Origin of the sequence: Micromonospora sp. NPDC049171, assembly GCF_040648275.1 — a bacterium.
GTDB lineage: Bacteria > Actinomycetota > Actinomycetes > Mycobacteriales > Micromonosporaceae > Micromonospora.
This window is the reverse complement of sequence record NZ_JBEZDJ010000046.1, coordinates 1-42,302: the sequence shown is the minus strand read 5'-3', so window position 1 is coordinate 42,302 and position 42,302 is coordinate 1. Positions and strand designations below refer to the sequence as shown.

Below are 42,302 nucleotides of genomic sequence, written 5' to 3'. Positions count from 1 at the left end.
GTGGTGGGTAACAGAACGCCCGTAAAACCCCCAAAGTCGGCACCACAACTCCATGATCGCCAAGCCGGGCCCAACCCGCTCCCCGATCGGGCACTCCCGGGTTGACCCGCCGGCTACAGCCCTAACGCAACGGTGTTGTCGTGGATTTAGTCCCTAACTCGCGCCGCGAGGCCACTACACCCTGACTCAAGCACGATCAAGGCATGCGCGGTCGCCCCCGCGCCCGCCGCACCGACACCCGCCACTCGACCACCCACGAACGATGCGCGGGGCGGCGCGGCGTTGGGCGGCGCGGGGCGGCGCGGTGGGCATTATCGGACAGGCAGCTCGCGCGCCCACCGCCGGCCGATCCGGACAGACGGCCCCGTGCCGCGTCCGGTGGGTCGCTCAACTGGCAGCCGGTAGCGCCGCGCGACGCCCGGCCCCGCCGCTGGCGACCGTCGCGTGCAGCGCCGCCGCCAGCACCGCGAAGGTCACCCAACCGGCCGCCAGCGCGGCGGCCGTCGAGGTGTCCTGCCAGCGGTGGTACGCCGCCAGGAAGCCGACGAGTGCCAGGCTGTTGCGGGCGAAATGCCGGGTGAACGCCACCAGGTCGCGGCGGCTTTCGATGGCCACCAGCACCCCGGCGTACGGGAAGGTCACCACCATCGCGCGCAGCAGCTCGCCGAGCAGCCCGGTGAGCGTCGCACCCAGCAGGATCACCAGCAGCTTGACCGACGCCGGCAGCCGGGTTCGCGGTCCCACCTCCCCCACCGGCGGCCCAGCCCTCGCCGGCCGCACTGCCGGCAGTGCCGGCCCGATCGACGACGGTGACGGCAACGACGGCGGCACAGTCGACGACGCCACGGTCGGCAGCGGCGGCACGATCGACGACGGCGGCCCAGCCGACGGCGGCGGCACGGTCGGTGCGGGGTGTTGTCGGCGCAGCAGCAGCATCGTCACCGTCCAGAGCGCCACGGTGCCGGCCAGCGCGGGCCAGAAGGGCACCGGTACGGCGAGTAGACCCGCGCTGAGCGCCACGTACCCGATGATCCCGGCGGCGTCGGCGATCAGAATCGGCCAGCGCAACCGGTGGTGCGTGACCGCCACGATGACGAAGAACAGGTTGAGGCCGAGCACCCCGAGCAGTTGCGCGCCCTGCACCCGGTGCCCGGTGCTGACCAGGGCCAGCGTCATCGGCAGCGGGAGACTGTAGACCAGCGCGCGCATCCGCACCGACCGGATCAGGCTGACCGCCCAGACCACCGCGGTCACCAGCAGTACGGCTTGCACGGTCATCGGTGGCCCGCCCTCCCGTCGCGGTCAGTCGACGTCGTCGTCAGTCGAGGAAGGTCTCAGTCGAGCAAGGTCTCAGTCGAGCAGGGTCTCAGTCGAGGAAGGTCGCCGCCTCGACGCAGACCTCGAAGACGTCGCTCAGCCGGGCCAGGTCGCCGGCGTTCACCGAGAACTGGTTCTCGGTGATCTCGCCGTGCGCGCTCATCCGGCCCTCCCAGCACGCCGTGCCGTCCCACAGGGTCAGGTTGACGTGCCGGGAAGCATCGACCACGCCCCACGGCAGCAGACCCACCCGCACCCCTGCCTGGTGTTGGGCCCGCACCAACGCGGTCAGCTCGTCGGTCAGGCCGGCGTGCAGGAACACCCGGGTGATCCGTACGCCCCGGGCCAACGCCTCGGTGTTCGCCGCCCAGTAGTGCCGGCCGATCTCGCCACGCCACCAGCTCAGTTCGCCGCTGGCCCTCGGCATCACGTTCGTCACCGCGTCCAGTCGCCGTACGCACTCGCGGGTGCCGCCGAGCAGGTCCTGGCAGTCGCCGCCGGGTCGGATGATCCGCCCGACGCGCAGCTGGTCGGTGTCGGCCCGAAACCGCTCGAAGCGACGCCGGGCCTCGTCGGCGACCCGGGTGTGGGGATGCCGCTCGACCGCCTCCCGGGTGCCGGTGACCACCTCCGGCACCGCGTGCACCAGCCAGTGCGGCCCCTCCAGCAGGGTGCGTAGGTGGAAGCGGCGCTCGGCGCGGGCCAGCGAGTCGACAAGCAGCGAGATGGTGGTGCCCATCAGCCCGGCGAGCAGCGACTCCACCCCGGTCGCCGCGTTGGTCAGGTCCAACGTCACGGAGAGCGAGATCGAGATCGAGATGCCGACGAGCGCGACCGGGTCGGTGTGCGCCAGCAGCCGGACGAAGCCACCCGCCGAGGCGATCCGGCCGGCGCGGGGTCGGCGGAGCAGATCGGACATCGACGTACCTCCCGGGCGCCGGCTGACCCCAGCGTACGACGGGACGACAACAGTGCCCCGGTACGATCCTGCGGTGCCCGAGCTGCCCGTACCGCTGCCCGTGGGTGCGCCGGACGACCCGGCGGCCGGCGTCGCCCGGTGGGTGGGCGCGGACCCGATCCGTGGCCTGGTCGCCCGTTTCGGCGGCACCTGGCCCGACGGTGACCTGGCCGAGGTCCTGCGGTTTCTCGACGAGTTCTCGGCGACACACTGGGACTTCCGGGGCGGCCGGGAACGGCCCGAGGCCCGGGAGCCGGACCTCGACCCCGACACCGCCGAGCTGGTGCTCGCCGCGGCGGCCGCGCTCGGCCTGGTCCGGCCGGTGTTGCCGACCCGATCGACGTACGCCCACCTGGTCGTCCTCGGTGGCCTCGGGCACGCCTGCGTGCGCCGGGTCGCCTACGCCGCGCACCTGCTGCGCGCCGGCCTGCGGGTGACCGGCGAGGTCGCCGTGCTGGGTAGTTTCCGGCCGCTGTCGGACTGGGAGCGCCGCACGCTGGCCGACGCTGGCCTGCCCGGCGACGACACCGAGGTGGACGTGCTGGACTCGGCGGTCCGGCGGGTGTTCGGGGTGACCGCCCCGGCGGAGCGGGCCGGCGTCGACGCCGGTCACCCGCACCACTCCTGGTCGTCGCGGACCTACCGGCCGGCGAGCCTGCCACCGGTACGGGTGCTGGCCGCGCCGTCGGGCGAACCGGATCGGCGGCGCGCCCACACCGCCGACACGCAGCGGTTCTGGGCCGAGCACGCACGGGTCGCCCCGGGTGACGAGATCCTGATGGTCACCGCGCCGATCTACGTGCCGTTCCAGCACTGCGACGCGCTGCGTACCCTGGCCCTGCCGTACGGGTGTGGCATCGACACGGTCGGCGTGGACCCGGCGCTGGCCGACCTGGCGGTGTTACCCGAGCAGACGCTCACCCCGGGGCGCTACCTCCAGGAGATCCGCTCGGCGATCCGCTCGATGCGCGCCCTGCACTCCCGGCTGCCCGCACGCTGACCGCTCCCGCCCAGCCGGCGACGGCCGCCCAGCCAACGGCACCCGCCCAGCCGGGCTCAGCCGGCGGTGTCGGCGACGGCCTGGGCGAAGACCTCGGAGCGGTGCTCGAAGTTGCGGAACCGGCCGTAGCTCGGCGCGGCCGGGGACAGCAGCACCACCCCGCCGGCCGGGGTCACCTCGCGGGACAGCCGGACCGCGTCCACCAGGTCGTCGACCAGTTCGGTACGCACCTTGGGCAGGCCGGCGAGCACCTCGACGATGCGCGGCCCACTGTCCGGGATCCCGATCACGGTCAGCTCCCGCTCGGCCAGGTGCTCGGCCAGCGGCGTGTAGTCCAGACCCCGGTCGTTGCCCCCGACGATCACGGTCAACGGCCGCCCGTCGTACGCGTCGATGGCGTGCATGGCCGCGTACGGGCTGGTGGCCAGGGTGTCGTCGACGAAGGTCAACCCGGACGGGTCGGTGATCTCGGTGAGCCGGTGGGCCAGCCCCTGGAACTCGGCGACCGCGACGGCGAGGTGGTCCTTGCCGGCCACCACGTCGATGCCGAGCGCGTCGAGCACGGCGAGTGCGACGCACAGGTTGCCCTCGTTGTGCCGGCCGACCAGTGGCAGCACGGCGCGCGGGAAGAGCGGCTGGTCGCCCAGGTGGAACCAGGGCGTACCGTCGATGCCGGCCGCGACGTGGCTGCTGTCGGGCTGGCCGGCGCGCACCGCCGGCAGCTCCCCCAGCTCGGCGGCGAGCCGGGGATCGCCGCCGTTGACCACGGTCGTCTGCGGCGCGTGGGCCAGCAGGTTGAGCTTGTCCCGGTAGTACTCCCGCTCCCCGCCGTGCGCGTCCAGGTGCTCGGGGAAGAGCGCGGTGACCACCGCCACCCGGGGCGAGTCGGTGAGGTCGCTGCACTGGTAGCTGGACAACTCCAGCACGTACAGCTCCGCATCCGGCAGGTCGAGGGTCGGCACCCCGATGTTGCCGCCGAAGACGTTCGGCCGGCCCATCGCGGTGAGCAGGTGGCTGATCAGGCTGGAGGTGGTGCTCTTGCCCTTGCTGCCGGTGACCCCGACGGTGCGCGCGGCGTGGTCGGCCATCCACAGCGCGGTGCCCTGGGTGACCAGGACGCCGCGTCGGCGCAGTTCGACAAGCCACGGGTGGGTCTGCGGCACGCCGGGCGAGCGGACCACCACGTCGGCGGCGGCCAGCCGCTCGAAGCCCGCCTCGCCGGTGACCAGTGGCGCCGCCTCGGCCAGCGGGCCGTCCCAGGGCAGCGACAGGAAGTTGGCGCTGTCGTCGACGGCGACCAGCTCGGCGGGGCCGTGCGCGGCGATCGCCGTCACAGCGGCCCGGCCCTCCCGGCCGGTGCCCCAGACGGCGACGGTACGTCCGCGCAGGTCAGACAGGCGCACTGGGCTCTCCTCGGAGGTCGCGGCGGCGGCAGGGCGGGCCCGGTCCGGACACGGCCGGACGAACCAGGGCCTAGTATGGCGTGTGCCCAACGAGCAGCTCCGGCGGATGGACGCCTTCACCTTCCCGTCCTACTCGATCGACTTCGCCACCGGCGAGGTGTTGTTCGACTACGCCCTGACCGGCCCGGCCGGTGAGCAGCGGTTCACCGAGGTGATCACCCTCCCACTGCCGGCGGAGCCGCCCTCGGACGAGACGGTGGCGACCCTCGGCCGGGTGCTGGAGGTGCTGCACCTGGTCGCCGGGGTCAGTTACTACAAGGCCGCCGCGCCGCCCCGGCTCGTGCTGCCGGCGCCGCTGGGCGTGGCCACCGTCGACTACGTCACGGCCGTCTACACCAGGGGCCTCGCCGAGTACGCGTACCGCAACCAGCTGCCGCACGTGTTGGCGCTGCGTCCGGAGGTGCCGGCCGGCTCGCCGGAGCCACCCCGGGTGTACGACGACTCGGAGCGTCGCCCGCTCTCGGCGGTCGGCGGCGGTAAGGACTCGATCGTCAGCCTGGAGGCGCTGCGCCGCGCCGAGCTGGACCCGGTGCCGTTCTCGGTCAACCCGAACCACGTGATCGTCTCCGTGAACGAGGCGTCCGGGCTGGTCCCGTTGGCCGCCCGCCGGCGGCTCGACCCGGTGCTGTTCGACCTGAACGCGGCCGGCGCGCTGAACGGGCACATCCCGGTCACCGCGATCAACTCGCTGATCGCGGTGGCCACCGCGGTCCTGCACGGGCTCGGCCCGGTGGTGATGTCCAACGAGCGCTCGGCGTCCGACCCGAACCTGGTCTGGAACGGTCACGAGATCAACCACCAGTGGTCCAAGGGCGTCGAGGCGGAGGGGCTGCTGCGCGCGTCGCTGGCCGAGCACGCCGGCCTGACCGACCCGTACTTCTCGCTGCTGCGCTCGCTGTCCGAGCTGCACATCGCCCGGCTGTTCGCCGAGTTCACCCGCTACGACGACGTGGTGACCAGCTGCAACGCCGCGTTCAAGCTGCGCGACGCGAGTGAGCGCTGGTGCCGCGACTGCCCGAAGTGCCGGTTCGTGTTCCTGGCCATGGCACCCTTCATGCCGCGCGAGCGGGTGGTGGGCATCTTCGGCGGCGACCTGCTCGCCGACGAGTCGCAGATCCCCGGCTACCGCGAGCTGCTGGGCGTGGACGGGCACAAGCCGTTCGAGTGCGTGGGCGAGGTCGAGGAGTCGGTGGTGGCCCTCGGCCTGCTCGCCGAACAGGCCCAGTGGCACGCCGCCCCGGTGATCCAAGCCCTGGTCGACGCCGTCCCGGAGACCGCCTGGTCCGCCGTGGCGAACTCGGACGTCTTCACCCCAGGTGGCCCCAACCACATCCCCCCCACCTACGCCAAAGCCCTAAACGCCCTCACCTAACCCACCCCACCCCCACCCCCCTCCCACCCCGGGCCCGCCCGTCGGCCCCCGCCCCGCCCAGGCCGTCGATCATGACGTTATTGCCACCCCGCCCGGCGTGTCGGGACAATAACTCCATGATCAACTGGGAGGGGCCCCGGGGGGTGGGGGGGTGGGGGGTGGGGGGTGGGGTGGGTTAGGGGGTTCGGACTGCTTGTAGGGCTAGTAGGGCTACGTGTAGGGAGAGGCTGGCCTCTACCGAGTCGAGGTCCACGTCGAGGATGCGGGCGATGCGGGCCAGGCGTTCGTAGAAGGCCGGTCGGGACAGGTGGGCGGCGGCGGCACCGGCGGACTTGTTGCGGCCCTGCTCCAGGTACGTGCGCAGGGTGTCGAGCAGCCGTTCCCGGGGGTGGCGGGCGTCGTACTCGAGCAGGGCGCCGAGTTCGCGCTCGACGAAGGTCTGCAACCGGGGCTCGTCGCGCAGCAGGTGCAGCAGGCCGGCCAGGCCGACGTGGGGCAGCCGGAATACCGCCAGGTCACGCCGGTCCCGGGTGGCCGCCTCGGCGATCTGCCGCGCCTCGACAAGTGACCGGCGGGCCTCCCGCAACGTGCCCACCCCCGATCCAGCGGCCACGATCACGGCACCAGGGCCAACACCCCGGGCCCTCTCGACACCCACCCGCACGGCCTCCACCCCGAACGGCGGGCGGGACGGATCGGCGTCGGGAGCCGCGCGGGAGGACTCCGCGCCGGACGCGGAGCGGGACGCATCGGAGCCGGGGGTGGCCCGAGCCGGTTCGACACCGAGCCCCGGTCGGCCGGTGCCGGCGTCGAGGCGTACCCGACGAAGAGCGCTGGCGAACGCGGACAGCGCGCGGTCCTCGGCGGCCGGGTCGGTCAGGGCCAGCAGCGCACCCACCGAGTTGTCGTCGACGGCGCTGGTCAGCGCGGTCAGCTTCGCCTCGCGCAGCGCCTGGCCGACGGCCTCGGACAGGTCCCGCAGCCGGGCCTGAGCGGCCTCCGGGCCAGTCTCCCCGACCGGGTCCTCAGCCCGGTGTCGGACCATGACGCCGACCAGGTGCCGTCGGTCGAGCACCACGCCGAGCGCCTTGGCCCGCAGCGCGACCTCGTCCACCGGTCGGGAGTGGTCGAGGAGTGCGGTGAGCAGGGTGCGGTGGATCTGCCGTTCCAGCCCTTCGGCGTCGCGGCGGATCAGTCGGCCCAGCGCGAGGGTGGACGCGGCCCGCTCGATCAGGATCGTCAACCGGGTGGGCGGGCCGGCGGTCGGCCCGCTGGGCTGGGCGCTGGGCACGTCGCCGCTGGCCGGCCAGCGCAGCAACAGTCGCCCCCAGTCCTGCCCCCGCGCGCCCACGGCGGTGACCAGCCACCCGTTGTCCGGGTCGTACGCGGTGCGCCCGGTCGGCCGGACCCGCCGGGAGTGCTGCTCCCAGCCGTCGAGCAGCAGCTCGGCGCTCTCGCCCGCCGGGTCGTACCCGAGCACCTGGCGGGACAGGTTCTCCAACACCACCGGGCAGCCGGACAGCTCGGCGGCCTGCCGGATCACCTCGGCGGCGTCGCCGCCCTCGACGGACAGGTCGTTGAAGCGTTGGTGGATCTCCTCGGTGGCGCGCAGCTCGGTGAGCTGCGCGTCGACGATCAGCGCGTGCACCGCCTCGGTGATCCGCACGAACGGGGTGGCGCGGCGCAGCTCCACCAGGGGCAGGCCGCGCCGCTCGGCGGCGGCGACCATCACCCGGGGTACGCCGCTGACGTAGCGGCGGCCCAACTCGACGACGAGCCCGGAGACACCGACGTCGGCCAGGTCCCCGATGAACGCGCGCAGCCCGGCGTCGTCGCCGGGTAGACCGATGCCGGTGGTGAGCACCAACTCGCCGCCACCGAGCAGGGTGGCGATGTCCGGCACCTCGGCGACGTGCACCCAGCGGACCGGCTGGTCCAGCCCGGCGTCCCCGGCGACCACGCGCGGTGCGCCGTGGCGGACCGGGCCCAGGGCGAGGACCTCACGCACGGTAGGGAACACGGCCGACACGCTACCCTCCGTGACGCCGGATCTCGACATTCGCCGGGCGACGTCACGGAGGGGCCATGGGGGTCGCTCAGTCGACGCCGAACTCCATCGCGGCCCGGTCGAGCGCCTCGTCGTCGCCGGAGGAGACACCCCGGGAGGCGATCGCCTCCGCGCCGCCCTGCGGCATCGCGCCGATCAGGCCGGTGGAGGCCGCCTGCGCGGCACCGACCATCCGCTGCGGGCTCGCCCCGCCGACCATGCCGAGGTTGGCGTACTGCTCCAGCTTCGCCCGCGAGTCGGCGATGTCCAGGTTGCGCATGGTGAGCTGGCCGATCCGGTCCGACGGGCCGAACGCCGAGTCCTCGGTACGCTCCATCGACAGCTTGTCGGGGTGGTAGCTGAAGGCCGGGCCGGTGGTGTCGAGGATCGAGTAGTCCTCGCCCCGGCGCAGCCGCAGCGTCACCTCGCCGGTGACCGCCGTGCCGACCCACCGCTGCAACGACTCGCGCAGCATCAGTGCCTGCGGGTCCAGCCAGCGGCCCTCGTACATCAGCCGGCCCAGTCGGCGGCCCTCGTTGTGGTAGTTGGCCAGGGTGTCCTCGTTGTGGATGGCGTTGACCAACCGCTCGTACGCGTAGTGCAGCAGCGCCATTCCGGGCGCCTCGTAGATGCCGCGGCTCTTGGCCTCGATGATCCGGTTCTCGATCTGGTCGGACATGCCGAGGCCGTGCCGGCCGCCGATCGCGTTGGCCTCCAGCACCAGGTCAACGGGGCTGCCGAACTCCTTGCCGTTGATCGTCACCGGGCGACCCTGGTCGAAGCCGATCGTGACGTCCTCGGTCGGGATCTCCACCGCCGGGTCCCAGAACCGGACGCCCATGATCGGGCTGACCGTCTCGATGCCGGTGTCGAGGTGTTCCAGGGTCTTCGCCTCGTGCGTGGCGCCCCAGATGTTGGCGTCGGTGGAGTACGCCTTCTCGGTGCTGTCCCGGTAGGGCAGCCCGCGTTCGAGCAGCCACTCCGACATCTCCTTGCGCCCACCCAGTTCGGTGACGAAGTCGGTGTCGAGCCACGGCTTGTAGATGCGCAGCATCGGGTTGGCCAGCAGGCCGTACCGGTAGAACCGCTCGATGTCGTTGCCCTTGAAGGTGGAGCCGTCGCCCCAGATCTGGACATCGTCGGAGATCATCGCCCGCACCAGCAGGGTCCCGGTCACGGCCCGGCCGAGCGGCGTGGTGTTGAAGTACGCCCGTCCGCCCGAGCGGATGTGGAACGCCCCGCAGGTCAACGCCGCCAGGCCCTCCTCGACGAGGGCGGCACGGCAGTCGACGACTCGGGCGAGCTCGGCGCCGTAGCTGAGGGCGCGGCCGGGCACCGAGCCGATGTCGGGCTCGTCGTACTGGCCGATGTCGGCGGTGTAGGCGCAGGGGACGGCGCCTTTGTCGCGCATCCACGCGACCGCGACCGAGGTGTCGAGGCCGCCGGAGAAGGCGATGCCGACACGTTCGCCGGAGGGCAGGGAGGTGAGAACCTTGGACACGGGGAAAATTATGCAACAGACCGCATGGGCATGCAAGCTGAAGCGATCTACTCTCCGTCGAACCCCGGATCGTCGCGGCTCAACTCCCAGAAGGCGACAGCCGCGGCGGCGGCGACGTTCAACGAATCCACTCCGCGGCGCATCGGGAGCCGCACCCGTACGTCACTGGCGCTCTGCGCGGCTCCGGTCAACCCGGGGCCCTCGGCACCGAACAGCAACGCCGCCCGCGCCCGCTGGTCCGGGGAGAGCCGCTGCATCGGCAACGCGTCCGCCGCCGGGGTCAACGCCAGCACCGTGAAGCCGGCCTCCCGCACCTCCTCCAGACCCGCCGGCCAGCGGCTGAACTTCGCGTACGGCACCGCGAAGACCTCACCCATGCTGACCCGGACGCTGCGCCGGTAGAGCGGGTCGGCGCAGGTCGGCGACAACAACACTCCGTCGATGCCGAGCGCGGCGGCGCCCCGGAAGATCGCACCGAGATTGGTGTGGTTGTTGATGTCCTCCAGGATCACCACCCGGCGCGCGGCGGCGAGCACCTCGGCCGCCGTCGGCAGCGGCCGGCGGTGGAACGACGCCAGCACCCCCCGGTGTACGTGGAAACCGGTGGCCCGTTGCAGCACGTCCTGCGTCGCGGCGTACACCGGCGCGTCCCCGGTGTCCAGGTCGGCGAGCTGGTCGATGCGCTTGGCGTCGACCAGGTACGACCGGGCCGGGTAGCCGGCCCGCAGCGCCCGGCGCAGCACCAGCTCACCCTCGGCGATGAACAGGCCGTGCGGCGGCTCCCAGCGGGTGCGCAGCTCGACGTCGGTGAGCGCGCGGTAGTCGGCGATGCGGTCGTCGTCAGGGTCGGTGATCTCGTGGACGGGCACCCGACGATTCTGCCGGACGGCGCACCTCGCCCACCGATGCCCACCCGTGGGGTGTTTTGTCCGAAGGAGAAGGGGAACGACGGTGGACTACCGGACCCGACGGGAAGGACCACCCAGGTGAGCGCAGACCACACCGGAGCGGGCGAGGCCGGCGCTCTCCCCCGGCACCCCACCGTCGCGGACCACATCGTGTCGCGACTGCTGAGCTGGGGCGTGCACCGCTACTTCGGCTACCCCGGAGACGGCATCAACGGCCTCACGTCCGCGCTGCAACGCACCAACGGGCGCACCCAGTTCATCCAGGTACGCCACGAGGAGACCGCGGGCTTCGCCGCGTCGGCGCACGTCAAGTACGGCGGCGGGCCGCTGGGCTGCGCGCTGGTGACCAGCGGACCGGGCGCGATCCACCTGCTCAACGGCCTGTACGACGCCAAGCTCGACCACCAGCCGGTGATCGCCCTGGTCGGGCACACCGCGACCACCGCCGAGGGCGGCGGCTACTACCAGGAGGTCGACCTGCTCGCCCTCTACAAGGACGTGGCGGCGGCGTTCCTCGCCCAGCTCGACCACCCGGCGCAGGTACGCCACCTGGTCGACCGCGCGTGTCGCACCGCGTTGGCCCGGCGTACCGTCACCGCCCTGATCCTGCCCCTGGACATCCAGGACGAGCCGGCCATCCCGGACCCACCCCACGCGCACGGCTACTACCAGACCAGCAACGTGCCGAGCAGCACCCCCACCGTGCCGCCGGCGGCCGACCTGCGGCGGGCCGCCGAGGTGCTCAGCGGTGGCAAGCGGGTGGCCATGCTGGTCGGGCAGGGTGCGCTGGGCGCGCAGGAGGAGGTCCGCGAGATCGCCCATCGACTCGGCGCCGGGGTGGCCACCGCCCTGCTCGGCTTCACAGTCGTCGACCACCGCGAACCATGGGTCACCGGGGCGATCGGGCTGCTCGGCACCCGGCCCAGCTGGCAGTTGATGACCGGCTGCGACAGGCTGCTGATCGTGGGCAGCAACATGCCGTACTCGGAGTTCTATCCCCCACCCGGGCAGGCCCGCGCGGTGCAGATCGACCTGGACGGCACGCAGCTCGGGCTGCGGTACCCGACCGAGGTGAACCTCACCGGGGACGCCCGCCCCACGTTGCGGGCGTTGCTGAACGAGCTGGGCCCCGGCCCCGGGCCGACCGCCTGGCGGGCGGAGATCGCCGAGGCCACCTCGGCGTGGCGTCGTGTGCAACGCGACCTGGCCGAGCAGACCGCCGACCCGGTCAACCCACAACTGCTCTTCCACACCCTCAACGAGCGCCTGCCCGACGACGTGCTGCTCGCCGTCGACTGCGGCACCACCACCGCCTGGTACGCCCGCCACCTCCAGGTCCGCCCCGGGATGCTCGCCAGCCTGTCCGGCACCCTGCTGTCCATGGGCGGTGCCATGCCGTACGCGCTGAGCGCCAAGTTCGCCCACCCGGACCGACCGCTCGTCGCGCTGATCGGCGACGGCGCCATGCAGATGAACGGCGTCAACGAGCTGATCACCGTGGCGAAGTACTGGCGCGGTTGGGCCGACCCCCGGTTCGTGGTGCTGGTGTTGAACAACCGGGATCTGGCGTTCGTAAGCTGGGAGCAACGTTCCAGCGAGGGGACGCCGATGTTCCCGGACAGCCAGCAGTTGCCGGACATCGCCTACCACCAGTGGGCGGAGGTGCTCGGGCTGCACGGTGAGCTGGTCGACTCGCCCGAGCAGGTGCCCGGCGTCTGGGAGCGGGCGTTCGCCGCCGACCGACCGGTGGTCATCAACGCCCTGGTCGACCCGGCCGAGCTGATGCTGCCGCCGCACTTCACCGTCGAACAGGCCCGCAACACCGCGGCGGCGGTGCTGCGCGGCGACACCGACTGGGCCGGCATCATCCGCCGCGGCCTCCCGTCGACCCTGGCGAGCTACCGTCCCCGCCGCCGCAAGGGCTGACCCCGCCCCGGCCGTCGATCATGGAGTTGTGGTGGTGGATGGAAGCCGCGAGCAGCCGCATAACGGGCACCACAAGTCCATGATCGACGGCGCCGGGCGGTTAGCCTCGCCGGTTCAGCCAGCGGTCCAGCGGCGAGAGGCGGTTGTCGTTCTGGTTTTGCGGGCTCTGCGGGACCGTCGGGCGCTCTACCGGGCGCCGGGGGTCGCCGGCCAACTCGTGGCTGGGTGCGGCGAACGCCTTCTCCGGCTGGCCCTTGACGGCGGTGGCGATCACCCGGGCAACCGCGTCGATCACCTTGCTCTGCACCGCCGAACCCACCGCGTCGGCCGGATCGTCCGGGTTGGCGGCGATGCCGGCCACCGCGACCTGCGGGGTGAAGCCGACGAACGTCTCGGTGGAGTTCTGCTCCGAGCTACCCGTCTTACCGGCCACCGGCCGGCCGTCGAGGATGTCGTTCACACCGGTGGCGGTGCCGCCGTTGCACTGCCCGAACGCCGACTGCTGGCCCACCGGGCAGCGCGCGGCGTCGGTCGCGGCACGGGCGACGTCCGGGTCGAGGACCCGCTTGCAGGACGGCTGCCCGACCGGCACCTTCTCGCCGTTCGCGGCGGTCACCGAGCGCACCGGCACCGGCGTGCAGTAGGTGCCCTCGGCGGCCACCGTGGCGTACGCGTTGGCCAGGTCGAGCGGGGTGGTGGCGGCCACGCCGAGGGTGAACGAACCCCAGTTCGCGGAGTTGTTCTTCGCGAAGGCGGCGTCCGAGTCGGCGCGGAAGGTGATGCCGAGCCGCTGCGCCATCTCGACCACCTTGTCCTGCCCGACCTGCTCGGCCAACCAGACGAAGTAGGTGTTCACCGAGCGGCCGAAGCCGTCCCACATCATCCGGTACCCGTCCATCCAGTCCGGGTTGGCGTTCGCCGGGCACCAGTGGCCGTCGCAGCTGCCCGGCCCCTCGGCGGCGTAGCGGGTGGGAAGCTTGGCGGGCGCGTCGAAGCCGGTGGAGAGGGTACGGCCCGACTCCAGCGCGGCGAGCATGGTGAACAGCTTGAAGGTGGAACCGGCCTGGTACCCGTCGACGCTGGCCCCGCCGGAGATCAACGGGTTCACGGTGTTCGGATAGTTCGGCTGCCCGGCCGGATTGTCGGCCAGGCTGTAGTGCCGGTTGACCGCCATCGCCAACACCTGCCCGGTGCCCGGCTGCACCGCCGCGATCGGCAGGGCGTGCTTGCTGCCGTACCCATAGACCTTGGTGGCCTGCTGCTGTGCGGTGGCCTGGATCTTCGGGTCCAGCGAGGTGACCACGGTGTAGCCACCCGAGCGCAGGGCCTGCTCGCGCTCCGCGACGGTGGCCCCGAACGCCGGCTGGGCGACCCACCAGCGCCGCAGGTAGTCGCAGAAGTAACCCCAGTCGTCGTGCCCCTGGGACACGGCGGTGCAGCCGTTGGGCTGGGCGGTGGGGTGCAGGGCCAGCGGTTCCGTCTTGGCCTGGGCGGCCTGCGCGGCGGTGATCGCGCCGGTGGCGACCATCGAGTCCAGCACGTACGACCGGCGGGCCAGCGCGTCGTTCTTGTTCCCGTCGATCGGGCTGTACGCGTCCGGGGACTGCACCAGGCCGGCGAGCAGGGCCGACTCGGCGAGGGTCAACTGCGCCGGAGGCTTGCCGAAGTAACGCTGGCTGGCCGCCGCGACCCCGTACGCGCCGGAACCGAAGTAGGCGATGTTCAGGTACCGGTCGAGGATCTCGTCCTTGCCGAGGTTCTTGTCCAGGGCACTCGCGTACCGGATCTCCTGGATCTTGCGCCCGACGGTGGGGTCGGTGGCGGCGGCGCGTTCCTCGGCGGTGCGGGTGGGGTCGGTCTTGAGGACGTTACGGACGTACTGCATGGTCAGCGTCGAGCCGCCCTGCTCGGTGCCGCCGCCCTTGACGTTGGCGACCACGGCTCGGGCGAGGCCGCGCAGGTCCGCCCCACCGTGGTCGTAGAAGCGCCGGTCCTCGGCCGCCACGATCGCCTGCCGCATCACCGGGGCGATCTCCGACAACGGCACGTCGGTACGGTTCACGTCGTAGAACGTGGTGATCAGCGTCTTGCCGTCGTTGGCGTAGAGGTAGGAGCGCTGCGGAGTGGCCGGGGTCTTCAGCGAGGCCGGCAACGCGGCGTACGACCCGAGCGCGGAGCGGGCGGTGAGCCCGAGCAGCAGGTTGCCCGGCAGCGCGGCGACTGCCAGGGCAAGCCCGGCCAACACGCCGGCGAGCAGCACGGTGAACAGCCGCGACAGCGGCGAGCGGGAGGCGGCCATGCTCCCCAGGATTGCCACGAAGTGGGGAAATCGGCCAGCCTGGGCGGCAATTGTCAGGCAATTCACCGACAACCGGGGCGGCGGCCCGGCCGTCAACCACTCAGTACGCCGCTCCAGCGGATGAAACCGGGCAACAGGAGCACGGCGCACACCAGCGCCAGAACCGTCATCACCAACGGCAGCCGGGCGCGCCGCAACGCCCGGCGCAGGTACTCCTGCCGGATCTCCTGCTTCTCGGGCTCGCTGAAGTCACGGTCGATGTAGAGGTCGGCGTCCCGTTCGGCCGCCTGGAACAGGTGCGCCGCCCAGGTCAGGAAACCGGCGGCGACCACCCAGAGCGCCGAATCCAGCGCGATCTTGCCGGTGGAGACATCCGTGCCCGCCGGGCCGGTGGAGACGGACGTGAGCATGTTGATCCCGGCTCCGGCGAAGAGCCCGGCCAGGAAGTTCAGCGTCGACGGCGCGGGCACCGCGATGCTCACGAGCCTGCCTCCGATCCCGCGTCCGGCCACGGCAGGTCCGGCCAGGCGACGCCGCAGACCCGGCGCCCGAGCGCGTCGATCCGCTCCAGCAGCTCTCGATCGGCATGCTCGTCCAGGAGGCTGGTCAGCTCCGTGAGCTGGGCTCGGTAGTCCAGCTGTTCATTGATCACCTTTTCCACCGCCGGCGTCCGCATCGGCCCGTCGCGCTTGGCGATCCGTTCGCGGATCGTCCCCTCGATCTGCTCGCACCCCCGCTGCCAGGCACGCAGATTGCGCCGGGACAGGGACGCCCCGTTGGCGGACGACGTGACGGTCTGCGGCGCCACGGCCACCTCCGACGGCTCGGACGGCTCGGGCCGACCCTGGTTGATGACGTGACCGAACAGTTTCAGGCTCTCCAACTGCACGATCCGCCACACGATGTCGGCGAGTTGGGCTGCCACGAACGGAATGCGCAGCCGCTCCTCGGGCGCGGTGGACAGCAGCGTCGGGTTCTTCTCGGTGGCGATCCGCTGGAACAGCGCCCGGAGGTGTTCCTGGGTGCCGTTGGCGGCCCCGGTGCAGAGCAGCGTCGCCTCCAGCGCCTGCGCCATGTCGATCTCCCGCCCCGGGGTGGTCCACTCCCTCTCGCGCCCCATCAGCCAGGCGTGCGCGGTCTCCACCTCCGGCCGCGTCGGCGACACTCCGGCGCGCACCAGCGCACTGAGGCACATGGCGGTGGTGGCCTCGTCGCGGTTCCACGTGCCGGTGCCGCTACGCCACCAGTTGTCGAACGGCCCGCCCGCGGACACCTGCCGCAGGAGCCAGTTGCAGGCGTCCCGGACCACCGGGTGGTCCATGCGCAGGTTGGCCTGAGTGAGACCGAGGACCACCCGCGCGGTCACCCACGGCACCCGCGCCGGGTAGAAGTAGCCGTCCTCGTGCTGGGCCTCGCGGGCCACCCCGATGAGGAGGTCGATGCGTTTCTGGTCCTGGTGGACGGCGGGCGCGGAACCCTCGAAGCCGAGCAGGAGACCGAGCACCCAGTTGCGGTACATCTGGTCGGTGTCCAACTCCTCGGCGCGCAGGCCGGCCAGGTGCGGTGCCGCGCCGAGGAGGGCGTCCTCCGTGGCCATCGACTGCTGGATCTCCTCGAAATCCTCGTAGTCGGCGGTCACACCACCCACCGGCACGGGCAGCTTGCAGCCGGGCGCCTCGTAGCTCCACCGCGGCCGTACCACGCCGGCGATCTCCCACCAGGAGTCGACGTGGTTGAGCTGGTTCAGCGCGCTCGCGGCGAAGACGGCGGCACCGGAATTGTCCTTCCAGGACCTGTCGTCGCCGCTGCGCTTGCGCATCGTCCTGCCGAGCCGGATCAGCGTCTCCCAGGTGCTGAGCAGGTGCAGGGTGTCGGTCCGCGCCGCGTCCGGCGGGACCAACTGGTCGAGCCGGCTCAGCGTCGCCTTCATCAGGCGCTCCCCGCCGCGCTGCAGATGCAGCCACACGTTGCGCTCCGGGCTCTTCCACCGGCGGTCCGCGTCCCAGTGCCGACGGGCGTGGTTCATCACCAGTTGCGCCCGACGGCGGGAGCCGATCAGGTAGGCGCCGTCGATCTGGTAGATGAGGCCGTCGTCGCGCAACCGCACGAGCGCCTGCCGCAACGGACCCGCCTCCCGGGTGGCCATCTGCAGCTCCAACACGCCCAGGCAGGCCACCCGGTAGAGCACCTCGCGCTGGTCGTCGCTCGTCACCTGCCGGGTGTAATACGCCTCCAGGTCCGCCTCGGTGGGCACGGTGCCGTGCCGCCCGTAGAGGTGGATCGCCGTCAGGGCGATGTGCACGTCATCCTGTGCCAGTCGCCGGATCGTCTGCCAGTGCGCCTCGTCGATGCCACTGTCGACAAGCAGTTGGGTGACCAGCGGCCGGCCCTCGGCGAGAACCTGTCGCAGCTCACGAGTGGGTTCGCCACCGGCGAGGGTGGGGCCCGCCACCTTGTAGCTCGTCGCGAGCACCTGCACCTCGAGGCCGAAGTCCGAGCGCAGCCGGGTCACACAGTCGAACAACTCGTTGAGCACCAGCGGATTCGCGTGCAGGTTCTCCAGGACGACCAGGTAACGGCCGGAGCGACTCCGCTCCTGCTCCAGCAGGGCCAGCACGATCGACTCTGGACCGTCCGCCGGATCGGCGAGATTGAGCCACACGACACCGTCGTCGGCGCGCCGCTTGTCGGCGATGTTGGCCACCAACGCCGACTTCCCGCAGCCGTGCTCACCGATCACCAGCACGTCCCGGCCAGCCTCCAGCTGCCGTTCCACCTGGGTGGAGGCCTCGGTCAGCCGGTCCAGCCGGGCGTAGTACTCCATCGCCTCGGCCGAGGGCGGCTCGGCGTGCCCGACCCGCCGCGGCTGCCAGCGGAGACCGAACGGATCCTTCTGCAGGGCGTACGCGACAAGCACCAACGGCGTGACCGCGTGGGCCCCGTCCCCCTCGGTCGTGGTCCGGACGACGTGCTCGGAGAGCCGCACCTCGGCGGTGTGCCCCATCGCCTCCACCCGGACGACCAGCTCGTGCCCCACGCTGTCGCGGAACTCCGCCGTCGCGCTGACGACCCGCAGCGCGGCGGGCCGCTCGTCGAGCATGGCGGTCTGGGCGGTGAGATCCTTGTGGGCCGCGGTGAGCAACTCGTACGCGACCGGCTTGGGGCCGAGCGCCTTGACGGCCAACCAGGGTGAATAGTCGGGCACCGACCCCCCCTTCGGCGATCACCGTGGGTCCACCAAGTCACCACGACAGGTAAATGCTAACCGCCAGTCCTCCCGCTGTCGCAGGGCAGGTCCACGCGCAGTTGGAGGTACTGGGTCCGGACCAGCTCCCCGTGGACGGACTTCACGTCCGAATCGGACACGTGGAAGCCACCCCGGTCGAACGCCGCCCGCACCTCGTCGGCGTCACCGAGATCGTGGCTGGCCATCCGCGTCGCGTACCGGCGGGCGGCGTCGGCAAGCTCGTCCAGCTCCACCGAGAGCAGCCCACGCCAACCGGCGGCCCGCTCCCGGAACCGCAGCTCGAAATCGTCCACGAGATCCGACACCCGGTGGCGGTCGTCCTGCTCCTCGTCGTCCTTCGGCCACTCGTTGCCCGGATGCAGCCGGACGGTGGTGATCACCGAACCGCCCGGATTCAGCAGCGCGGACCAGCTGCCGATCACCGCGTCCGCCGAGGCGCGGTTGAACCGGGTCAGGAACGCGTCGGCCAACACCAGGTCGAACCGGCCGCCCTCGACGAGCTGCGCGACCGCGTCGGGACAGGTCACGTCGGCCTGGTGCACCTCGACCCGGGCGCCGATCTGCCTGGCGTACCAGTCGCAGGCCAGCAGTGGCGTCTGACACATGTCGAGCACGTGCACGTCCAGGTCGGCGGGAATGCCCCCGAGCGCCGACCGCACCGCCTCCAGGAGGAAGGCGAGGATGGTGTAGTCGGCCGTGCCGCTGATCAACACCCGGCGCGCGCCCCGGCGGACCGCCTCGGCCAGCTGCCCGGCGTAGAACTCCGCGTGCCACTGCGGGCTGCTGACCATGTCGAACAGGCGCAGGTACTGCCACGACTGGTGGTACCAGGAGCAACTGCTCCGGTCCAGGTGCGACGGCCCGCAGGACATCGGCGCCATCGCGTACAGCATGTTGGCCGACTGGAGCAGCCAGCGGGTCAGCTCCGGGCCGGGCCGGCGCGGCCGGCCCCGGTCGGGCAGGCACGACCGGCTCATCAGGTTGTCCCAGAGCAGGCGGGCCCGAGTCACCTCCTCGGAGTGGCCACTGACCACCCAGGACGCGAGGCCGTCCCCGCCCACCTCCTGCCGGACCACCACCTGACCGTCGATCAGCCACATGTCGGTCATCGGCACCAGGGGACGTTCGCCGGCGATGAACACGGGCACCATCACCGCGTCCAGATCGTGCGCACGGTCCTCCGCCAACTGTCTGTCGACCTCCCCCGAGCCCACGTCCTCGCCTGGCACGAGGTACATGCGGCGTACCGTCGCGCGCCGCGCCAGTTGGCGGAACAACGCCCGGGAGAACGGATCGGCGGGCCGACCGGCAGTGGTGTACGGGACGATCTGGCACAGCTCGTCGTGCACCCCGGCGACCAGCCCCTGCACCAACTCGTCCATCGCCGCGCCGGGTAGCCGCACGCAGTTGGGGTCGGTCCCCTCGTAGGAGGCCCGATAGAAGAGGCTGGCCCGACGCGCCCGGTCGATCAGGTCGGCGGGCGTGACCCTCTCAGGCGCCCCCTTTCGCTCGGTCATGTCCGCCACTCCCTCACCCTCGCGACGCCGTGATCACCAAATGGTGGCTTCCGGGCGCCAACTCGGCGTGCCGGATGCGCCAACCTGCGTCCCGGACGGCGGCAATGACGTCGGGATAGCTGAACCTGCGGGACTGGAAGCAGCGGATGCGGTGGCCCGCCGGCAGCCGTGTGCCATCCAGGACACCCGGTCGGCGCAACACCGCCTCGCCGGTCACCGTCGCGTCCCGCCAGCGCAGCACGAAATCCAGGTCGGCCTCGGACAGGCCGGCGGCGAGCAGCGGCTCCAGGGCCGCGCCACGGAACTCCGAGCACCGGTACGGCGCCAACACCGTGTCCGCCGGCTCGTCCGGCCGGCCCACCACCACACTCAGCACGAGCACGTCGCGCGGACGCAGTGAGGCCCGGATGTTGGCCAGGGCGGCGGTCGGGCATTCCAGGTTGCCGAGGGTGTGCCCGAGCAGGCAGGCGACCACCGGGTCGGGCCCGGGCCGCCACCGCTCGACCCCCTCGGAGGAGCCGGCCTCGATGTCCCACACGTGAGAGTCAACGCTCATCTGGCCACCCGCGAAGTGGGCCAACCGGTGACAGGCGATGGCGAGCAGGGTGGCGCTGAAGTCCAACGCGAGGTAACGCCGACAGGGGTGGCCAAGGCTGGTCAGCCGGTTGAGGAAGGCGCTGCTGCGTTTGCCGTTGCCCGGGCCGATCTCCGCGACGGCCAGCGCCCCGGCCGTCAGCGTCCGAGCGGCCAGCAGGGCTTCGGCTTCGTGGCGCGCGGAGGCCAGCATGCTCAGGTAGTCGTCGGTGCGGGCGTAGGCGTCGTGGGTGTGGGCGGCACTTCCGGCGTACGCGAACTTGAGGGGCAGCTGACCTGCGTGGATGGCCGCCAGCGCGGCGCGGCGATGTCGCTCACACTCGAAGTGCGGTGACCGGCACCGGGTCGCGTCACCCGTCGGACCTGATTGCGCTCGCAGGATGCCACCCGTGCCCGCCTCGCCGATCGTCTCTGCCACAACGTCCTCCGACGAAGTCAGAGTTACCGTCGGCCTGATAGTAGGGCAATGACGCAGGACAATGGCTCCGGTGCGCCCGGGTTGTTTCACGATCTGTAAGCACCGCATCCCTTTTGCCAGGACTAGCAGACCGAAAAGCCAAACGCCACCGGCCGTCAGCCCGCTTTATCCGAGCCGAACGGCTATCCCTGCGCCAGCAGAGTGCATATCACCGGGCTGAGCTCAGTTCGGCCGACCGCTGCGGTTGCGCAACTGCTGCACCGCGGCCCGAGCCGCCGTGGTGAACGTGGGAGGGGTGAACTCGTGCCGCTGCCAGTCGCCGTGCAGCCCGCCGATGTCGTCGACCCCCTCCTCCACCAGCAGCACCATGTACTTGCTGAACGCGAGGGCGGCACCCTTCTCTTCGATCAACCAGGCGCTGGTCGCGAACTTCTCTCCGGGCTCGGCGAATTGCCGGGACCGGGTCATTAACGAGACGAAGAACTCGCACTCCCGAATTCTGTTCAGAACCGCCATTCCCACGTACCCGTCCGCGGCCCGGCCGGTGATCACGGTGAAACCGTTGTCCTCCAACAACCCGCTGAGGCCCCGGACGAACCCGTCCTCCTCCTTGAACCGGTACGACAGGAAGACGGTGTTGCTCGCGACCTTCGGCCGCACCAGACCCGAGTCGGGCCGCACGTGTTCCAGGATCCGTGCCTGATCGACGTCGTCGACCAGCCGTTCCAACTCGTCGTCGCCGCTCGTGGTCGCCCGGTCGCGCACCTCGTCGAGGAGCCGATCCGCCTTGGACCTGCTGCTGGCGAGCAGCCGGAACGCCTGGCAGTTGGTCAGCACCACGTCGGCCTCCGCCGCCAGCATCTCCGGCGGCGTCCGCTTGTCGAGCGTGAACGCGTCCCGCAAACGGCTCCGGTCACCGTGGTAGAACGCCACCGCATGTTCCTCCACTCGCGCCAGGTCGACGTAGAGCACCACGGCGGCCCCCTCGCCCGACTGGGACAGCGCGAACCTGCCGGCCTGCGCCAGATCGGTGCTGAGCGGATCGACGACGATCACGTCGAATGTGCCCGCGCCCGCCTCCCGAACGGCGTCGGCGAGACTTCCGACCGCCATCACCCGCTCCACCAACGGGCTGGAGGTCAGTTCCTGGTAGAGCCGCCCCGCGGCGGCGTCATCACTATCGCAGAGCAGTATGGTCAATCGGGGAAGCGCAGCCACGATATTGCTCCATGAATGTCGACATCGGCGGGAATGGAGCACCAATGGTGGCACGGTCCATCGACGGGTCACCTCCACGTTGCGTCCCTCGACAATGACCAAACGGACCCGTCCCGCGCCGTTGGGATGGGGCGTCATGGGCTGTGTGCTTTCCGGGACCGCACCCCTGGGCCCGGGGTGGAGCCCCGCCCGGGGGAGTCGACGTCACGGCGAGTGGACCGGCGTTCGGCTGCCACCCCGGTGCGACCCGTGCCCGTCGACCCACGCCCTCACCAGCGGCGGAGCCCCCTCCAGCGTCTCCGCACGTCGATGGCGTCGACCGTCTTGAACCCACCGACCGCCGCGGCGGTGTCGACGAGTAGCGGTAACGACGTCGACAGAGACAGGCCGCGATTCGCGCCCGTCGGCACGGAGGTCAAGGATCCGACAGTTCGGAGAACCACCATTCCCGCGGGCGCAGTTCCATGGACTCGGTCATTCCGCCGGGTTGACGCCGCCAGCGGCTTTTCGCCGAGACCAGGTGGACACCGCCGCCGGTTTTCCGCAGGGGTCGAGTTGACGCCACCGCCGGCTTTTGCCATGGCCGGGTTGACGCCCGTCGGCTTTTCTCGCGACGACTCAGGCGGCGGAAACGGGACCTCCCGGGGCGGTGGGTGGCGGGGCCGGGGTGGAGAGACTGGCGCTGGCCGCGTCGCGGGCGGTTTCCCGGGGCATCAGGCGACCGGAACGGTAGCCGATGCCGATGCCGGCGATCAGCACGAAGATCGCGCCGAACGTCTGGAGCGAACCGATCAGGGCGCCCCCCAGGCCGAGAAGGGGCGCGGCGATGATCAGCATGATGCCGTCGCCGAGACTGAACATGCCCGAGCGGGCCACCGCCCACCCGGTCAGGAACCAGCCCACGCTGTAGAACGTCGCGCCGATCAGGACCAGCGACCGCGCGGTGGTCCCGAAGACCGGCGTCTGCTCGGCGAGCCCGGCGAAGGGCAGCAGCAGCACGGTGCCGGCGATGCTGACCAGCAGCCCGGCGGCGGCCACCCGGCGGCTGCGGGTCGCGGCCAGCAGCCCGGTGAGCGCCAGCAGCGCGAGCAGGCCGAGCCAGACCGCGGCCACCCAACCGATCAGGTACACCGCCCGGCCGTCGGCCGGATAGGGGTCGTTACCCACCCCGCCGTCACTGGCCATCGCCACCGCGCCATAGAGGATGGCGTACGCGGGCAGCAGCCACACGGCCGCCCGCGCGAACCGACGCACCGACCAGGCCCAGCTGGCGTTCGTGGCCGGGCCGGCCGGGGTCGGCTCACCGACGAACGGCAGTACGCCGAACCCGCCACCGGTGCTGCGGGACCCCAGCGGTGCGACCGGGTCGTGCGCGCCGGGCACCGGGGCCGAGGACCACATCCGATTCGCCGGATCCTTCATGCGTCACCTCGCTCGTCCGCGAGTGGTGCGGAACGCGCCGGGGCGCCCCGATTGCCTGGTCACCACCCGTCCTAGGACCGATCGTGGCAGGCGTCGGAGCGCCCCATGAGACTTTCTCGCATTTATCCGGCCGGGCGGCCGGCGTCCTGGATCAGCCGCGCTCGCGCTGGTCGGCCGGGTCCTCGGTCAGGCTGGCCGAGGACACCGGCTCCGGCGCGGGCAGCCCCTGCGGCTTGTTGCCACCGGCGGCCTGCGCCTCGGCGACGCGTACCTCGTCGTGGATCTGCTGGGCGGCGTCCGCCGCGGCCTGCGCCGCCTCCGCGGCCTCCCGCTCGACCTGGCTCGCGTGCTCGGCCGCCTCCGGCGCGGGCAGATCCCCCACCATCTGGCTCAACCCGCCGAGCGCGCCACCCATCCCCTCCAGGGCCTTGGTCAGCTCGGCCGGGATAATCCAGACCTTGTTGGCGCTGCCCTGCGCGATCTGCGGCAGGGCTTGCAGGTATTGGTAGGCGAGCACCTTCTGGCTCGGGTTCGCCTGGTGGATCGCGTCGAAGACCGTCCGGATCGCCTTCGCCTGACCCTCGGCCTGCAGGATCCGGGCCTGCCGGTCACCGTCGGCCCGCAGCACCGCGGACTGCTTGTCACCCTCGGCGGTGAGGATCACCGACTGCTTGTGACCCTCGGCGGTGAGGATCGCCGCGCGGCGGTCCCGCTCGGCGCGCATCTGCTTCTCCATCGAGTCACGGATGCTGGCCGGCGGCTCGATCGCCTTGATCTCGACCCGGGTCACCTTGATGCCCCATCGGCCGGTGGTCTCGTCCAGCACGCCGGAGAGGTGCCGGTTGATCTCGTCCCGGCTGGTCAGCGCACGCTCCAGGTCCAACGAGCCGATCACGTTACGCAGCGTGGTGACGGTCAGCTGTTCGATGGCCTGGAGGAAGCTGGAGATCTCGTAGGTCGCCCGGACCGAGTCGACCACCTTGAAGTAGAGCACCGTGTCGATCGAGACCACGAGGTTGTCCGAGGTGATCACCGGCTGCGGCGGGAAGCTGACCACCTGCTCCCGCATGTCGACCTTGGTGCGCACCGCGTCGATGAACGGCACCAGCAGGTTGAGGCCGGGGCTGAGGGTGCGCTTGTACTTGCCGAGCCGTTCCACCACATCCTGGCGTTGCTGCGGCACGATCCGCACCGCCTTGGCCAGCGTTATCACGGCGATCAACGCCACCGCGATCACCAGCACGCCGATTAAGGTCATCCCGTTCACCCTCTCGCTTCCGGCAGCTCACCGGCGGAAGAAATATCGTCCTGCCACACCAGGGCTGTCGCACCCCGGACTTTGATCACCCGAACCCGCTGACCTGGGTCGAACGTCTGCGTCGTGTCGTACGGGCGGGCACTCCACAACTCACCGTCGATCTTGACGAGGCCGTGGTCGGCGTCCACCCGCTCCAGCACCAACGCCGTGGAACCCTCGATCGCTTCCACACCGAACGGCTGCTCGCCGCTCTCCAGCGACGAACGCTGGTGCCGCCGCAGGGCCGGCCGGGCCACCAACAGACTCAGCGCCGACACCACCGCGAAGACCAGCGCCTGCACCGCTACCGGCGCGCCCAGGGCGGCGGCACCACCAGCGGCGAACGCACCGGCCGCGAACATGATCAGAAATAGCGTCGTCGTGAAGATCTCGGCGACGGCCAGCAGTACACCCAAAACGATCCACACCACGGCGTCCACACCACGATCGTGACACGCGAACGCACGCGCGGCCTCCCCAGGAAGATCAGTAGGCTCGGCGAATCCCTTTCCGGCCCTGATGCGGTGGCTCCGGCCCTGATTCGGCGGCCCGACCCGAGGAGATCCCGTTGACCCTGCTCCCCGAGACCGCCCGACAGATCGACGCCCAGGTCGCCCAGGCGCAGCTCGACGGCCATGCCCCGTCGCTGGTGCTGGGCGTGGTCCGCGACGGCGCGCTCGTCCACCTGGCCACCGCCGGTGAGCACCCCCGTCCGGACGTCGACCTGCAGTACCGGTTGGGCTCGATCAGCAAGACGATGACCGCAACCCTGATCATGCAACTGCGCGACGCCGGCCGGCTGGCCGTCGACAACCCGCTGGAGGAACACCTCCCCGGCACCGGCGTCGGCGCGCTGACCCTGCGCCAACTCCTCGCCCATGCCAGCGGCCTCCAGCGCGAGCCCGAGGGCGACTGGTGGGAACGGGCCGCGGGCGTCGACCTGGCCACCCTGCGCACCGGGGTCACCCCCGACAAGATCGCCTACCCGCCGCACGCCACCTACCACTACTCCAACCTGGCATACGGGCTGCTCGGCGGACTCCTCGAACGGCTCACCGGGACGCCCTGGGCCGACCTGCTCGACGAGCGGATCCTCACTCCGCTGGCCATGCGCCGCACCACGTACGCGGCCACCGAGCCGTTCGCCCGTGGCTACGTCGTCCACCCCTGGCACGACACCCTGCGCGAGGAACCGCGTACCGACACCGGAGCGATGGCACCCGCCGGGCAGCTCTGGTCGACGATCGAGGACCTGGGCCGGTGGGCCGCGTTCCTGGCCGACCCCGACCCGTCGGTGCTGGCCGCCGAGACGCTTACCGAGATGTGCTCCCCCGTGGTGATCAGTGACCTGGACGCCTGGACCCACGGGCACGGCCTCGGGGTGGAGCTCTTCCGGGAGGGCAACCGGGTGTACGTCGGCCACGGCGGCTCGATGCCCGGCTACGGCGCCTCGTTGGCCGTGCACCGCCCCACCCGTACCGCCGTGGTCGGCCTGGTCAACGCGTACACCCTGCGCACCGTGCACCTCGGCGCGCTCGGACGACGGCTGCTCACCCTGGTGTTGGACGCCGAACCCGCTCCGGTCACCCCGTGGCGGCCGGCCACCGCCCCGCCGCCCGCCGAGCTGGCCGAGCTGACCGGCCCCTGGTGGTGGATGGGCACCATGATCCACGTGTACGCGGACACCGCCGGCGACCTGCGCGCCGGACCGGTCGGCGCACCCACCCTCCGCTTCGTCGCCGAGGGCCCGGACCGCTGGCGAGGCCGGGCCGGCGTGCAGGACGGCGAGATCCTCACGGTGCGCCGCGACGAGCGGGGCCGGGCGGTCGCGCTGGACATCGCCACCTTCGTCTACACCCGCACCCCCGACCAGGAGCCCTGAGCCCGGCCCGCCAACCGCCCCACGCATGATCGACTCGGTTTCCCGAAAGCGGGGGTGTCGGATCGTCCCGGACACCCCCGCTTCCCGAAATCCGAGTCGATCAACGAGGTCGGGCGTCAGGTCGAGGCAGGTCAGGTTGGTTCGGTGACGAAGTCGATCAGGCGTTCCATCGCGTTGATCAGGGGCGTCTCCACGTCGGCGAAGCTGTCCACCCGGGACAGGATGTGCCGCCACATCGCCGCCGGTTCGGCCACCCCGAGGGCCGCACAGACCCCCTCCTTCCAGGGCTGCCCCGGTGGCACCACCGGCCACGCCGCGATGCCCAGCGCCCTCGGCTTCACCGCCTGCCAGACGTCCACGTAGGGGTGGCCGGTGACCAGCACGTACGGCGAGTTGACCCGGGCGACGATCCGACTCTCCTTGCTGCCCGGCACCAGGTGGTCGACGAGCACGCCGAGGCGTCGGGTCGGGCCGGGGCCGAAGTCGCGTACCTCGGCGTCGAGGGCGTCGATGCCGTCCAACGGCTCCACGACCACGCCCTCGATGCGCAGGTCGTCACCCCAGATCCGCTCGACCAGCGCGGCGTCGTGGATGCCCTCCACCCAGATCCGGCTGGCCTTGGCCACCTGGGCGCGAACGTTGTCCACCGCCACCGAACCGGACGCCGTCCGTCGACGGGCCGCCGGCACCGGCGCGCGGCTCGGGCGGCGCAGCGTCACCGGGCGACCGTCGAGCAGGAACGCCGCCGGCAGCAGCGGAAAGTTGCGTCGTCGGCCATGCCGGTCCTCCAGGACCACGGCGCCGGCCTCGAAGCCCACCACCGCTCCGCAGAAGCCGGAGTCGGCATCCTCCACGACGAGATCCGGCTCGGCGTCCACCTCGGGGGTGACCTTCCGCCGCCGCCAGTCTCCCGCCAACACGTCCTCGCCGTATCGCCCCGCCACGTCGATCACGCTAACCCCCACGCCCCCGCCCCCCCACCCCCGACACACCGTCCCTCTCCCCCGCCCGCACCCCAACCCCCGAGCCCAGGGATTCGGGGCTAAAGGGGCAGTTCGGGGCAGGGCGGGCGACCGGAGCGGCAGTCGAGACAGGGCCGGTCGTGACCACGTACCCTTTCGGCATGTCCACCCCCGCAGCGGGCGCGGCCACACTCACGCCGCGCCGGTCGAGCCGGTTCGTCGCCTGGGTGCGCGCGTGGCGCGCCGGCCTGGTGCCGTACGACGAGGTCGCCGATGCCATCGCCGGCGACGAGGAGCACCTCGTTGCGGATGCCCCCGGCACCTGGACCGACGTCCCGCTGGGCGCCGCGCTACCCACGCTGGCCAAGCTCTCCCCGGACGACATCCGCCTGGTGCTGCCCGCGCCGGGCGACCCGCGGGGGCTGCCCGGCCCTGGCGACTTCGCCGGTGCGGCGTTGGTGACCGGCGAGGCGGTGGTCGCCGGCGGGCTCGGTCTGATCCCCCAGGTGCGGCTGCACACCTCCGGCTCGGGGGACTGTTTCGAGACGGTGCTCTGGCGGGTGTACCCGCTACCGGCCAACGCGCCGGCCGCCTCCCTCGCACTGCCAGGTGCCGCCGAGGCGGAGGCCGAGTTGGCCGCCGCGCTGGCCGAGACGACCGCCGCGCTGACCCGACTCGACGTGGCCCAGTGGCGGCCCGAGTTGGCCGGTGCGCTGGCGGCGTTGCGCCGCCCGGACGGCACCACCGACCTGCCACCGGGCTTCGACCCGCGAGCCCGACGGCTCTTCGCCCGCGCCGCGGTGCTCGACCGGGTGCTCGCGTTGGCCGGGCACGCCGCGCCCGGCGGTGCGATCAACAACCATGAGGCCCAGCAACGCGACGCGGCTCTGCGCCCCCTCACCACAGCCTGCCGCCAGGCGCTGGTGGCCGCCTGCAACGCGCCACTGCGCCCCTGACGCACCCCGCGCGGCAGCGGAGCGCCGCCACGCCACGCCCACGCCACGCCGAGCGACCCCGGGACGAGCCGCTGAGCGGGGGCGGTCAGATCTCGTCGAGCAGGTCCGCGACCGAGTTGATGATCCGGGACGGACGGTACGGGTAGCGCTCGGCCTCGGTACGGCTGCTGATCCCGGTGAGCACCAGGATGGTCTCCAACCCGGCCTCCAGGCCGCAGAGGATGTCGGTGTCCATCCGGTCGCCGATCATCGCGGTGCTCTCCGAGTGCGCGTTGATCGTGTTGAGTGCCGAGCGCATCATCATCGGGTTGGGCTTGCCGACGAAGTACGGCTCCACCCCGGTCGCCTTGGAGATCATCGCGGCGACCGAGCCGGCGGCGGGCAGGGCGCCCTCCACGGACGGGCCGGTCACGTCGGGGTTGGTGCAGATGAACCGCGCCCCGTCGTTGATCAGGCGGACGGCCTTGGTGATCGCCTCGAAGCTGTAGGTGCGGGTCTCACCGAGCACCACGTAGTCCGGGGCGAAGTCGGTGAGCACGTAACCGACCGCGTGCAGCGCCGTGGTCAGCCCGGCCTCACCGATGACGTACGCGGTGCCGCCCGGCCGCTGGTCGGCGAGGAACTGGCCGGTGGCCAGCGCGGACGACCAGATCGACTCCTCCGGCACGTCCAGCCCCATCCGGCTCAGCCGGGCGGTCAGGTCACGCGGGGTGTAGATCGAGTTGTTGGTCAACACCAGGAACGGCTTGCCGGAGGTGCGCATCCGGTTGATGAACTCCGGTGCCCCGGGCACCGGCTGGCCCTCGTGCACCAGCACGCCGTCCATGTCGGTCAGCCAACTCTGCACGGGCTTGCGGTCATGCATGGGTGCTCCCAGCGGAGGTCGGGCGACGGGTCGGCACGCAACACACGGTCGCGCAGGTGTCCCACATGGGCAGCTCGCCCAGGCGGCGACGCACCTGCGCGCCGTCCGGGTCGGTCCGTTCGGTGACCAGCTCACGCACCATGGTCACGAAGCGCGGGTCGGTGCCGGGGGTGGCGGCCCGGACGAAGTCGAGGCCGAGCTGCTTGGCCGTCTCCAGCGCCTCGGTGTCCAGGTCCCACACGACCTCCAGGTGATCGGAGACGAAGCCGATCGGGCTGACCACCACCGAGGTGGTGCCGCCCTGCGCGAGGGTGGCCAGGTGGTCGTTGACGTCCGGTTCCAGCCACGGCATCTGTGGTGGTCCGGAGCGGCTCTGCCAGACCAGGTCGTACGCCAGGTCGGGGGCGGCGGCCGCGGCCACGAGCCGGGCGGTCTCGTGCAGTTGCGCCTCGTACCGGCCGCCGTGCGGGCCGGCGTTGGCCGCCATCGAGCTGGGGATGGAGTGGGCGGTGAAGACCAGCCTGGTGGTGTCCCGCTTCGCCGGGTCGAGCTGGCCCAGGGCCGCCCGGACCGCGTCGGTGTGCGGCTCGACGAAGCCGGGATGGTCCCAGAACTGGCGCAGCTTCTCGATCACCGGGGCGTCCGCGCCGACGGCGGCACGGGCGGCGGCGATGTCCTCCTGGTACTGCCGGCAGGACGAGTAGCCGCCGTACGCGCTGGTGACGAAGGCCAGCGCCCGGGTGACCCCGTCGTCGCGCATCCGGGTCACGGTGTCGGCGAGCATCGGGTCCCAGTTGCGGTTGCCCCAGTAGAGGGGCAGGTCGACACCGTGCGCGGCGAAGTCGGCGCGGATGGCGGCCAGCAACTCGCGGTTCTGCTGGTTGATCGGGGAAACCCCGCCGAAGTGCTGGTAGTGCTCGGCGACCTCGGCCAGCCGCTCGGGCGGCACGCCTCGCCCCCGGGTCACGTTCTGTAGGAACGGCATCACGTCCTCGGGCCGTTCCGGCCCGCCGAAGGACACCAGCACCACCGCGTCGTACGACATGGGGTCATTCTTGTCCCTCGGCCGGGACCGCCCGGCGACGCCCCCTGGTCCGGACGTGTGGATCACGTCCGCGGCGGTCGGGGGCGTCGTCGGGGGAACGTCAGGAGCCCATGGCGTGGTAGCCGCCGTCGACGTGGACGATCTCGCCGGTGGTGGCCGGGAACCAGTCCGACAGCAGCGCCAGGCAGGCGCGGGCGGCCGGCTCCTGGTCGGTGAGGCTCCAGCCCAGCGGGGCACGCTCGGACCAGGCCTCCTCGAACTGGCCGAAGCCGGGGATGGACTTCGCGGCGATGGTGCGCAGCGGCCCGGCGGCGACCAGGTTGCTGCGGATGCCCTGCTTGCCCAGGTGCAGCGCCAGGTAGCGGGACGCGGACTCCAGGCCGGCCTTGGCCACGCCCATCCAGTCGTAGACCGGCCACGCCTTCGTCGCGTCGAAGGTCAGGCCGACCACCGCGCCGCCGGGCGACATCAGCGGCAGCGCCGCCATGGCCAGCGACTTGTACGAGAAGGTGGAGACGTGCAGGGCGGTCGCCACGTCCTCCCAGGGGGCGTCGAGGAAACCGCCGCCCAGGCAGCTCTGCGGGGCGAAGCCGATCGAGTGCACGACACCGTCGAGGCCGTCGACGTGCTCGCGTACCCGGTCGGCGAGGCTGGCCAGGTGCTCGGTGTTGGTGACGTCCACCTCGATGACCGGGGCCGGCTCGGGCAGCCGCTTGGCGATCCGCTCGACCAGGGAGAGCCGGCCGTAGCCGGTCAGCACGACCTGCGCGCCGTTCTCCTGAGCGATCTTGGCCACCGAGAAGGCGATCGAGGCGTCGGTGATGACACCGGTGACGAGCAGCCGCTTACCGGCGAGCAGTCCGGACATCGCAGATTTCCTCCGTAGTCAAAAGGGTTAGTGGCCCATGCCGAGGCCGCCGTCGACCGGGATCACGGCGCCGGAGACGTACCCGGCGCTGTCCGAGGCCAGCCAGGTGACCACCCCGGCGACCTCGTCGGGGCTGGCCATCCGGCCGGCCGGGATCGACTTGCGGATCTCCGCCTTGCGGTCCTCGGGCAGCCCGGCGGTCATGTCGGTGTCGATGAAGCCGGGTGCCACCACGTTCGCGGTGATGTTGCGGCTGCCCAGCTCCCGGGTGATCGAGCGGGCCACGCCGACCAGACCGGCCTTGCTGGCGGCGTAGTTGACCTGCCCGGCGCCGCCGGCGAGACCGACCACCGAGGAGATGAAGATCATGCGGCCCCACCTGGCGCGCAGCATCTTGCCGGAGGCCCGCTTGGCGACCCGGAACGCGCCGGTGAGGTTGGTGTCCACCACGCCGGTGAACTGCTCCTCGGTCATCCGCAGCAGCAGCGTGTCGGCGGTCATGCCGGCGTTCGCGACGAGCACCTCGACCGGCCCCAGCTCGGCCTCCACTGCGGTGAACGCGGCGTCGATCGAGGCCGCGTCGGTGACGTCGGCGCGTACGCCGAACAGCCCCTCGGGCGCGTCGCCACTGCGGTGGGTGATCGCCACCCGGTCGCCCTGCTTGGCGAAGGCCTGCGCGATGGCCAGGCCGATCCCCCGGTTACCCCCGGTCACCAGCACGGTACGGGCCACTGTTCCCCCTTGCGAATGGTCAGCACGGACGCGTCGGAGCCTAGGCGTTACCGGCAGGTAAGCGCTAACGGGAGTCACGTCACACCGGGGTACGACACGGGGATCAACCCCTGGTGGCACGCCCGGTGACGGGGTCGGCCCGTAGCCTCCGGTTGGTGAACCGGCATCCGATCGCCGTGGCCCTGCGGGCGCTGCGGCAGACCCTGTGGGGACCCGACGCCCCGCCCGGTCGACCGCTGCTGGCCCGCTGGCCTCGGCTGGCTCGTTACGCCGCCCCGGTCGGGTTACTCGCCGCGCTCGGCCTCTTCTGGATCACCCTGGCCGTGGAGAGCAGCGACTGGGGCCTGCCGATACCGATCGCGGTGCTGTTCGCGGCGATGACCGTGGCGCCGCTGCTGGCGCTGCCCCGGCGTCCGCTGCTGGCCTGGCGGCTGACGGTGCTGGCCCTGTTGATCTGCACGTTCAACGCGCCGACCGACACGCCGGGCCCGTGGACGCCGCCGCTGGCGCTCGGGTCGATCGCGGTGGTCGCGGTGGTCCTCGCGCGGGTCGACCGGCCGGTGCTGGCCTGGGTGGTGGCGATCACCGCGGTGCCGGTGCTCACCCTGGTGCACCCCGAGAACCGGGCCGCCGTCCTGGCGCTGCTCGGCGCGCTGGCGATCGTGGGCGACCTGATCCGGCGTAACCGGCTCTCCCGGCGGGCGCTGGCCGCGCAGACCGAGCTGAGCGAGCGGGAGCAGGAGCGTCGCGCGGTGCTGGAGGAACGCACCCGGATCGCGCGCGAGCTGCACGACGTGGTGGCGCACCACATGTCGTTGATCGCGGTGCAGGCGGAGACCGCCCCGTACCGGCTGACCGACGTGCCGGCGCCGGTAGCCGCCGAGTTCGTCGCCATCGCCGCCTCGGCCCGGGACGCGCTGACCGACATGCGGCGGCTGTTGGGGGTGCTGCGCAGCGAGTCGAGCGGGCGGCAGACCGCGCCGCAGCCCGACCTGACCGACCTGGGCGCGATGATCGACGCGGCACGCCGGGCCGGCCTGCCGGTCACCCTGGACGCCGCGGGGGGGCACGACGGGCAGGTGCCCGCGCCGGTCGGGCTGGCCGCGTACCGCATCGTGCAGGAGGGCCTGGCCAACGCGGCCCGGCACGCGGTCGGGGCCGCGGTGCGGGTCACCGTCCGCACCGGTCCGTCCGGGCTGGGAGTACGCGTCGAAAACTCCCCGGCCGACGTCCGACCGACCACCGACGGCGGCTCCGGGCACGGCCTGACCGGTATGCGGGAGCGGGCCACCTCGCTGGGCGGTACGTTCACCGCCGGGCCACTGCCCGACGGGGGTTACGCGGTGGCGGCCGAGTTGCCGTACGACGCGGAGGGCGGGGACGTGTGATCAAGGTGCTGATCGCCGACGACCAGGCGATGGTCCGGCAGGGCTTCGGTGCGCTGCTCGCCGCCCAACCGGACCTGCTGGTGGTGGGTGATGCCGCCGACGGCGCGCAGGCGGTCGCCGCCACCCGTCGGCTCGACCCGGACGTGGTGCTGATGGACGTGCGGATGCCGGTCATGGACGGGCTGGCCGCCACCCGCAAGCTGCTCGGTGACCGGTCGGCGCAGCGACCCCGGGTGCTCATCCTCACCACCTTCGACCTCGACGACTACGTGTACGAGGCGTTGCGCGCCGGGGCCAGCGGCTTCCTGCTCAAGGACGCCCCGGCGGCCGATCTGGTGCAGGCGGTGCGGGTGGTGGCGGCCGGGGACGCGCTGCTCGCCCCGGCGGTCACCCGTCGCCTGATCGCCGAGTTCGCGGCCCGCCCGGACCGCCGCCGGCCCCGCCCCACCGACCTGGCCGGGCTCACCCCCCGGGAGACCGAGGTGCTGCGGTTGATCGCCCGGGGTCGCAACAACGCGGAGATCGCGAGCGACCTGGTGGTGGCCGAGCAGACCGTGAAGACGCACATCGGGCGGATCCTGGCGAAGCTGGGCCTGCGCGACCGGGCCCAGGCCGTGGTGCTGGCGTACGAGACGGGTCTGGTGGCCGCCGGCGAGTAACCCGCCAGAGCCAGCCCACGGACGGCTCCCCGGTACGACGACCACGCACCGCCCACCCGCGCACTGTGCCTCCGGACGACATTCCGGAGGGAGAACGACATGCGACGACGAGGTGCCGGTCGGGTGGCGCTGGCCACGCTGCTCGGCGTGAACCTGGTCCTGCCGACCCGACCCGAGCCGGTGGCGGCGACGGGTTTCGTGGAGGCGTACCCGGTCACGGCGGCGGCGATGCGCGCGGCCGGGCCGCCGTACGCGGACTGGGCGGCCGACGGGCGTCGGTTCCTGTCGTTCGACACCCGGGGCGACGGCCGCGCGGTCGAGGTGCTGGGTGACCTGGCCGGCGCGGACCGGGTCGCGGTGCTGGTGCCGGGGGTGGGCAGCACCCTGGCCGACTTCGACCGGGGGTTGGGCGGGGTGGCCCGGCGGGCGCCGGCGGTGCAGGCCGGGCAGCTCTACCGGGAGTTGCGGGCCGGCGATCCGGCGGCGCGGGTCGCGGTGCTGGCCTGGCTCGGCTACGACCCGCCCGACGGGGTGTTGACGGCCGCCGGCGGCGTCAGCGCCCGGCGCGGCGCGGCCGGGCTGGCCGTGCTGCTGCGCGAACTGGCCGCGCGACGTCCGGCCGCGACGATCACGCTGGTCGGGCACAGCTACGGCGCGCTCGTGGTGTCGCTGGCGGCGGCGGACGCCCCGGCCCAGGTCACCGACGTGGTGAGCCTCGGCGGCGTCGGTGCCGGGGTGCAGCGCGCCGACGACCTGCCCGGCGGGCGGCGGTTCTGGGCGGCGGAGGCGCCCACCGACTGGATCCGCCTGGTACCGCCGGCCCGACTGCCCGGCCTCGGCTTCGGCCGCCGCCCCGGTGACCCGGCGTTCGGTGCCCGCCCCCTGCCGGTGGGCGGTGTGTCCGGGCACGACGGTTACCTCGCCCCGGGCAGCGCCACGCTCGTCGCGACGGCGGCGGTGGTGCGGGGCAGTGTCGACGCCGACCGGGTCGGGGACGCGCGATGAGCCGGGACCGTACCGTCGACGCGCTGCGGGCGTACGCCATCGGCGGGGTGGTGCTGGGGCACTGGCTGGTCACCGGGCTGGTGCTGACCGACGATGGCGGGTTGCGCCAGGCCAGCCCGCTGACCGCGATACCCGGGCTGGCCCCGGTGACCTGGGTGTTGCAGACGCTCGGGCTGTTCTTCTTCACCGCCGGGTTCGGCTCGGCCCGGTCGCTGGCCGGCTACCGGGGCAGGCCGGGTGGCTGGCTGGTCCGTCGGCTGCGCGGGTTGCTGCTGCCGACGGTGGCGCTGCTGGGGGTGGGTGCCGCCGTGCTGCTCGCCGCCACTGTCGCCGGCACCCCGGACGACACGCTCGCCGTCGCGCTGCGGCTCGCGATCAGTCCGTTGTGGTTCCTGTTGCCGCTGGTGTTCCTGATCGCGATGACCGGGCCGCTGCGCGCCGCCGTACGCCGGTGGGGGTTGGGCCGCTGTGTCGTACCGGCGGTGGCGGTGGTCGCCGCGGCGGACCTGGCGGTACGTCTGCTGCCGGCCGGCAGCCACCTGCCACCGGTCACCGTGGTGGCGGCCTGGTCGGTGCCGTACCTGTTGGGCGTGGCGCACGCCGACGGGCGGTTGGCCGGCCGACGGGCGGCGGGCACGCTCGCGGCCGGCGGGGCCGCCGCGCTGGCCGCGTTGCTGGCCCTGGGTTACCCGGTGAGTGCGGTCGGCGTGCCCGGGGCCGGGGTCTCCAACCTGAATCCGCCGTCGCTGCTGGCCGTGGCGCTGGCGGTCGCCCAGGTGGGGCTGGGGCTGCTGGCCCGGCCGTCGCTGGAGCGGCTGCTGTCCCGGCCGGTGCCGGGCCGGGCGGTGACCGAGGTGAACCGCTGCGCGTTCCGGATCTACCTGAGTCACCAGCCGGTGCTGGTGGCGGTGACCGCGCTGACCGCCCGCGGCGGGCTGGCCCTGCCGGGCTTGCACACCGGGCCGGACGACGCGGGCTGGGTGCTGGCGCGCTTCTGCTGGCTGCCGCTGCTCGCCGCGGTGCTGGTCACGGTCGTGCGGACGGGCCAGTCGAGATCGCCTCGCCACCCGGCTGGTGGAGGGGTCGCCGACCGGTCGGCCGAGTGCGTCTCCTCGGCACCGCAGGTGTACGATCATCGACGTTCCGGCCCGCCCGACTTGCAGGAGGTGATCGCTGTGCGAGATAGCGATCCTCCCAGTCGTGGCCGGGCCGATGGTCAGCCCCGCTGAGCCACGACTCAGTCTGGTGAGCTGACCCCGCTCCGCTCCCCCACCCCTCGGCACCCGCCGAGGTGTGTGCCGCGCCGTCCGACTCCGGACGGTCGCCGGGAGCCGCCCGGTCACGACTTCGTGTGCGCGTCCCTGCCCCCTGCGGTCCGCCCCCGCACGCGGACCGTCCAGCCGCCACCCGGAGCCGTCCATGAGCCGCTACGTCGCCCCACTGGGCTTCACCCTCGCCGCCGTCTGGGTGGCCATCGTCTTCGTCCTGGCCGGCGGCGGCCACTGAGCCGACTCCTGGCCGGCGGCGGCCACCGAGCCGACTGCCGACCGGCGGCGGTCGGTGACCCCGCCGCCGGTCCACCGCTCAGAGCATCCGGGACGACCACAGCAGGCTGAGCGCGCCGGCGCAGAGCGCCAGCAGCAGCGCCAACCCGGCATACCACTGGGTCACCTCACGCGGCTCGGTCCGGAAGCCGATCGAGCTGCCCATGTCCTGGTAGACCTGCTTCAGCTCACTCACCGAGGCCGCCTCGTAGAAGTAGCCCTCGGTGGTCTCGGCAAGCTCGGCCAGCGCCAACCGGTCCACCGGCACCCGCTGTAGCGTCCCACCGATGTCGACCTGGCCGGTGTCGGTGCCGAACGCGATGGTGGAGACCGGAACGTTGGCCGCCTGGGCCGCCGCCGCCGCCTCCTCCACCGCCCGCCCGGAGGTCCGGAACCCGTCGGAGAGCAACACGATCCGTGCCGGCGGAACGCCCGCCGCGCCGTCGGCCGGCACCGACCGGATCGCCTCCAGGCAGGTGAACACCGCCTCGCCGGTCGCGGTCGCCTCGGCCAACACCAGACCGTCGATCGCACTCGTCACCGCGTCCCGGTCCTTGCCCGGCGGCACCAGCACGTTCGCCGCCTTGGCGAACGACACGAGGCCCAGGTTGTAGCTCTTCGGCAGCTCACCGACGAACTGCTTGGCCGCCTCCTGGGCCGCCTCCAGCCGGTTCGGTGCCACGTCGTCGGCCTGCATCGACAGCGACACGTCGATGGCGAGCATCACGGTGGCCCGCTCCAGCGGCTCCCTGGTGTCCACCGCCGGCCGGGCCAGTGCCGTGGCCAGCACCAGCAGGCAGAGCAGGAACGCGGTCGCCGGGACGTGCCGACGCCAGCCGAGTCCCTTCGGCGCCACCGTACGCAGCAGGTCCACATTGGTGAACCGCATCGCGAAAGCCCGGCGGTGCAACTGCCGCCACACGTAGAACGCCGCGAGGGCGAGCACCGGCAGGACGGCCAGCAGCCACCACGGTTGCATGAAACGGATCATCGTGTCGTCCCCCGGGTACGCGCGTGCCGCTGCGCGGCCACGAATCGCACCATGTCCAGCAGCCAGTCTCGGTCCGTACGCAGACGCAGGTGGGCCGCGCCGGCGCCGCGCAGGGCGGCGGCGATCGTGGCCCGTTGGGCGGTCGCGGCCTCGGCGTAGCGCTGCCGCAGCCGTGGATCGGCGGTCTGCACCTCGTGCAGCTCACCGCTCTCCGGGTCGACCACCGGCAACACGCCCACGTCGGGTAACTCCAGCTCGCGTGGGTCGATCACCTCGATCGCGAGCACGTCGTGGCGGACCCGCAGCTTGCGCATCGGCCGGGCCCACTGCTCGGCCGGGGCGAGGAAATCCGAGATCACCACGGCCACCCCGCGCCGGCGGGGCGGACGGTTGAGCATCTCGACCAGGGCACCCAGGTCACCGCGACCCGGCTGGATGGTGGTGCCGGCGACGGTACGCAGCAGCCCCTGCGCCTCCTTGCGGCCGGAGCGGGCCGGCAGCCGGGTGAGCACCCCGGGACCGGCCGGCGGTGGTGGCCGACCGCGCCAGCGGCGGGCCGGTGCGGACACGCCGCCACCGGTGCCGATCACCGCGCCGATCCGGTTGCCGCCGCGCACGGTCAGGTGGGTGATGGCGGCCGCGGCGGCCACCACCACCTCCCGTTTGAGCCACTGCCCGGTGCCGAAGTCCAGGCTGGCGGAGAGGTCCAGCGCGAGCCAGGTCTCCAACTCCCGGTCGGCCACCGTACGCCGCACGTGGGGTGTGGTGGTCCGGGCGGTGACCGGCCAGTCCATCCGGCGCACGTCGTCGCCGGGGCGGTACTCCCGGGACTCGCCCGCCTCGCTGCCCGGTCCGGGCAACAGGCCGGCGTAGTCGCCCTGCAGCAGGCCGTCGAGTTTGCGGGTGACGAGCAGTTGCAGCCGGGACAGCACGGCCTCGCTGCGGTCGGAGGCGGGACGAGGGGTGGGTGAGGTCACGGCCGCTGCCCGGGCCAGCCAGCCCCCGGCGGCGGCGCGGTCGGCGACGGAGTGGCCTGCTGGCGGGGAGCGACCGCCGGCAGGGGGATCGTCGACATCACCCGGTGCACGATGTGGTCGGCGGGCACGTCGTCGGCGAGCGCGTCGTAGCTGAGCACCAACCGGTGCCGCAGGATGTCCGGTGCGATGTCCTGCACGTCCTGCGGCAGGGCGTAGTCGCGCCCCCGCAACAGCGCCAGCGCCCTCGTCGCCCGGACCAGGCCCAGCGAGGCGCGCGGGCTGGCCCCGTACTGGATCAGTTGCGCGACGTCGGGCATGCCGTGCTCGGCCGGGGCACGGGTCGCCAGCACCAACCGCACCGCGTAGTCGACAAGGGCGTTGTGCACGAAGACCTGGTCCGCCTTGCGTTGCAGGGCGATCAGCTCGGGTGTGTCGAAGACCGCTGTCGGCTCGGGAGCGGCCACCCCCATCCGGTAGACGATCTCGCGTTCCTCCGCGTCAGTCGGGTAGCCCACCACGATCTTCATGAGGAACCGGTCCCGCTGCGCCTCCGGCAGGGGGTAGACGCCTTCCTGCTCGATCGGGTTCTGGGTGGCCATCACCAGGAACGGATCGGGCACCCGGTGGCTCTCGCCGCCGATGGACACCTGCCGCTCGCTCATCACCTCCAGCAGCGCGGACTGCACCTTCGCCGGAGCCCGGTTGATCTCGTCGGCGAGCAGGAAGTTGACGAAGACCGGGCCCAGCTCGACGTCGAACTTCTCGCTGGACTGCCGGTAGATGCGGGTGCCCATGATGTCGGCCGGCACCAGGTCCGGGGTGAACTGGACCCGGGCGAACGACCCGCCGACGACCTTGGCGAGAGTCTCCACCGCCAGGGTCTTGGCGACACCGGGCACCCCTTCGAGCAGGCAGTGACCACGGGCGAGCAGCGCGACGAACATCCGCTCCACCATCCGGTCCTGCCCGACGATCACCTTTTTGATCTCGAACAGGCCCTTCTCCAGCAGGGTGGCGTCCTGCGCCGGTGTGGTAACCGGGGCAGGTGCCGCTCCGTTCGGCGTCGGGGCGTCGGGCATGGTCGGCTGGGCCACCGGTCCTCCACAGCGTTTGTCGGTCGTCGCGGCTCGTGCGGTATCAAGACTCGCATGCCTTGCTGAGTGTCGAGGTGGGGAGAAGCCGATTTTCGCCGCGCCGCCCCGGGCAGCCGAATTGCGCACCGAGGGTGTACAAGGACCGGGCTGCCGCGTGTACGATTCACCCCGTCGCCGGGCGGCTCCCCCCGTGGCCGCCCGGCGCTCTAACTATCCGTCTGGCCACCCTAGACTGGCCGGGATGAGCACTCCCTCCAGCGCCGATGACGCCCTCGTCTGCTCGGCCCGCGGCTGCCGAGCCACCGCCAGGTGGGCCCTGGAGTGGAACAATCCCCGGCTGCACCACGTCGACCGACGCAAGACCTGGCTGGCCTGCGCCGAGCACCGGACCAGCCTCGGTGACTTCCTGGACGCTCGCGGCTTCCTGCGTGCCGTCACTCCGGTGCCCGGATCGCCTACGCTCGACATGTGACCACCCCCGGCGCCCCACCGCCTCCCGGATCCGACGCCTCGACGGCTGCACCGGCGGGCCGGGGGCCGTTGGAGCCCTGGCCCGACACGGTCCGCTGGCAGCCGATCTCCACCGATCTGATCTGGGTCGAGCTGATCCGCCTGGCGATCGTGGTCGCCATCGCGTTGGCGGCGACCGGCGTCGGCTGGGTGTTGAGCGACCACTGGCTGTTCGGGCTCGCTCTCGCCGTCGTGCTGCTGCTCGGTGTGTGGCGGGCCGTCGCGATCGGCCGCGCGGTGCGGGCCTGGGGGTACGCCGAGCGGGAGACCGACCTGCTGGTCCGGCACGGGCTGCTGGTCCGCCGGCTCTCCATCGTGCCGTATTCGCGGATGCAGTTCGTCGACGTCAGCGCCGGCCCGTTGGAGCGCGCCTTCGACCTTGCCACCGTGCAGTTGCACACGGCCGCGGCGGCGAGCGACGCCCGGGTGCCCGGGCTGCGCCCGGCGGAGGCAGCCCGGCTACGCGACCGGCTCACCGCCCTCGGCGAGGACCGGGCGGAGGGGCTGTGAGCGCTGCGGCGGGCTGGTCGGGGTGGCAGCGCGGCAGACCTGGCGCGTCCGGCGCGGAGCACCGACCGCGCCGAGGGCCGGCCCGATGAGCGACGGTCCCGCCGAGCCGAGCACCGTGCCACCCGTGGGCCCACCGCCGCACGGGCAGATACCGCCGGCCGACGCGGCCCTCCACGGGCCGGTGCCACCCGCCGAGCACGCCGCCTGGCCGGCGCCATCCGCCGACGCGGCCCTCCACGGGCCGGTGCCGCCGGCCGAGCACGCCGCCTGGCCGGCGCCCCCGGGCGGTGGCGAGGGTGAGCCCCGGCAGCGGCTGCACCCGCTCAGCCCGCTCCTGCACGGCGCCAAGTCGCTGTTCGTGGTCATCGCCGGGTTGTCGTGGTCGACGCTGTCCCGGGTCGGCTTCGGCTGGTTCGCCGCCATGGTGGGGGTGCTGGCGCTGGGCGCGACAGTGCTGTCGGTGATCAGTTGGTACAACACCGGCTACCACGTGGTCGGTCGCGAACTACGGGTGTACGAGGGGCTGCTCTGGCGGCGTACCCGGGCGATCCCGTTGGAGCGACTACAGGCCGTGGAGGTGGTCCGGCCCCTGCTCGCCCAGCTCACCGGCCTGGCCGAGTTGCGTCTGGAAGTGGTCGGCGGCGGCAAGACCGAGGCGCCACTGGCGTACCTCGGGGTGGCCGACGCGGCCCGGCTGCGCGCGCGGCTGCTGGCGCTGGCCGGCCGGGTGACGCAGCAGACCGGGCCGGGCCACGCGGCGCCCGCGGTGGCCCCGGGGGAGGCAGCGCCACCGGTGGCCGCGCCGGGCCGGCCACTGCACGCGGTACGCAACCAGAACCTGCTGGTCAGCCAACTACTCACCCCGCAGGCGTTCCTGCTCCCGTTCGGTGTGGCCTTCGTCGTGGTGCAGTTCGTCACGGCGGGGTCGTGGTCGTTCGTGGCGGTGGCGAGCACGCTGACCGCGATGGCCGGCGTGTTGCTGCAACCGATCCGCCGGGTCCTCGACGACTGGAACTTCCGGCTGGCCCGCGACGGCGGCACGCTGCGGGTGCACAACGGCCTGCTGGAGACGCGGGCGCAGACCGTGCCGCTGGCGCGGGTGCAGACCGTGCGGGCCACCTGGCCGCTGCTCTGGCGGGTGAAGGGCTGGCTGCGGCTGCGGCTGGAGGTGGCGGGATATTCCGTCGCCGAGGCCGACGACCGCAACCGGGCCGACCGGCTGTTGCCGGTCGGTGACCTGCCGACGGCGACGATGATCGTCGCCGAGGTGCTGCCCGGGGTACGCCTCGACACGCTGACGCTGAGCCCCCCACCGCACCGGACCCGGTGGCTGCACCCGCTGGGTCGTCGCGCGCTCGGTGCGGAGCTGTTCGAGGAGGTGTTCGCCACCCGGTCGGGGCGGCTCACCCGGCAGTTGGTGCTCGTGCCGTACGCCCGCATTCAGAGCGTGCGGGTGGTGCAGGGGCCGGTCCAGCGTCGCCTGGGGCTGGCCTCCGTGCACGCGGACACCGCTGGCGGTTCCGGTGCCACCGCCCAGGACCGCGACCTGGCCGAGGCGTGGGCGATGGCCGCCGACCTAAACACCCGAGCCCACCAAGCCCAATCCCAACCCTAACCCCACCCGTTCCCGCCCCCCGCCGCCCCGCCCACCCACCCACCCGCCCGCCCACCCACCCACCCGCCCACGGTGATCATGGAGTTATTGCCCTCCGGCCCGGGGTGGTTTCTAGGCTTCAGTGCAACTGATCTTGGTTGTGGTGGAGGTGCTGGTGGCGAGGCCGGGTGTGGTGACGTTCGGGCATCGGCAGGT

35 protein-coding genes are annotated in these 42,302 nt (G+C 72.3%); 12 read left to right on the top strand and 23 right to left on the bottom strand.

Features of this window, described 5'->3' with window-relative positions; genetic code table 11:
• Positions 1 to 387 precede the first annotated feature (387 nt).
• Positions 388 to 1,278 carry a hypothetical protein gene (locus tag AB0B14_RS35440; RefSeq protein WP_357526463.1) on the bottom strand — a complete coding sequence of 297 codons (891 nt, stop codon included), beginning with the start codon at positions 1,276 to 1,278 and terminating at the stop codon, positions 388 to 390.
• Positions 1,279 to 1,366: 88 nt separating this feature from the next.
• Positions 1,367 to 2,236 carry a hypothetical protein gene (locus AB0B14_RS35435; RefSeq protein WP_357526462.1) on the bottom strand — a complete coding sequence of 290 codons (870 nt, stop codon included), beginning with the start codon at positions 2,234 to 2,236 and terminating at the stop codon, positions 1,367 to 1,369.
• A gap of 73 nt (positions 2,237 to 2,309) precedes the next feature.
• On the opposite strand from AB0B14_RS35435, the gene AB0B14_RS35430 reads away from it, so the two are divergent.
• Entirely contained in the window at positions 2,310 to 3,275 is a 966-nt protein-coding gene (locus AB0B14_RS35430) for a hypothetical protein (RefSeq protein ID WP_357526460.1), read from the top strand.
• Between the two features lie 56 nt (positions 3,276 to 3,331).
• Here AB0B14_RS35430 and murD read toward each other — a convergent pair whose 3' ends face one another.
• Positions 3,332 to 4,678, bottom strand: a complete 1,347-nt coding sequence (gene murD, locus AB0B14_RS35425; protein WP_357526457.1) for a UDP-N-acetylmuramoyl-L-alanine--D-glutamate ligase — start codon at positions 4,676 to 4,678, stop codon at positions 3,332 to 3,334.
• Positions 4,679 to 4,760: 82 nt separating this feature from the next.
• On the opposite strand from murD, the gene AB0B14_RS35420 reads away from it, so the two are divergent.
• Positions 4,761 to 6,110 carry a hypothetical protein gene (locus AB0B14_RS35420; RefSeq protein ID WP_357526456.1) on the top strand — a complete coding sequence of 450 codons (1,350 nt, stop codon included), beginning with the start codon at positions 4,761 to 4,763 and terminating at the stop codon, positions 6,108 to 6,110.
• Between the two features lie 175 nt (positions 6,111 to 6,285).
• Here the strand turns inward: AB0B14_RS35420 and AB0B14_RS35415 are convergent, their stop codons facing one another.
• The 3 genes from AB0B14_RS35415 to AB0B14_RS35405 all read right to left on the bottom strand — a co-directional run bounded on the left by AB0B14_RS35415 (position 6,286) and on the right by AB0B14_RS35405 (position 10,527).
• Positions 6,286 to 8,130, bottom strand: coding sequence for a PucR family transcriptional regulator ligand-binding domain-containing protein (locus AB0B14_RS35415; RefSeq protein WP_357526454.1), 1,845 nt, complete (start codon positions 8,128 to 8,130; stop codon positions 6,286 to 6,288).
• A 76-nt stretch (positions 8,131 to 8,206) separates the two neighbouring features.
• Positions 8,207 to 9,658 (bottom strand): argininosuccinate synthase, encoded by a 1,452-nt coding sequence (argG, locus tag AB0B14_RS35410; RefSeq protein ID WP_357078055.1) that lies wholly within the window; start codon positions 9,656 to 9,658, stop codon positions 8,207 to 8,209.
• 47 nt (positions 9,659 to 9,705) lie between these two features.
• Entirely contained in the window at positions 9,706 to 10,527 is an 822-nt protein-coding gene (locus AB0B14_RS35405) for an RNA methyltransferase (protein WP_357526452.1), read from the bottom strand.
• Positions 10,528 to 10,644: 117 nt separating this feature from the next.
• Here AB0B14_RS35405 and AB0B14_RS35400 point away from each other — a divergent pair, with 117 nt between their 5' ends.
• Positions 10,645 to 12,492, top strand: coding sequence for a thiamine pyrophosphate-requiring protein (locus AB0B14_RS35400; RefSeq protein ID WP_357078049.1), 1,848 nt, complete (start codon positions 10,645 to 10,647; stop codon positions 12,490 to 12,492).
• 100 nt (positions 12,493 to 12,592) lie between these two features.
• Here AB0B14_RS35400 and AB0B14_RS35395 read toward each other — a convergent pair whose 3' ends face one another.
• The 9 genes from AB0B14_RS35395 to AB0B14_RS35355 all read right to left on the bottom strand — a co-directional run bounded on the left by AB0B14_RS35395 (position 12,593) and on the right by AB0B14_RS35355 (position 24,944).
• Positions 12,593 to 14,857 carry a transglycosylase domain-containing protein gene (locus tag AB0B14_RS35395; protein ID WP_357078156.1) on the bottom strand — a complete coding sequence of 755 codons (2,265 nt, stop codon included), beginning with the start codon at positions 14,855 to 14,857 and terminating at the stop codon, positions 12,593 to 12,595.
• 26 nt (positions 14,858 to 14,883) lie between these two features.
• Entirely contained in the window at positions 14,884 to 15,273 is a 390-nt protein-coding gene (locus AB0B14_RS35390; protein WP_357078046.1) for a hypothetical protein, read from the bottom strand.
• Positions 15,270 to 17,996 (bottom strand): hypothetical protein, encoded by a 2,727-nt coding sequence (locus AB0B14_RS35385; RefSeq protein WP_357078043.1) that lies wholly within the window; start codon positions 17,994 to 17,996, stop codon positions 15,270 to 15,272. Before AB0B14_RS35385 ends, AB0B14_RS35390 begins: the two co-directional genes overlap by 4 nt.
• Positions 17,997 to 18,052: 56 nt before the next feature.
• On the bottom strand, positions 18,053 to 19,555 hold the full coding sequence (locus tag AB0B14_RS35380) for a class I SAM-dependent methyltransferase (RefSeq protein WP_357526450.1): 1,503 nt from the start codon (positions 19,553 to 19,555) through the stop codon (positions 18,053 to 18,055).
• A gap of 13 nt (positions 19,556 to 19,568) precedes the next feature.
• On the bottom strand, positions 19,569 to 20,567 hold the full coding sequence (locus AB0B14_RS35375) for an L-histidine N(alpha)-methyltransferase (protein WP_357078037.1): 999 nt from the start codon (positions 20,565 to 20,567) through the stop codon (positions 19,569 to 19,571).
• 222 nt (positions 20,568 to 20,789) lie between these two features.
• Entirely contained in the window at positions 20,790 to 21,785 is a 996-nt protein-coding gene (locus tag AB0B14_RS35370) for a hypothetical protein (RefSeq protein WP_357078035.1), read from the bottom strand.
• A 618-nt stretch (positions 21,786 to 22,403) separates the two neighbouring features.
• A complete protein-coding gene (locus AB0B14_RS35365; RefSeq protein ID WP_357526448.1) occupies positions 22,404 to 23,207 on the bottom strand; it encodes a hypothetical protein in 804 nt (267 codons plus the stop codon).
• A 151-nt stretch (positions 23,208 to 23,358) separates the two neighbouring features.
• Positions 23,359 to 24,465 carry an SPFH domain-containing protein gene (locus AB0B14_RS35360; protein ID WP_357078029.1) on the bottom strand — a complete coding sequence of 369 codons (1,107 nt, stop codon included), beginning with the start codon at positions 24,463 to 24,465 and terminating at the stop codon, positions 23,359 to 23,361.
• Between the two features lie 5 nt (positions 24,466 to 24,470).
• Positions 24,471 to 24,944: an NfeD family protein gene (locus AB0B14_RS35355; protein WP_357078026.1), complete on the bottom strand. Its 474-nt coding sequence runs from the start codon at positions 24,942 to 24,944 to the stop codon at positions 24,471 to 24,473.
• A gap of 128 nt (positions 24,945 to 25,072) precedes the next feature.
• On the opposite strand from AB0B14_RS35355, the gene AB0B14_RS35350 reads away from it, so the two are divergent.
• Entirely contained in the window at positions 25,073 to 26,386 is a 1,314-nt protein-coding gene (locus tag AB0B14_RS35350; RefSeq protein ID WP_357526446.1) for a serine hydrolase domain-containing protein, read from the top strand.
• Between the two features lie 131 nt (positions 26,387 to 26,517).
• Here the strand turns inward: AB0B14_RS35350 and AB0B14_RS35345 are convergent, their stop codons facing one another.
• Entirely contained in the window at positions 26,518 to 27,330 is an 813-nt protein-coding gene (locus AB0B14_RS35345) for a DUF3097 domain-containing protein (protein ID WP_357078020.1), read from the bottom strand.
• 179 nt (positions 27,331 to 27,509) lie between these two features.
• Between AB0B14_RS35345 and AB0B14_RS35340 the strand changes: the two genes are divergently transcribed.
• The gene (locus AB0B14_RS35340; RefSeq protein WP_357078017.1) at positions 27,510 to 28,304 is read left to right on the top strand and encodes a hypothetical protein; all 795 of its coding nucleotides are present in this window, start codon (positions 27,510 to 27,512) and stop codon (positions 28,302 to 28,304) included.
• Positions 28,305 to 28,389: 85 nt separating this feature from the next.
• On the opposite strand, the gene AB0B14_RS35335 is transcribed toward AB0B14_RS35340, so the two are convergent.
• From AB0B14_RS35335 to fabG, 4 genes are all read right to left on the bottom strand, one after another.
• On the bottom strand, positions 28,390 to 29,169 hold the full coding sequence (locus AB0B14_RS35335) for an HAD-IIA family hydrolase (protein ID WP_357078014.1): 780 nt from the start codon (positions 29,167 to 29,169) through the stop codon (positions 28,390 to 28,392).
• Positions 29,162 to 30,214 (bottom strand): ferrochelatase, encoded by a 1,053-nt coding sequence (locus AB0B14_RS35330; protein WP_357078011.1) that lies wholly within the window; start codon positions 30,212 to 30,214, stop codon positions 29,162 to 29,164. The genes AB0B14_RS35335 and AB0B14_RS35330 overlap by 8 nt, the downstream gene beginning before the upstream one ends.
• A gap of 100 nt (positions 30,215 to 30,314) precedes the next feature.
• On the bottom strand, positions 30,315 to 31,082 hold the full coding sequence (gene fabI, locus AB0B14_RS35325; RefSeq protein WP_357078008.1) for an enoyl-ACP reductase FabI: 768 nt from the start codon (positions 31,080 to 31,082) through the stop codon (positions 30,315 to 30,317).
• Between the two features lie 27 nt (positions 31,083 to 31,109).
• Positions 31,110 to 31,814 (bottom strand): 3-oxoacyl-ACP reductase FabG, encoded by a 705-nt coding sequence (gene fabG / locus AB0B14_RS35320; protein ID WP_357526444.1) that lies wholly within the window; start codon positions 31,812 to 31,814, stop codon positions 31,110 to 31,112.
• A gap of 155 nt (positions 31,815 to 31,969) precedes the next feature.
• On the opposite strand from fabG, the gene AB0B14_RS35315 reads away from it, so the two are divergent.
• The 4 genes from AB0B14_RS35315 (at position 31,970) to AB0B14_RS35300 (ending at position 36,095) form a co-directional block, all read left to right on the top strand.
• Positions 31,970 to 33,202 carry a histidine kinase gene (locus AB0B14_RS35315; RefSeq protein WP_357526442.1) on the top strand — a complete coding sequence of 411 codons (1,233 nt, stop codon included), beginning with the start codon at positions 31,970 to 31,972 and terminating at the stop codon, positions 33,200 to 33,202.
• Positions 33,199 to 33,861 carry a response regulator transcription factor gene (locus AB0B14_RS35310; protein ID WP_357078000.1) on the top strand — a complete coding sequence of 221 codons (663 nt, stop codon included), beginning with the start codon at positions 33,199 to 33,201 and terminating at the stop codon, positions 33,859 to 33,861. Before AB0B14_RS35315 ends, AB0B14_RS35310 begins: the two co-directional genes overlap by 4 nt.
• Positions 33,862 to 33,960: 99 nt before the next feature.
• Complete coding sequence (locus AB0B14_RS35305) at positions 33,961 to 34,866, top strand: alpha/beta hydrolase (protein ID WP_357526440.1); 906 nt, start codon at positions 33,961 to 33,963, stop codon at positions 34,864 to 34,866.
• Positions 34,863 to 36,095, top strand: a complete 1,233-nt coding sequence (locus tag AB0B14_RS35300) for an acyltransferase (protein ID WP_357526438.1) — start codon at positions 34,863 to 34,865, stop codon at positions 36,093 to 36,095. The genes AB0B14_RS35305 and AB0B14_RS35300 overlap by 4 nt, the downstream gene beginning before the upstream one ends.
• A gap of 355 nt (positions 36,096 to 36,450) precedes the next feature.
• On the opposite strand, the gene AB0B14_RS35295 is transcribed toward AB0B14_RS35300, so the two are convergent.
• The 3 genes from AB0B14_RS35295 to AB0B14_RS35285 are packed head-to-tail and all read right to left on the bottom strand — an operon-like array spanning position 36,451 to position 39,472.
• The gene (locus tag AB0B14_RS35295) at positions 36,451 to 37,401 is read right to left on the bottom strand and encodes a VWA domain-containing protein (protein ID WP_357077991.1); all 951 of its coding nucleotides are present in this window, start codon (positions 37,399 to 37,401) and stop codon (positions 36,451 to 36,453) included.
• Positions 37,398 to 38,396, bottom strand: a complete 999-nt coding sequence (locus tag AB0B14_RS35290) for a DUF58 domain-containing protein (RefSeq protein WP_357078153.1) — start codon at positions 38,394 to 38,396, stop codon at positions 37,398 to 37,400. Before AB0B14_RS35290 ends, AB0B14_RS35295 begins: the two co-directional genes overlap by 4 nt.
• A complete protein-coding gene (locus AB0B14_RS35285) occupies positions 38,375 to 39,472 on the bottom strand; it encodes a MoxR family ATPase (RefSeq protein WP_357077988.1) in 1,098 nt (365 codons plus the stop codon). Before AB0B14_RS35285 ends, AB0B14_RS35290 begins: the two co-directional genes overlap by 22 nt.
• 241 nt (positions 39,473 to 39,713) lie before the next feature.
• On the opposite strand from AB0B14_RS35285, the gene AB0B14_RS35280 reads away from it, so the two are divergent.
• From AB0B14_RS35280 to AB0B14_RS35270, 3 genes are all read left to right on the top strand, one after another.
• A complete protein-coding gene (locus AB0B14_RS35280; RefSeq protein ID WP_357526436.1) occupies positions 39,714 to 39,944 on the top strand; it encodes a hypothetical protein in 231 nt (76 codons plus the stop codon).
• A 68-nt stretch (positions 39,945 to 40,012) separates the two neighbouring features.
• Entirely contained in the window at positions 40,013 to 40,492 is a 480-nt protein-coding gene (locus AB0B14_RS35275; protein WP_357078150.1) for a PH domain-containing protein, read from the top strand.
• 85 nt (positions 40,493 to 40,577) lie between these two features.
• A complete protein-coding gene (locus tag AB0B14_RS35270) occupies positions 40,578 to 42,107 on the top strand; it encodes a PH domain-containing protein (RefSeq protein WP_357526435.1) in 1,530 nt (509 codons plus the stop codon).
• Positions 42,108 to 42,302: the final 195 nt, after the last annotated feature.

What these genes read in the sequence shown, in the direction of transcription:
- AB0B14_RS35440 (WP_357526463.1), bottom strand. Translation starts at nt 1,278, where the DNA reads ATGACCGTGCAAGCCGTACTGCTGGTGACCGCGGTGGTCTGGGCGGTC.
- AB0B14_RS35435 (WP_357526462.1), bottom strand. Translation starts at nt 2,236, where the DNA reads ATGTCCGATCTGCTCCGCCGACCCCGCGCCGGCCGGATCGCCTCGGCG.
- AB0B14_RS35380 (WP_357526450.1), bottom strand. Translation starts at nt 19,555, where the DNA reads ATGACCGAGCGAAAGGGGGCGCCTGAGAGGGTCACGCCCGCCGACCTG.
- AB0B14_RS35365 (WP_357526448.1), bottom strand. Translation starts at nt 23,207, where the DNA reads ATGAAGGATCCGGCGAATCGGATGTGGTCCTCGGCCCCGGTGCCCGGC.
- AB0B14_RS35360 (WP_357078029.1), bottom strand. Translation starts at nt 24,465, where the DNA reads ATGACCTTAATCGGCGTGCTGGTGATCGCGGTGGCGTTGATCGCCGTG.
- AB0B14_RS35340 (WP_357078017.1), top strand. Translation starts at nt 27,510, where the DNA reads ATGTCCACCCCCGCAGCGGGCGCGGCCACACTCACGCCGCGCCGGTCG.
- AB0B14_RS35335 (WP_357078014.1), bottom strand. Translation starts at nt 29,169, where the DNA reads ATGCATGACCGCAAGCCCGTGCAGAGTTGGCTGACCGACATGGACGGC.
- AB0B14_RS35330 (WP_357078011.1), bottom strand. Translation starts at nt 30,214, where the DNA reads ATGTCGTACGACGCGGTGGTGCTGGTGTCCTTCGGCGGGCCGGAACGG.
- fabI (WP_357078008.1), bottom strand. Translation starts at nt 31,082, where the DNA reads ATGTCCGGACTGCTCGCCGGTAAGCGGCTGCTCGTCACCGGTGTCATC.
- AB0B14_RS35305 (WP_357526440.1), top strand. Translation starts at nt 33,961, where the DNA reads ATGCGACGACGAGGTGCCGGTCGGGTGGCGCTGGCCACGCTGCTCGGC.
- AB0B14_RS35300 (WP_357526438.1), top strand. Translation starts at nt 34,863, where the DNA reads ATGAGCCGGGACCGTACCGTCGACGCGCTGCGGGCGTACGCCATCGGC.
- AB0B14_RS35295 (WP_357077991.1), bottom strand. Translation starts at nt 37,401, where the DNA reads ATGATCCGTTTCATGCAACCGTGGTGGCTGCTGGCCGTCCTGCCGGTG.
- AB0B14_RS35280 (WP_357526436.1), top strand. Translation starts at nt 39,714, where the DNA reads ATGAGCACTCCCTCCAGCGCCGATGACGCCCTCGTCTGCTCGGCCCGC.
- AB0B14_RS35270 (WP_357526435.1), top strand. Translation starts at nt 40,578, where the DNA reads ATGAGCGACGGTCCCGCCGAGCCGAGCACCGTGCCACCCGTGGGCCCA.